The 57,671-nt window shown below is 45.6% G+C and carries 37 protein-coding genes and 2 pseudogenes (1 of these 39 running past the window's edge); 17 read left to right on the plus strand and 22 right to left on the minus strand.

Annotation, left to right across the window (positions count from 1 at the left end):
• Positions 1 to 83 precede the first annotated feature (83 nt).
• From QUB44_RS15580 to QUB44_RS15590, 3 genes and pseudogenes are all read right to left on the minus strand, one after another.
• A pseudogene (locus tag QUB44_RS15580) lies at positions 84 to 1,465 on the minus strand (IS5 family transposase); the annotation flags it as partial.
• A gap of 125 nt (positions 1,466 to 1,590) precedes the next feature.
• Positions 1,591 to 1,755 carry a hypothetical protein gene (locus QUB44_RS15585; RefSeq protein WP_333369019.1) on the minus strand — a complete coding sequence of 55 codons (165 nt, stop codon included), beginning with the start codon at positions 1,753 to 1,755 and terminating at the stop codon, positions 1,591 to 1,593.
• A gap of 107 nt (positions 1,756 to 1,862) precedes the next feature.
• Positions 1,863 to 3,365: a serine hydrolase gene (locus QUB44_RS15590; RefSeq protein ID WP_333369021.1), complete on the minus strand. Its 1,503-nt coding sequence runs from the start codon at positions 3,363 to 3,365 to the stop codon at positions 1,863 to 1,865.
• A 179-nt stretch (positions 3,366 to 3,544) separates the two neighbouring features.
• Here QUB44_RS15590 and QUB44_RS15595 point away from each other — a divergent pair, with 179 nt between their 5' ends.
• Positions 3,545 to 4,651, plus strand: coding sequence for an N-acetylmuramoyl-L-alanine amidase-like domain-containing protein (locus tag QUB44_RS15595; RefSeq protein ID WP_333369023.1), 1,107 nt, complete (start codon positions 3,545 to 3,547; stop codon positions 4,649 to 4,651).
• Between the two features lie 142 nt (positions 4,652 to 4,793).
• Here QUB44_RS15595 and QUB44_RS15600 read toward each other — a convergent pair whose 3' ends face one another.
• Together QUB44_RS15600 and QUB44_RS15605 are read right to left on the minus strand one after the other, a co-directional pair.
• The gene (locus QUB44_RS15600; RefSeq protein WP_333369025.1) at positions 4,794 to 6,125 is read right to left on the minus strand and encodes a D-alanyl-D-alanine carboxypeptidase; all 1,332 of its coding nucleotides are present in this window, start codon (positions 6,123 to 6,125) and stop codon (positions 4,794 to 4,796) included.
• Positions 6,126 to 6,589: 464 nt separating this feature from the next.
• Positions 6,590 to 6,925 carry a ribbon-helix-helix domain-containing protein gene (locus QUB44_RS15605; RefSeq protein WP_333369027.1) on the minus strand — a complete coding sequence of 112 codons (336 nt, stop codon included), beginning with the start codon at positions 6,923 to 6,925 and terminating at the stop codon, positions 6,590 to 6,592.
• A 567-nt stretch (positions 6,926 to 7,492) separates the two neighbouring features.
• Here QUB44_RS15605 and QUB44_RS15610 point away from each other — a divergent pair.
• Complete coding sequence (locus QUB44_RS15610; protein WP_190660760.1) at positions 7,493 to 8,008, plus strand: HNH endonuclease; 516 nt, start codon at positions 7,493 to 7,495, stop codon at positions 8,006 to 8,008.
• 254 nt (positions 8,009 to 8,262) lie between these two features.
• Entirely contained in the window at positions 8,263 to 8,661 is a 399-nt protein-coding gene (locus QUB44_RS15615; protein WP_333296669.1) for an alr0857 family protein, read from the plus strand.
• Between the two features lie 110 nt (positions 8,662 to 8,771).
• On the opposite strand, the gene QUB44_RS15620 is transcribed toward QUB44_RS15615, so the two are convergent.
• Complete coding sequence (locus QUB44_RS15620) at positions 8,772 to 14,588, minus strand: CHAT domain-containing protein (RefSeq protein ID WP_333369029.1); 5,817 nt, start codon at positions 14,586 to 14,588, stop codon at positions 8,772 to 8,774.
• A 581-nt stretch (positions 14,589 to 15,169) separates the two neighbouring features.
• The gene (locus tag QUB44_RS15625) at positions 15,170 to 17,287 is read right to left on the minus strand and encodes a ShlB/FhaC/HecB family hemolysin secretion/activation protein (protein ID WP_333369031.1); all 2,118 of its coding nucleotides are present in this window, start codon (positions 17,285 to 17,287) and stop codon (positions 15,170 to 15,172) included.
• A 52-nt stretch (positions 17,288 to 17,339) separates the two neighbouring features.
• On the opposite strand from QUB44_RS15625, the gene QUB44_RS15630 reads away from it, so the two are divergent.
• Positions 17,340 to 17,498 (plus strand): hypothetical protein, encoded by a 159-nt coding sequence (locus QUB44_RS15630; RefSeq protein WP_333369033.1) that lies wholly within the window; start codon positions 17,340 to 17,342, stop codon positions 17,496 to 17,498.
• Positions 17,499 to 17,604: 106 nt separating this feature from the next.
• Here the strand turns inward: QUB44_RS15630 and QUB44_RS15635 are convergent, their stop codons facing one another.
• Positions 17,605 to 18,471: a DUF928 domain-containing protein gene (locus QUB44_RS15635; protein WP_333369035.1), complete on the minus strand. Its 867-nt coding sequence runs from the start codon at positions 18,469 to 18,471 to the stop codon at positions 17,605 to 17,607.
• A 422-nt stretch (positions 18,472 to 18,893) separates the two neighbouring features.
• On the opposite strand from QUB44_RS15635, the gene QUB44_RS15640 reads away from it, so the two are divergent.
• Positions 18,894 to 20,585 carry a transglutaminase family protein gene (locus QUB44_RS15640; RefSeq protein ID WP_333369093.1) on the plus strand — a complete coding sequence of 564 codons (1,692 nt, stop codon included), beginning with the start codon at positions 18,894 to 18,896 and terminating at the stop codon, positions 20,583 to 20,585.
• A gap of 122 nt (positions 20,586 to 20,707) precedes the next feature.
• The gene (locus QUB44_RS15645; RefSeq protein ID WP_333160187.1) at positions 20,708 to 20,848 is read left to right on the plus strand and encodes a hypothetical protein; all 141 of its coding nucleotides are present in this window, start codon (positions 20,708 to 20,710) and stop codon (positions 20,846 to 20,848) included.
• A 647-nt stretch (positions 20,849 to 21,495) separates the two neighbouring features.
• Here QUB44_RS15645 and QUB44_RS15650 read toward each other — a convergent pair.
• A complete protein-coding gene (locus QUB44_RS15650; RefSeq protein WP_333369037.1) occupies positions 21,496 to 22,482 on the minus strand; it encodes an aldo/keto reductase in 987 nt (328 codons plus the stop codon).
• A 180-nt stretch (positions 22,483 to 22,662) separates the two neighbouring features.
• Positions 22,663 to 23,574, minus strand: coding sequence for an alpha/beta fold hydrolase (locus QUB44_RS15655; protein ID WP_333369039.1), 912 nt, complete (start codon positions 23,572 to 23,574; stop codon positions 22,663 to 22,665).
• 696 nt (positions 23,575 to 24,270) lie between these two features.
• Here QUB44_RS15655 and QUB44_RS15660 point away from each other — a divergent pair.
• The gene (locus QUB44_RS15660; RefSeq protein ID WP_333369041.1) at positions 24,271 to 24,759 is read left to right on the plus strand and encodes an anti-sigma regulatory factor; all 489 of its coding nucleotides are present in this window, start codon (positions 24,271 to 24,273) and stop codon (positions 24,757 to 24,759) included.
• Positions 24,760 to 25,023: 264 nt separating this feature from the next.
• Here QUB44_RS15660 and QUB44_RS15665 read toward each other — a convergent pair whose 3' ends face one another.
• Positions 25,024 to 25,299: a DUF6439 family protein gene (locus tag QUB44_RS15665; RefSeq protein ID WP_333143284.1), complete on the minus strand. Its 276-nt coding sequence runs from the start codon at positions 25,297 to 25,299 to the stop codon at positions 25,024 to 25,026.
• 118 nt (positions 25,300 to 25,417) lie between these two features.
• Here QUB44_RS15665 and QUB44_RS15670 point away from each other — a divergent pair, with 118 nt between their 5' ends.
• From QUB44_RS15670 to QUB44_RS15680, 3 genes are all read left to right on the plus strand, one after another.
• Positions 25,418 to 25,783: a DUF2203 domain-containing protein gene (locus QUB44_RS15670; protein WP_333369043.1), complete on the plus strand. Its 366-nt coding sequence runs from the start codon at positions 25,418 to 25,420 to the stop codon at positions 25,781 to 25,783.
• Positions 25,784 to 25,899: 116 nt separating this feature from the next.
• The gene (asnS, locus tag QUB44_RS15675) at positions 25,900 to 27,291 is read left to right on the plus strand and encodes an asparagine--tRNA ligase (RefSeq protein WP_333369045.1); all 1,392 of its coding nucleotides are present in this window, start codon (positions 25,900 to 25,902) and stop codon (positions 27,289 to 27,291) included.
• A gap of 581 nt (positions 27,292 to 27,872) precedes the next feature.
• The gene (locus QUB44_RS15680; protein WP_333369047.1) at positions 27,873 to 28,619 is read left to right on the plus strand and encodes a Uma2 family endonuclease; all 747 of its coding nucleotides are present in this window, start codon (positions 27,873 to 27,875) and stop codon (positions 28,617 to 28,619) included.
• Positions 28,620 to 28,855: 236 nt separating this feature from the next.
• Here QUB44_RS15680 and QUB44_RS15685 read toward each other — a convergent pair whose 3' ends face one another.
• From QUB44_RS15685 to QUB44_RS15695, 3 genes are all read right to left on the minus strand, one after another.
• Positions 28,856 to 29,371: a hypothetical protein gene (locus QUB44_RS15685; protein ID WP_333369049.1), complete on the minus strand. Its 516-nt coding sequence runs from the start codon at positions 29,369 to 29,371 to the stop codon at positions 28,856 to 28,858.
• A 333-nt stretch (positions 29,372 to 29,704) separates the two neighbouring features.
• Entirely contained in the window at positions 29,705 to 31,186 is a 1,482-nt protein-coding gene (locus QUB44_RS15690; protein WP_333369050.1) for a pitrilysin family protein, read from the minus strand.
• A 135-nt stretch (positions 31,187 to 31,321) separates the two neighbouring features.
• Positions 31,322 to 32,917 carry a pitrilysin family protein gene (locus QUB44_RS15695; protein WP_333369052.1) on the minus strand — a complete coding sequence of 532 codons (1,596 nt, stop codon included), beginning with the start codon at positions 32,915 to 32,917 and terminating at the stop codon, positions 31,322 to 31,324.
• 282 nt (positions 32,918 to 33,199) lie between these two features.
• On the opposite strand from QUB44_RS15695, the gene QUB44_RS15700 reads away from it, so the two are divergent.
• Positions 33,200 to 33,817 (plus strand): helix-turn-helix domain-containing protein, encoded by a 618-nt coding sequence (locus QUB44_RS15700; protein ID WP_333369054.1) that lies wholly within the window; start codon positions 33,200 to 33,202, stop codon positions 33,815 to 33,817.
• A gap of 24 nt (positions 33,818 to 33,841) precedes the next feature.
• Entirely contained in the window at positions 33,842 to 34,363 is a 522-nt protein-coding gene (locus QUB44_RS15705; protein ID WP_333369056.1) for a GNAT family N-acetyltransferase, read from the plus strand.
• An 8-nt stretch (positions 34,364 to 34,371) separates the two neighbouring features.
• Here the strand turns inward: QUB44_RS15705 and QUB44_RS15710 are convergent, their stop codons facing one another.
• On the minus strand, positions 34,372 to 34,734 hold the full coding sequence (locus tag QUB44_RS15710; protein WP_333369058.1) for a hypothetical protein: 363 nt from the start codon (positions 34,732 to 34,734) through the stop codon (positions 34,372 to 34,374).
• 75 nt (positions 34,735 to 34,809) lie between these two features.
• On the opposite strand from QUB44_RS15710, the pseudogene QUB44_RS15715 reads away from it, so the two are divergent.
• Positions 34,810 to 35,007 (plus strand): annotated as a pseudogene (locus QUB44_RS15715) (TetR/AcrR family transcriptional regulator); the annotation flags it as partial.
• 49 nt (positions 35,008 to 35,056) lie between these two features.
• Here the strand turns inward: QUB44_RS15715 and QUB44_RS15720 are convergent.
• Entirely contained in the window at positions 35,057 to 35,419 is a 363-nt protein-coding gene (locus QUB44_RS15720) for a hypothetical protein (RefSeq protein WP_333369060.1), read from the minus strand.
• Between the two features lie 120 nt (positions 35,420 to 35,539).
• On the opposite strand from QUB44_RS15720, the gene QUB44_RS15725 reads away from it, so the two are divergent.
• Complete coding sequence (locus QUB44_RS15725; protein WP_333369062.1) at positions 35,540 to 36,346, plus strand: cobalamin biosynthesis protein; 807 nt, start codon at positions 35,540 to 35,542, stop codon at positions 36,344 to 36,346.
• Between the two features lie 4 nt (positions 36,347 to 36,350).
• On the opposite strand, the gene QUB44_RS15730 is transcribed toward QUB44_RS15725, so the two are convergent.
• Positions 36,351 to 36,719, minus strand: a complete 369-nt coding sequence (locus QUB44_RS15730) for a phage holin family protein (protein WP_333369064.1) — start codon at positions 36,717 to 36,719, stop codon at positions 36,351 to 36,353.
• 109 nt (positions 36,720 to 36,828) lie between these two features.
• Here QUB44_RS15730 and QUB44_RS15735 point away from each other — a divergent pair, with 109 nt between their 5' ends.
• On the plus strand, positions 36,829 to 37,326 hold the full coding sequence (locus tag QUB44_RS15735) for a pentapeptide repeat-containing protein (RefSeq protein WP_333369066.1): 498 nt from the start codon (positions 36,829 to 36,831) through the stop codon (positions 37,324 to 37,326).
• Positions 37,327 to 37,515: 189 nt separating this feature from the next.
• On the opposite strand, the gene QUB44_RS15740 is transcribed toward QUB44_RS15735, so the two are convergent.
• A complete protein-coding gene (locus QUB44_RS15740) occupies positions 37,516 to 39,714 on the minus strand; it encodes a transglycosylase SLT domain-containing protein (protein ID WP_333369068.1) in 2,199 nt (732 codons plus the stop codon).
• Between the two features lie 338 nt (positions 39,715 to 40,052).
• On the opposite strand from QUB44_RS15740, the gene QUB44_RS15745 reads away from it, so the two are divergent.
• Together QUB44_RS15745 and QUB44_RS15750 are read left to right on the plus strand one after the other, a co-directional pair.
• Positions 40,053 to 41,531: a leucyl aminopeptidase gene (locus QUB44_RS15745; RefSeq protein WP_333369071.1), complete on the plus strand. Its 1,479-nt coding sequence runs from the start codon at positions 40,053 to 40,055 to the stop codon at positions 41,529 to 41,531.
• 413 nt (positions 41,532 to 41,944) lie between these two features.
• Complete coding sequence (locus QUB44_RS15750) at positions 41,945 to 44,167, plus strand: PAS domain S-box protein (RefSeq protein ID WP_333369073.1); 2,223 nt, start codon at positions 41,945 to 41,947, stop codon at positions 44,165 to 44,167.
• A 504-nt stretch (positions 44,168 to 44,671) separates the two neighbouring features.
• Here the strand turns inward: QUB44_RS15750 and QUB44_RS15755 are convergent.
• The 4 genes from QUB44_RS15755 to QUB44_RS15770 all read right to left on the minus strand — a co-directional run.
• Positions 44,672 to 50,017 carry an AAA family ATPase gene (locus tag QUB44_RS15755; protein WP_333369075.1) on the minus strand — a complete coding sequence of 1,782 codons (5,346 nt, stop codon included), beginning with the start codon at positions 50,015 to 50,017 and terminating at the stop codon, positions 44,672 to 44,674.
• Positions 50,018 to 50,190: 173 nt separating this feature from the next.
• A complete protein-coding gene (locus QUB44_RS15760; protein ID WP_333369077.1) occupies positions 50,191 to 55,572 on the minus strand; it encodes an AAA family ATPase in 5,382 nt (1,793 codons plus the stop codon).
• A gap of 482 nt (positions 55,573 to 56,054) precedes the next feature.
• Positions 56,055 to 57,068, minus strand: coding sequence for a cytochrome d ubiquinol oxidase subunit II (cydB, locus tag QUB44_RS15765; RefSeq protein ID WP_333369079.1), 1,014 nt, complete (start codon positions 57,066 to 57,068; stop codon positions 56,055 to 56,057).
• Between the two features lie 8 nt (positions 57,069 to 57,076).
• On the minus strand, positions 57,077 to 57,671 hold the 3' portion of the coding sequence (locus tag QUB44_RS15770; protein ID WP_333369081.1) for a cytochrome ubiquinol oxidase subunit I. 848 nt of this gene lie beyond the right edge of the window; the window shows 595 of its 1,443 coding nt (coding positions 849-1,443); the start codon falls outside the window, past its right edge; it ends in the stop codon at positions 57,077 to 57,079.

Raw genomic sequence — 57,671 nt, forward strand, 5'->3', positions numbered from 1 at the left:
CTATTTGGTATTTTATTCATCATTACAACTATGTTTTGAGCCAATGAAGATCTAATCACTACATATTTATCACTACCCACACAAAAAACCCCGCGCCACCAGGTAGAAAGGTTCATTACTAAAAAAGTAATCGCAATGGCTGTTTGCGAGGTATTGTCAAGTTTTGTCATTACCAGATTCAGGCCGAATCTTCGTTTACGAAGCCCCAAATTTGCCCTCAATTGCATTTCTAATCCTCTCATCTTCCAACGCTTACCTCTTTTTTGATTTACTCACATTTGCTCTTGGTCTTCCTAATGGCGACCCACTGAGCCTAATGCCTTTTTCTTTGCACCATGCTCGGTTGTCTATTGTACGATAAATACGATCGGCATGAACGGATTCACCGATAGTGTCCTGTGAATCTATAATAAGCTTCTACTTGTGCTTTTAAGTCCCCTGATTCGTTTAAATTATCCCAGCTCATCCGGTCTAAAAATACATATCCTTCAAAGCAGCTCGCTGATATTTTGGCTCCAAACTCTACGCTTTTTCCGGCTTTTCCTCTGACTATGGGACGGATGTGGGGTTGGCTTAAACTTACTATTCTATCCTCAATACTCTGTTTATTATTGTCAAATAACCATTGCTGTTGGCGAGAGACTTCTGTGAGGACTAGCAAGGTTTTATATTGCTTTTTATTCAGATTTTCCAGGGTGGCACCTGACTCGATTAGCTGTTCAATATGAGCCAAGTTTCTTTTGATATATTTAAGTTGTTTTTTAATTGCCTGTCTTTTTTTATTTCGGGAGGGTCTTCTTTGTTTGGCTATTAATAAGTAATCTTTTCGGGCAAGATTACGGTAGGTTCTAGGTTTTTTCTGGATTTGACCTTTGAGCGGTTTATACAGAATGTCTATAATTTTTTCGCTGTGAACTCGGGCTCGGTTTAATAGTCCTAAGTCGGTCGGATAACTAATATCGGCGCTCAGCGCAGGTTGCATCTATGATTAGTTTACCGCGATTGGATGACTCATTTTTGGCATCCGAATCCTTTTTTTTTTGGTTTGATTGGGGTGGTGGAACGCATTTTTTCGACCAGGCGTTCGTTCACTTTATTAATTAGATTCCAACTAATCCGTTGGCAAAAGTGTACGGCGGGGTGATGGGTCAAATGGTAGTTCATTGCTGTAGCTTGATTGACCGAGAAAGTATTGTAGATACGGGTTTTCCCGGATCTGTTCTACCGTTTCACGATCACTAATTAAGAGTTTTTCTTTAATAATTAATGCCCCCAACGCCATCCGAAAGGATTTAGCCCTTAAGCCCTTTTCGGTGGGGAAGTTTTGGGCATATTCTGCTTCAAACTCTGACCACGGGATTAGTTGAGCCATTTTTACCCAACGGTTGAGGAGTGACAATTTTCCTCCGAAGGGCAGTTCAAACTCGGATGGGGGGTTTGGAGGCAGCTCAACTTTTCGGTACACGATCGTAGGTGGTGATTCACGGGTTTTGACTTATTTTACCTGTTTATCTTGCACTTTACTCTCGATCGCGCGATCGAATAACCTTTCGCCACGTCAAGAGCGAGCGCTTATTCAGCAAGCCCTAATTAAGCGAGAGTCATTCCCCGCCAGGTTCCTGAAATTTGAGCCACCAGAGAGAGTGCTGGCGAATCCAAGAGAACGTCAACGGTCGCGCTTACTTCTATCTTATGGTTGAGCCTCATAACTTGTCGCCAGCGACCGTTGCCGTTCAAGAGTGCGGTGACGATCACGATTTAATCGCTGTTTAGTCTAAACTCCAATTAATATCAACCATCCTTCAGTTTTTCGACTAACAGTCAACAGTCAACAGTCAACAGTCAACAGGCCCTACTCCATATCACGGCAAACTGCTGGGGCCGCGAGCGTTGAGCCGATCAAAAACGTATCGGGAAATTGCCGGAAATGCTGTTTCGTCCTTGGAATAAGCAGGATCGTCTGCGAAAACAACTAAGATATAAATCGCGCGATCGTCTAAAGTTCTCACAAATGCTGCTTCGCTGCGGGATTTGGAGGTATAGCCTACTTTGGAACCAAAATAAATATTAGGTGGTAAAGATTCGCCCAAAAATCCTTGTATCGAGTTGAGAGGGTCTTTTTTCCACGCCTTGGGGTCTAAGTCTCTCGTTAGCAAGTAAGCCATTTTGCGGCTGGCGACGCTAGAAACCGCTTGTCTAGTATAGATTTCATATATTAATCTGGCGGCTTGGTCGCTAGTTACTTGATTGCGAATCGGCTGAGAAGCATCGCCCCGCAATTGCAAGTCGCGACCGATTGGCCCTTCTTGTCTTAAATAGTATATGGGATAATTTTTGGTGCTTATACGAAGATCATTGTAGCCTGCTGACTGGAAAAATGTGTTAATTTGAGTGCGCTTTTTCAGCCATGTTTGCAACTCTTCTCCTGCGAGCCGTCCGCCGGATTTTGTATCTGTGATTTTGTCTAAAAGCCTGCTGGCAGCATCGTTGTTTGAGATGCGAATCATTTGTTCGAGGTCGTTTTTAAAGGCAGATTCTCTTTGCGTAATGAGACCTTTTTCTATGGCTGAGTAAAACGCTGCCATCCAAAATAACTTGGCAACGCTAGCGGGAAATCGGAGAGTTTGATTTTGATATCCGGCGAAGGTGTGAGTTTGGGAATTGCTGACATCAAATAAGCTAATTGATAGCCGTTCTGCGGGCAGTCCTTTGCTGGTTGCAATCTTCACAGCTTCATCAACAATCCCTTGCAATTCTTGAGAGTAAACTGGATTGGGAGGTGTTTTGATGTTGTAGCTGAAGGTAGGCTCGCTTTGACGATCGGCTAAATTTTCCGATGGTTCAATTGTCGGAGGCGAGAGTGCTTCTTGAGGCGAGAGTGCTTCTTGAGTCAAGATGACTGGCGGTTCTGGAGGACGGCGAATTCTGAACGGTATTGTGACAATCCAACCGATCGCGATCGCCCCGGCAATTAAGCACAGGATGTTACGGTATTTTAACCGAGAAAATTTCGTCCTCACTCGGCGACGGGATTGGACTGGGCCTTCGCTGCTTTGGCGTCGGCGTCCGACTGGGCGCTGGCTTCTTTGGCGTCGGGATTGGATTAGACCTGTTGCATGAATCTTAGCTTGATCGGTCAACCGCAGATACAAGGCAGATGAACGCAGATGAACCCAGATAATTTCAAGAATTGAGAGCGACTTTTGCAAGAGGTCTATGGGGCGTCGGGTCTGGATTGGGCGACGAGATGGGACAGGGCGCTCGGTGCTTTGGCGTCGGGACTGGACTGGACGCTCGCTGCTTTGGCGTCGGGACTCGATTGGGCGTTGGGGCCCGATGGGGCGGCGTCGGCGTTCTACTTGCATTACAGTTTTGTGCTATCAAACTCGCACGATCAGTTTATAATAGGGCGGCGTCTAAATGACAAGTGTATCGATCTAGTCGGCTGTTGCCAATTTTATCTGTCTACTAGGCTGATTGGGACTTCTAGTAATTGTAAAATTTTCAGGATAGCACTGAGTTGAAGCAAAATCCTTTGAAAAACATGAGAAATTTTTGGAGTCTGGCTGTTTTGGGATTTGCGATCGCCGGCGTGAATAATTCTTTGATACCTGATGTTTGGGCATTTCAGTCTCAATCTGCTGCGGGATCTGTTCTCGATCGACCAACAGCAGGACGCGGTGCAGATGTAGTGGCTGCCTTGACGGGAGAAAGCGAAAATCGGGAAGTAACAAACAAGCAAACTGTTTCCAGTTTCCCGATTCTATTTTGGGACTTCAACAATTTACCCGAAATTTCCTATTCCGAATTGCTGGAGGTGCTGGCGAGACGACAAGACTCAAATAATACGGAGAGAGAAACCGCTGCACAACCAGAAGACATAGCACGTTTTGAAAAGGTTGTACAGTATGCAAAACAACAAAATTTGCACGATCGCTCGATGGGAGAAATCGTCCAGGCGATCGCCGATAATTTCCTAGGAAAGCCCTATGCCGCTGGTTTGCTGGACGAATCCGGCGAAGAAAAGTTGATCGTAACTTTGAATAAATTTGATTGCGTTTTGTTTGTAGAAACCGTTTTGGCGATCGCCAGGGGCGTAGCAGTACAAGATTACGACTATCAAAATTTTGTAAATCGCATAGAAGAACAGCGGTATTTAAACGGTAAAATCAACGGTTATTGCAGCAGATTGCACTATTTTTCCGAATGGATTAACGACAATCAAAAACGGCAAACAGTGGAAAATATTACTGCTGAATTAGGCGGAGTACCCATGAATAAAACACTAAATTTCATGAGCCAGCACCGCAGCAGTTACCCGCAAATGGTCAAAGACGAAGCAACTTATCAGTGCATTGTCAGCCAAGAAGCAGACTTAGCCAAAACTACTGTTAATTACATCCCGACAAATCGGATAAAACGTGTTTATTCTCAGTTAAAACCAGGGGATATTGTAGCGGTAGCCACGGATGTTAAAGGATTGGATGTCACGCACACGGGTTTAGTTTATCGGAATGCTGACGGGAACCTCGGTTTAATTCACGCTTCGCCGACTGGGGAGGTGACGGTTGCTTACGACTTGCACAGATATATTAGCAGAGTCGAAAGTGCGATCGGCATTGTAGTCGCTAGGGCGAAAACACCTCATTAAATTGGTTTGTACTCGTAGGGTACATCAGATTGCATTATTTTAGCTGAAAATAGAAAATTTCTTTGCTGACGCACCCTACAAACTCTCTTGTAGGGTGGGTACGCGAACTCGCCCGGAATATACAATTTAAATGCACAACAGCTTATTGAACAATTTCGCTGCGAGATACCTTACTACTTCTAGCAGGATTTGGCGTTAATTCCGGCGGCGAAACTTGAACACTTCCCCACTCATTCAAAAAGCTTTTCAGCAAAACCTCTTGCTGAGTGCGAAATGTCTCGACATTTGCCCCTCCATTCATAATCACAAACCACACTGTTTCTTGCTTTTGAGTTGGCAGCGCTCCGCCCAAAGCGCTAACATTATCCAACGTGCCAGATTTAATTACTGCTAATTTGGGAAGCGGCCGTTCTGATAGTATTCCTTTATCTTTCCCAACTACAGTTAAGACATCAGCAACTGTCATGCTGTAAGGTTCAAGATAGCGTTCTAAAGCTATAAACAACGCACAAGCAGCCCGGGGAGAAATGAGATTTTCTTCGCTCAATCCCGAACCATTAACGAGTTGAATTTCTGCGGGCGGAACTCCGGTTGCTGCTGCTGCTTTTTGCGCGACTGTTTTGGCACCGCCGACAGTATCAGCTAGCATATCTGCCATGAGATTGTTGCTGTACTGATTCATTTTTTTTATCAGTTCAGCAAGGGGCAAAGAATAATGTTTGACTAAAGGCTGCACCTCTTTGGGAGATGCTGACAAAACTTGTACAGTACCCTCAATTGCTATTTGGGGTTTCGGCGTATTGGGAGGCAGTGTTTGATACTGGGCGGCGGCTTCGCTCGGCCAGATTTCACTGTTCAATCCTTGTTTGAGCAATTCTCCCGATTTGAGGGGATCAAGTTCAAAGTTCATGTAAAACTTATCGACAATTATCAAATTGCCACTGACTCGCTTGATGCCTTTTTGACTTAAGGCGTTACCAAGGGCGATCGCCTCTTCCCAGACAAACAACGGATCTTCGCTTCCGCCAACAATTAAATCGCCTTTTAATACGCCGTTTTCAATTTTTCCAGTTGTACCAATTAAGGTAATAAATTGATGTTCCGGCCCGAATTGTTGCAGCGCTACGAGAGATGTTGCTACTTTGGTAAGAGAAGCGGCTGACAGAGGAACTGTACCTTGATGATTGGCTAGCAAAGTATTGCCAGATTGCATCCAGACGCCTTGGTTTTCTTTGGCAAAACCTTGGGCTGTTAAGCCGTTGAGATATTGCTGGATTTTGGTATTTGTGGGGGTTTCAGGATTGGTAGCAGAGACTATTAAGGGCTGAGGCTGACTTGGTTTAACTGGCGGCGGGGAAGATTCAGCTACAGGAGAGGGAGATGCAAGTTGAGGTGATTCAGTAGCGGCGCATCCGGCAATAATTGTGAGAAGGGCGATCGAACTCGCAGCAGTCAAGTAGCGGTTTTTCAGCATTACTTTAATTTTTTTTCATCAAATGTTACGATCGTCTGTCAGCACGCCCGATGGAAATTTTAGCACTAGCCCGCGCGTTTTGGAGCATCCGCATCTGCGTTACCAGAATCCGGAACCGCTGACATTAGCTATCTTCTTCTCCATCTTTCTTCGTGCTCTACCCTACGGGAACGGCTTCGCCGAACCCGTCTTCGTGGTTCATTAAATAGATATTGTTTAAATACTGCGGGATTTTATACCAATAGCCCGGACTGTTTTTAGTTTGTAATCTGAAACCCTGGATTTTCCGTTGGTAGCTCGATTGCCTTAGAGCCGGGAAACCCTTATTCTACGGTTGGTAATCAAAAATTGTCCGAAGTATTGAAATCTAAAATCTAAAATCTAAAATCTAAAATAGTATGATTTTCAGCGCCTGGGGCCTTCACCCCAGGCCGATCGCTCTCACAAATTTTCGATAAACTGGTTTACCCAGCCATACTCCCCATACTCAGCGGCACCATTTCCCCGTGCATCGTCAGGCCTAATAACATCGGTCCGCCTGGTCGTATCAACTCTCCTGTAAGCGCGCAGCGTTCCTCTTGCTGTGCTGTGGCATCAATGCTGGCTCGAATATCCGATCGAGAAAACATCTGCCGATACTCTCCAGACTTCTGCTGCACGTAATTCCAGAGCAAATCTCGAATCAAAGCTTGATAGCCTTGATTGCCTGCGAGCTCTTTAAGTCTCTCTTTGAGTTCTCTTTCGAGTCGAATGCTGGTGACTTCCATTTCGGTGGTTGAGGTTCTAGGTAGGGTATGCATAATTTTTTCTCCGTGACGGGTGGACATATGTGTAATATCAGTGTAGTATGTTTACAGCTAGATTGAAAGCCTCTTAACCACCTTCTGCCTACAGTGAAATTTCTCCCCACCTACTCCACCTATCAACTGAAGTGCGATCGCCCCACGGGTCACTCCGAGTCGTTACGGCACGTCTTTAGCACGGGTTTTTCGACTGTCGCAGCGACCTCGTGGGCGGGCTTGGGCCTAAATAAACACGGTTATAGTGGATTAGGACAAATTGCAGAAATTAATGACAACGAGGTAGACCGGCACGGTCTGCAAGTGGCACAGCCATATCGAGATACGCGAAGCGGGAGGTACAGCTAAACGACTGTACCAAGACAGGATGAAAATTTGCCTTTAGCAGTTTTTCTAGCCCCCGCTTCTAAGTAAGAGAAGCGGGGGCATTTGATTGGATATTTGAGAAATTTGATCGGCTTGGGGTACTGGCAAAAAACCAGATGTAGCCAATGCTGACGAAGCAAGCAAAATTCAAAATTCAAAATCTAACATCTAAAATCCAAAATTGATGAGGAGGAGCAAGCCGTGACCGTAGTAACTGATGTATTGAGGCAATCTGTGGTGGTATTTTCTCAGAATTACCTACCGATGAGCCGTGTCAACATCAAACGGGCGATCGTACTGTTGGTAACAGGCAAGGCTGAACCTCTTGATTTTAGCATTGGCAACGGCTGGCTGGTGCGATCGCCCAGCACCAGCATCCACGTACCCGAACAAATCCGCTTGACTTTTGGTAACAGGGAACGCCTGTGGAAAGTGCCCCCGGTCAATCGCCGGGAAGTTCTGCGCCGCGACGCTCATTCTTGCCAATACTGCGGTAGCAATCGGCATTTGACGCTGGATCACGTGATGCCTCGCTCCAAGGGCGGCCCGCATACTTGGGACAATGTGGTGACTGCTTGCGAACGGTGCAACTCTCGTAAGGGCGATCGAACTCCCATAGAAGCTGGAATGTCTCTGCGAACTAAGCCGAAGGCCCCCATACACCCCACTGTTGCTTTTGCCGAACTGTTTTGGCACGAATATCAAATTGGGGAATAGGGCATGGGGAATAGGGCATGGCGCATGGGGCATGGGCCAAACAGTCTCTTGGTAATTGGTAATAGCTAATAGTTAATAGCTAATTCAGTCCTGTAATTAAAAAGGATTTTAGGTCCGAATAGCAAACTTTTCATTCCGACCTATCCAATGCCCAATGCCCAATGCCCAATGCCCAATTCCCAATTCCCGATGCCCAATTCCCAATTCCCGATTTTCAATTTTTAACTTTCAATTCCAAATTTAGGGCTGTCAATATGCTGAAGTTGACTTACACTGAAACGGGCTTTAACCTGGAGCGTTTGGCTCAATCTCCCGAACAGTTAGTGGCGCTGCGAGTTGTGCTGGCTATGCGAGTTGGTCAAAGCATCAGCGTCGAACCGAGCACTGCGGCATTTTTGCTGCCCGCGAATTTGCCGGCGCTGTCTCTGTTGGAATCTGAGGCCCGCCGAAACGACAACGATGCGATCGCCCTTTGTGTTGCTGATGCTGACTTTGTAGAAGTGACTCTGCGCGGTACGTGGATTTCTGACGCGTCTGAGGGGGCTGACGGCGTGTTTGCGACTGTTTTGGGCGATCGGGCCGAGCTCTTGCTGCTCAAACTTTGGCTCGAAACTCAGGCTGCTGCAGAGGTTGTCGGGGAAGTCGGCGATTAATATCGGATGTGGAAGGAAGAGGGAACAAGCAAGAGGGAACAAGCAAGAAGGAAATATTTTCTTAATATCACACTCCCCCACTTTTTCCCCCTCTCCCGCCAGAAGCGCACTCAATTCCATTCTCCTTGCAGCCCAAAAGCAGCCCAATAATAAGGAGATTGCCATTCTGGAAGCTGTAGCACTTCGATTTGCGCCGATCGCAGTGCCGCAGCAGGCGCCAATTTATCTTGGAGCATTTTTTTGTAAAATCGTGTCATCAACTCAGAAGTTACTTGATCGTCAACACTCCACAGAGAAACCACCACACGAGGCGCCCCCGCATACATAAACCCTCTCGTCAAACCCACCAACCCTTCTCCTTTAATGTCTTTTCCCAAACCCGTCTGACACGCACTCAGCACCACCAACTCAGCCGGTAAATTGAGATTAAAAATATCATTCAGTCGCAAGTAGCCATTTTGTAACGTGCCTTTCTCATCAACCAAAGAAAGCACCAATCCCGATAATTCTGGATGTTTGCTATTGGCAAATCCGTGCGTAGCGAAATGAACAATGCGATATTGAGATAAATCGGGATTGGTTGCCGTGGTACGATTAGCCGTAAAGTCAAACGCTTGTTTTTCCAAATCATCCGGTACCAAAGCCAAGATTTGCTCAGCTTCAGTTCGCGAGAAAGGTAAGCGAGTCCAATAAATTTCGGCCTCTGATGCAGATCTCTGTAATTGTTGCGCTTCCACTGACAAATTTTCAACAGTTTGATTCTTCGTTACAGGCGATGTACTCGTGCCTTTGAGCCGTTCATCGTCAGTGCTAAAAACTGGATCTGCAAACAAGGCGATCGTTTTTGGAGCCGGTTGACGAGTCGCCATATCCCGCCGCAGAATAGCTAAAGTTGAAGCAGAAGGCAGATTAACAATTTCATGCTTAACTATTAGCGGCGCTTCAGATTTTTCCATAGTAAGAGCACTGAAAGGAATGTATTGCAAGGCGCCATCCGCAACAATTAGCAAGCGCTTGTTGCCCAACTCAGAAGCAACAGGAGCGAGGATAATTTGGCTCAGAAGTACAGCAGATTCGGCAACCATTTGAGGAACGGTTCTCGTGGTAGCTTTGGTTAAAGTATCGCGGAAATTCTTAGCGGTGGCTTCAATCTCGGTGCGAGAAGGGAGTTCGTAACTGGTGAAAGAAGTTTTCGTCACCGCCCACAAATAACTGCGCTCCTCACCCAGAGAATATTCTAAAAGTAGCGTATTGTCATCGAGTACCTGTTGTTGAATTTGTGGCAAATTGAGAGGTTCGGGATATTTGAGAGCAGCGTAACGAGGACTGATAGCGCGAATTTTAGCTTCTATTTGAGCGAGTTGCTTGAGAACTGTGTCGATTTTTTCTTGAATTTCATCCAGAGATTGTTGGGTAGATTGAGCGCTGACAATTTGGTATTTGCGATTCTGAAAATCACTGAGTTGTTGTTGCAAATTTTGTTCTTGTGCTAGCAGTTGCGAGTCAACACCTTGGCGAATATTTGCGCTGGCTTCGCTGAGGAGTTCAAGCAGACTGCGGGCACGGGCACGTTCGCTAGCATGAAAGGCTTGTGCGTCGTACCCTTTATCGGGATTTTTCTGGTGCTGTTGCATCAACAAATGGATGTAAAATTGGTAATAATCTTGGTTGCGGGCAAAGTAAGACTGGCGCAGTTCTTGGCTACCGATTTGAGTGCGGAGGTTTTCAATAATATTAATTGCGGTTTCGATTTCGGTTTGGGCAACTGTGAGGTTATTTTGTTGCCTGTTTAAGATGGCTTGATTGTAGATGATGTGCGCTTCTTCTGTTTTGTAACCGAGTTGTTGGGATAGAGATAAAGCTTGTTTATAGTTTTCAAGGGCGGTAGAATTCTGACCTAAAGCAGCTTGTATTTTCCCTATTTGATTGAGGACTGTGGTTTCTTTTACTTTGTCGTTTAAGTGTCGGGAGATTTTTAAGGCTTGGTTGTAGGCATTCAAGGCAGTTGACCATTCTTTTGAAGCGATGTAGGTGCTACCAATGCCAGTTAAGGCAGTAGCTTCTGCTGCTAAATTACCTGCGGGTCGAGAGATGACTAGGGCTTTGTTGTAGGAGTCTAGGGCATTTTTCCAGTTTCCTGTAGCAGCGTGAATATCACCAATGTTGTTGAGGGTGTTGGCGACTGCTGCTTGGTCATTTAATTGATAGAATAAGGGCAAAGCTTGGTTATAGTAATCCAGGGCTGTTTTCAGGTCAGCTAAATCAGTGTAAAGTTGACCGAGACTGTTGAGTAGGGCTGCTTGTTCTGTTTTAGCACCTGCTTGTTTTGATAATGGCAACGCTTGATTGTACGAGTCTAAGGCAGATTGAAATTGTCCGAAATTGACGTAAATCTTACCAATGGATAAGAGAGTCTGTGCAGCTTGGGCGTAGTTTCGCTCTGCACGATAGAGTGCGAGGGCTTCTTCTAACTTTTGAAGTGCGAGTTGTCTAGATTCGGCGGTTTCTTGGCTAGACAGTTGATTTCCTCTGAAAAATGCGACTTCAGCCGCAGAAACTTTGATTCCTGTGGCAATATCCCAGACACGGGCGGTTCTATCCCGACTAGCAGTCAGAATTTGGCGACCATCCGGGCTAAATACGGCACTTTCGACACTATCTTCATGTCCTCGGAAGATTGCTAACAAATTGCCTTGGTTGTCCCATAAACGGGCAGTTTTATCCTCACTAGAAGTGAGAATTTGGCGACCATCAGGACTAAATACGGCGGTGTTGACAGAACTGTCATGATCTCGGAATATGGCTAACAGATTGCCTTTGATCTCCCATAGCCGGGAGAGTCTATCCCCACTGGTGATTAAAATTTGCCGACCATCCGGGCTAAATACGACGCTGCTGCTAGAACTAGAGCCTTTCTCTACATCCTTCTGCCCCCGAAACTCTGCTAGGAGATTGCCTTGGGTATCCCACAGACGAGCATACCCGTGGGAATCATTGCCGAGGGTAAGGATTTGCCGGCCATCGGGGGTAAAGATGGCATTATCAACCCACTCATGCCCCCGAAACTCTGCTAGGAGATTACCTTGGGTATCCCACAGACGGGCGGTTTTATCCGAACTGCTGGTCAGGATTTGAGTTCCATCTGGACTAAAGACTAGGGTGTTGACTTGATACTCATGCCCCCGAAACTCAGTCAGGAGATTTCCTTTGGTATCCCACAGACGGGCGGTACTATCTATACTAGCAGTGAGAATTTGATTCCCATCTGGGCTAAATACTGCCCTTGTAACAGAACCCTTGTGTCCTTGGAATTTTGCCAGGATATTACCTTTGATATCCCACAAGTAGGCAGTTTCATCACCCACTGCAAGGATATGTCCGCTATCGGGGCTAAATACAGGTCTGGAGAGTCTTTCTTGAGGGACTTGAAACTCGGTTAGAAGATTGCCTTTGGTATCCCACAGGTGAACCATTTTCTCGGTCGTGGTAAGAATATGGCGACCATCAGGGCTAAATACGGCACGCTGGACTTCGTTGTTCTCCTGTAACTCTGCCAGTTGAGCGTTATTTTTGGACAAGCTTTCCTGAAAAATTTGTAGGGCAGCCATTTGCTCGGCTTGGGCAGTAATTGCCACTGACACATCCCACAACCGGGCAGTGCCTTCATTACCAGCAGTGAGAATTTGCCGACCATCGGGGCTAAAGACTGCACTGTGAATAGCACCTTCATGTCCCCGGAACTCTGCTAAGAGATTATCTTTGGTATCCCACAACCGGGCGATTCCAGGGCCGAAAGTCTCACTGCTGGTCGTGAGAATTTGCCGGCTATCCGGGCTAAAGATTGCACTTCCAAGATGTCTTTCATCTGCCCGAAACTCTGCTAAGAGATTACCTTTGAGATCCCACAGACGAGCAGTATCATCTAAACTCTCAGTCAGAATTTGACTTCCATCAGGACTAAATACAGCACTTTCGAGTCTTTCCTTATGCCCCCGGAACTCGGTAAGGAGATTACCTTTAAGATCCCACAGACGGGCAGTTTCATCATTACTTGCTGTCAAAAATTGACGACCATCGGGGCTAAAAACGATACTTTTGACAGCCTTCTCATGTCCGAGTGGGAATTCGGCTAAGAGATTACCTTTGGTATCCCACAATCGGGCAATTTTATCCTCACTGGCGGTGAGAATTTGGCTACTATCGGGACTAAATGTTGCACTGTTAACGATCCACTGCCATTCTTCTATGTCCTCAACTTTCCTGGGCACCCGCAACTCACTCAGGAGATTACCTTGGCTATCCCACAAGCTAACCGGATAGCACTGACAATCGCTGGGGAGGATTTTGCTACCATCTGGGCTAAATTCTGCATTGATGTGACTGCCTCCTTGCAATACAGAGAGAAGATTGCCTTTGTTATCCCACAAACGGATGTTTTCACCATTGGTGGTGAGGATTTTACTCCCATCGGGGCTAAATCTTGCTCGATAGACGCCTTCTTCATGTCCTTTAAACTCTGCCAGGAGATTGCCTTTAAGATCCCATAATCGTGCCGTTTCATCTCGACTCGCGGTGAGAATTTGCTGGCCATCGGGACTAAAGACAGCACTGCTAACCAAACTTTTATGTCCCCGAAATATTGCCAGTTGAGCATTATTCTCGGACACATTTTCTAGAAGGGTTTCCCTAGCAACTATTTGCTCAGATTCAGCAGCAATTGAGGCTGACACATCCCACAAACGAGGCACTTGATCCCAAGCAAAGGTGAGGATTTGCCGGCCATCTGGACTAAATACGGCACTCACTGCACTCTCATGTCCCCGCAACTTTGCTTTGAGATTGCCTTTGGTATCCCAAATTTGAGCAGTTCCATCTCGACTACTGGTTAGAATATGCCGGCCATCGGGGCTAAATCCTTGTACACCCCAGCGATAAACTTTATGTCCCTGGAATTCTGCTAAAAGATTGGCTTTAGTATCCCAAACCCTGGCTGTATCGCTACTAGCGGTGAGGATTTGCCGACCATCGGGACTAAATTCTGCACTGTAAACCGACTCTTTATGCCCCTGAAACACGGCTAACCCATTACCTTGGGTATCCCACAGACGGGCAGTTTTATCTGCACTAGCCGTGAGGATTTGGCTACCATCGGGACTAAATTCTGCATTAATGACACTATCTTCATGTTCCTGAAACTCTTTGAGAAGATTACCTTTGCTATCCCATAAGTAAACAATTCCATGGGAATCGACAGAAAGGATTTGGCGACCATCCGGGCTAAATACAGCTTTTGAGGAGACTAATCCGCCACTTGTTATCTTTTGATGACCTTGGAACTCAGCGAGGAGATTGCCGTTGATATCCCACAAATGAAATTTATCCCTAAAACCGGCTCGCTCGGAAAACCGACTAATGGTGAGAATTTGCCGGCTATCTGGACTAAATACGGCATTTATGACTTTATCGCCATTCTCAACCCCTCGGAACTCTTTGAGGAGATTGCCTTTGAGATCCCACAGGCGGATGGCTTCATACTCAGTAATGGTCAGAATGTGCTGGCTATCGGGGCTAAAGATAGCACGTCTGACTTCTTTGTCATGACCTCGAAATACCGTTAAATGATTGCCATTAAGATCCCATAGACGGGCAGTTTCATCCTCACTCGCCGTCAAAATTTTACTGCCATCGGGGCTAAAGACAGCACTGGTGAGATCCGCCTCATGTCCTAAAAACACAGCGAGTTGTCCAGCAAATGCTTGTACTGGTTGTTTTATTCCTGATGGGTTAAGGTTTTCTGTTGTTGATGACTGAGACACTCTGGTAGTTCTGGGTTGGCCGCTGATGGGGATGCTGTAGGTGGTAGCAAATACCACACCCATCACCAGAGGGAGACAGCGATGCACTTTTCGGTATTTATCTGGCAGCATAATTGTTTTTTTGGGAGAGTTTAGAATTGGGAGAGGGGGTCAACTAAACCTTTCTCTAGCGAATCCGTAAAAGCCAAAAGCTATAGTTTCTTTTTGGATAGGCAAATCTGCTTAGCGTTGGCTCATTTTTTACCGAGGTCATTAAAATTAAGATTGGCTGGGCGTTAGTTGTCAAAAAAAATTATTTATGTTAAAGAGAAACTCTATCATTTTTCATAATCTTTGTCTGTGATTGGCTGCGTCAAGGGTGAGGCAAGGACGTTAAGGGAAGTAACTTGAATCGGCGGCGGGAGCGTTTGCTCGTCGATGTTATTATTTTTTGACGGGCTGAGTGTGGTTTGTAAAGCAAGCGGATTTTTCTCAAGGGACAGCTACCTGCGTCTAATATCAACTCCGGTAGCGTGGGAATTAATATTACCCCCAGTCAGGACACTGCGAGTGCCTAAGTCCTCATATGCTGCACCATTCTCAATTAGCCTTTTATGAACAGACAAGATGCCTGTTCCACAAGAAAATTTATATTTTGTGGAACAGGCATCTTGCCTGTTGCTGACAATGGTACCAGATATCAGTAAGTCCCTTTAGGGTGTATAAATTATATTGAAGTAAATGCCGTTATCTTGCAGATTGTCGCCTTTATCGCTAATTCTCACCAAAGGGAATGCGTAATCTACGCGCAGGTTCACCCGCTGTATCGGTTCCCAGATTACCCCTAAACCTAAACCTGCTAAAAATGTCTGATTGGTTAATTTATTAGGATTGTTCGCAACGTTCCATACCGTACCCGCATCCAAAAATGGAGCTAATTGTAGTTTGGGATTTCCCGAAGCATCGCGCTGCAAAGTAATCCGATCTTCGATGGAAACTCGGAAGCCGTTATCGCCAGAACGGACATTTTGGCGGTAGCCGCGCAAAGATTGTCCGCCACCAATTACAAATTGCTGCGAAGGCAACAAACTATTAGCTGACAATTGCAAGTCAGCCTGCAAAATTAATAAATGTTTGTCATTCAATCGCTGTACTCGCTGCACTTGACCCAGCCAACTCAAAAATTGTCCGTCGGGATCTGAACCTTCGTTTTGAGTAGCATCAAACAAGCTAGTGCCGATCGTAAATTGCGATCGCAAGGCCCAAGCACCCTGCGGGTCGCGCCGAATGTAGTCCTGTCCCAGCTTAATTGCACTTGTAGTGCTGACACCATTGGAGTCCGGGCCGGTGCCAAAAGGACGCGGTTCGCCTGCGAGAAAAGTTCTGCCTGTTTGATACGTAAAACCTGCCGACAAGGCAAATTCTTCGATCGGCGTTCTCCGCAGCGGCTGGCGGTAACTAACTTCAAATAAATGCGATTTTCCCGAAATATCAAAACTATCAAAAGGTTCTTGCACAATACTGTTGCGGTTCGGTGCTGCCCTCAATTGAAAAGTGCCGTTCATCGCATTTACTGGCAGGCGGTAGCTGAAATCAAACACGTCTGAATCGCCGAGCGCTCGGTAATAAGCCGCCGCAAGTTCGTCGCCATTTCCTGTTATATTGCGGTGCCGCAAACTAACTCCCAATCTTTCGGAACCGACACTGGGAGGCGAGTAATTGTCAATGCTGAAAGTAGGTTGAAATGGATTAGCTTCCGAGACTCGGACGATAAGAATGCTCTCGGCTTCATTATCCCCAGCCCGCAGACTGGCTTCTACATTGTCAAATAAAGGATCGACTCGCAGCAGCCGGAGTTGGTCTTCTAATGAAGCTGTGCTTAAAGGCATTCCGGCACCGAGTCGAATCCGGCTGCGGATGTAACTTGGATTCAATCTTTTAGTTCCTTCTACCTCAATTCGGGCTAGCTTGCCTTCAATCACTTGAATTTGGACTACCCCTGCGGTGATAGTTTGGGGCGGCAAGACTGCTCTCGAAGTGATGTAGCCACGATTGAGGTAAATTTCGGTAATTTTGTCGGCGATTTGTTTGAGCTGTTCTAGGGTGGTAGAACGGCCTTCTAAGGGGTTGACTAAGGCATTAATTTCATCTTGGCTTAAAATTGTGCTGCCAACTACTTGAATTTTCTGCACCTCAATTGGTATATTCGGCAGGGTTGGGGGAACTGGCGACGGGGCCCCCGGCGCTACTGTGGGCGGTACTTGGGGAGGTTCTGGGGAAGGCTGCGGGGCCGGTTGCAGAAATCGATCGCGATTTGGATCGGGCTCCGTCGGCGGCGGTGGCAGGTTTGGAGGCAGCGAGGGTTGGTTCTGGGCTAAAAAATTACAATCTAGCGGGTTCTGACATTGGGGCTGGTTGTCAACCAGATTTGTTGGTTCGGGCAAAATGCCTGCACCACAAGCAGTTTCATCGATTGTGGAACAGGCTTCTTGGCTGTTCTCGGCGGGGTTCGATTGTGCTTCTGGTTCAGGGTTGGTCTCAATAGAATCGGGAAGCTGATTTAAGTTTGTTGCTGTTTCATCCTGCTTAATTTCCAGTTTTTGCAGTGCTAATACTTGATTGCCCGTATCTGCTGAGTTGTCAGCGACGACAGGCAACAGAGAAATATCGTTTGTTTGGGATATAGCTTTATTGGCATAAAAGCAAGCCATCGGCAGTGCAGTTAGAAGTGAAATCCCCAACCGAAATAGTGCAATATTTGCATTCGGGCGCATAATTAATAATTTCTCTAAAATAAGTTTATCGGCTGCTTCACTATGCCAGTTTATCATTTAGTATTAGGCGAAATTTGACCATCAAAATTTCCACCGTCCGCCTTTCAAGATGCCAGAAGTCCGAACTTCTGATCAGTACACAAATTTTAATTTATTTAGGGCGATCGACCAAACAACCCGCAACAACCAAAAATTATCTGTGGCGCTGCCAAATACCGCGATCGAAACCGAGTTTTTCGTACTTGCTGCACCCCTCATACTATTTTAGGTTTGAGATTTGAGATTTGAGATTTGAGAATTGGCAATGACTTATGGCTATCAGGGTTTGGGGCACGGGCCTACCGTTGCATTCTTTGCGTGAAGCTGGTGTTGAATTATTTTCTTGTGATGGGTGTTAACTCACTGGCGACTAAGGGTTCTTGGGCTATTTTGCCGAGCTCGACTGAGTTCAACACTTCTAACCACTTGATCGCTAAACTGGCATCGCTGGGAGACTGGAGACGCAATTGAGCTAGAGTTGCCAGGTACTCGTACCAAAGACTTTGTTGGGCGAAGATGCTGAGCTTGGTGAGATCGGGCGATCCATCCAACTCTGTTTTCACGGTTGGGGCGAGTGCGGTGCGGTTGATCCACCCGGAAACGAGAACATCATCTGTTGTATTTTTTGGGCTGCATTTGATAGTAAAGTACCATTGATAGTTTTTGCCAACTTCCAAGGCTGGCGAGTTCTCGTCGGAGCCGAGGCTGACGCTAACTACACCTGCACGGCTAGTTACCATGCGAAAACTTTTTCTGTATAGTGTTTTGTCCCTTTCGTCTGCTAACTCAAACTGAACTGTTTTGTCGAGGGCTACGGGAAGGTAGTAGAAAAATGTCGGTTTTGCTGATATGGTTTGCCCCATAGTTGATTGGGGAATCAAGGCAGTTAAGGCAGTTGTGGCCGTGGGGCATTCTAAACCGCGGGTTCCTCCCCCTTCCCGCCTTCCGGGTACTCCGTCCTGCGGCGGTTGAAAGCTATTCCACGCGGCTCCCAATTGCTCGCTGTTCGGTCTACTTCCGCTTGCTTGGGCGGGTTGAACTGTTTGCCAGTTGAGGGGTAGCTGCGGTGGTGAGGCGCGCTGGACAATGTTTGCGGGGCTGTTGAGAGCCTCTGCTGGTATTAAAAAACTACCGGCGACAACTGTCTCTAAAGACAGAATTAAGGAAAGAGCACCGATATTTAGAGCAGACTTCAAAGCCATGACGAACCTGCCTTCTGATGAATCTAGGAACTTTATCGCACGGTTTTATTCTATCCAAGGTTTTGACGGATATAGTAATCTGTTGTACTTAATTTATATCTTCAGGCAGATACGATTATTTGGGTCGCTCTGCTCAACATAGAATTCTCTGTCGCGTTTGTCAGTGGTAGCTTAGTAGTTATACTTACTTCCATTCACTGCAGCAGGTTGGGTTGAGCTTGTTAAACCCAACTTTGACAAAGACTAATATTCGGGATCTTTTAACTCTAGCAACAGGCTACAACGCGTCTTTTCGTAAAAACACTCGGTTGATGCGTCAGTCCTGGATATCAGGAAACTCGGCAATTTTGCTGGTGAACCTCAAGCGATCGGCTACAAGTTACAAATCAGGTTTTCTGTACAATACCGGCAAGAAATTTAGCATGAATCTCGATTCACCTGTTCTCTCGAACAAACAGCCTTCGGGGCTGCGGATGGTAAGACCCATCGGAGTCTTGGCACTGCACGGCATTGCTTTTTTAGGAAATAGGTTGTTCGCTGTCGATCGCGCCGAAGGGCTGCTATTGGAGATCGATCCAGAAAGTGACAACACTACTGTTTTGAATCCTTATCAAACGGCTAAGTTTGCCGGCGCAACGGGGCTGGCTATTTCGGAAGATATTCTCTGGTTTGCGCGGGATGAGGATATTTGTTGCTGTCGGGGCGCAATTCGGGACGGGGCGATCGCTGAACTCAAACCAGAACATTTTGTTTCGCTTTCTTATCCTGCTGACGGGATTGCTGTTTGGAAATCTACGCTTTATGTGACTTGCCAGAGATTAGCCTCGATTCTGGTTTTTGACCTGAAAAGTGGTCGAGAAATTACTCGGTTTTACGCTCCCGGTATTGGGGTAGAAAATATCACCGTCCGGGATGAGGAAATTTGGGTTTGCGATAAGACTGAGCAAACTGTTTACTGTTTGGAACGGGGAACTGGGGAGATTAAATTTAGCGTTTTGACTCCCTTTGAGTCGCCTTCTGGTTTGGCTTTTCACAAGGATTCCGAAACGGGGGAGGAGGTTCTGTACGTGGCTTATGCCGGGGATGAACTTTACATCCGGGATGACCCGAATTCGGAAGATCCTTTTCAGTTGACGAAGCGCGATCGCACTTTTATTCAGCCTTTGTCTTTTCACTACAATGAAGCTGACCGCTACGCTTTGTCAAACGGTTTTTTGATCGAAATGTCTTATGTGGAGGAACTGTCTCCTCTCGATGAGGTAGAAATCGAAAATTTGGAGTGGCGGATTGCTTTGCCTTCGGAAACTCACCGGCAAAAGGTCAGAAAAATTACGCCGATTGGAATGCCTTTTACTGAGGAAATTCAGGAAGGAGAACGGGTGGCGGTGTTTAAGTTCGATCGGCTGCACCCTGGGGAACGCCGAATTTTTGGCTGGAAGGCTTTGTTAGAAGTTCGATCGATTAAGTATCACTTGTCCCCTCGGGATGTCGAAAAAATTCCGAAGCTATCGCCGGAGTTTGCAGCTAAGTATTTGGTGGATAATGACAACTTGGCGATGGAGACGGATATTGTGCGATCGGCTGCTGTGGCTGCCATTGGTTCGGAAACTAACATTCTCAGGCAATTGCTGAGCATTCGTAATTTTGTTTACGATCAACTTTCTTACGGAATTAGACCTCACATTGACACTCCCGATATTGTGCTGCGGCGTGGTATCGGTTCCTGCGGCGAATACGTTGGACTTTTGTTAGCTTTGGCTAGGTTAAACGGGATTGCTTGCCGCACGATAGGCCGCTACAAGTGCCCGGCTTTTGCTGACAGAAAAGGTGTGTCGCTGGAACCGGATTTCAATCACGTTTGGCTGGAATTTTACATCCCAGGTTTTGGCTGGGTGCCGATGGAATCTAATCCTGATGATATTCAAGACAGAGGCCCTTATCCGTTGCGATTTTTTATGGGTTTGGCTTGGTATCACGTAGAGATTGGCAAGGGAATTCGGTTTCAAAGTCTCACTAGCGGCGGTCTTCCTTTAAACAAGGAGGAGGTTTCCGTGGGGAGTCTGGCAATTAATCATGTGAGGTTTACAATTTTGTCAGAGTTGCCAGCAGTTTGAAGAGAGTGTTAACAGTTCACGGTTAACTTTTAACTGTTAGCAGTCAAAATTCAACTGTTAATTGTTAACATTTTTAATCTAAAATCGAAAGTAGAAAATGTAAAATCAGAGGAAGAGGGGTTGTGGAATTTTCGATTGCTAATTTTCTCGTTTTAGTGGCCTTTGCACTACTGGTGACGGTGACTGGCGGGGTCGCTTATTTGACTTCTGTTGAGTGGCGCGATCGCCGGCGGTTAGATAAGGCTAAACGTAAAAAAAAGTAGCTTTTGGCTGTTGACAAATTGCATATTTTATGATAAAAAACAAGGCAACCAAACCAGGTCGCCTTGTTTTTTGATTTGAGGTATAGCAGAAGGAAAAAGGAAGTTCGGCAACGGATTCGCTCGACGGATGTAACGGATGTAACGGATGTCATGAAGAAAAAACTTCGGCAACGGATTCGCTCGACGGATGTAACGGATGTAACGGATGTCATGAAGAAAAAACTTCGGCAACGGATGTAACCGATTTAACGGATGTAACGGATGTCATGAAGAAAAAAGTTCGACAACGGATGCGCTCGACGGATGTAACGGATGTCAGGAAGAGGGAAAAAAAATAAGGAAGACGGAAGAAGGAATAAGGAAGATGCAACAATCGCAAGGGTTTCAGCAATTTAAAATGTCCTAACGGGCTTGGCGGTTGCTATATTTTCACCGCAGATAAAAGAAAGTTCGCTAACAGAAACGTTGTAGGTTTGTAGTCAGGAGTTGAGTCCTAGTAGTTTTATGAGGGCTCAAGTCCTGACTACAAAACAATTTGATTGCAGTCGTTCGATCGCACATAAGATGATTCACGGGCGAGACGCCCGCGCCACAATAAATACACCACAACGAACACACAGGAAAAAGGGGATTTTGGAGTTAGTATTTTAAGTCCACTGTCGGAAAAATGTATTTTCTTGCCAAGCGGCGGCGGTGCGTTTTTCAAGTGCTGCCATTTCTGTTGGGTTCAGGGGTTGGAATGCTTGGGCGACTTTTAAGTTTTCTTCTAATTGCTTTACTGAGTCGGCGGCGATGATGCAGCAGTGCACGCCGGGAAGTGAAAGCGTGTACCCCATTGCTTGGTGCATTCCATCTAAAACACCGTTTTGAAATAATTTGCCGTAAGCGGGTATTTTCATGGCTATGACGCCGATGTTTTTGGCTTTGGCTACTGGTAAAGCGCTGGTAACAAAGGAGCGCGGATGATGTTTTTCGGCGGCGTTGAGGGAGATTAATGTTGTGTCGAAAGGATAGCGCTCCAGGCCTGCCACAATGATAGCAGGTTCGTGGTGTCCGGTGATGCCGGAAAAACGAATAATTTTTTGCTGTTTGGCTTCTTCGATCGCCTTTATTGCTCCTTTGGCACTGAAAATTTGGTCTAATTCGGCTTGGAATGAGACGTGGTGGAGTTGCCACAAGTCTAGTCGATCGGTTTTCAATCTTTTGAGCGATCTCTCTAAGTCTCTCCACGCGCCATCTCTGTCTCTGGCGGAGGTTTTTGTGGCTAGGAATAGGCGCGATCGATATGGTGGCAAAACTTTGCCTAAGTTTTCTTCGCTGGGCCCGTACTCGGCCGCCGTGTCAAAATAGCGAATGCCTAGTTCGATCGCGCGTTCAATTTGTACCGCCGCTTCTGCTTCTCTTCCCGGCTGCGACAGCGGTGTTTGCCCGCCTCCCCCCAAACCGAAAATCGGCACTTTCGCGCCGGTGTTGCCTAACAGTCGTTCGGGCATTTTTACTGTGGTTGCCGCCAGGTTATTGGGTGCGGCTGCGATTTCCCGATCCTGCTGTTCGATCGCCTTAGCACCTGCAATGCCGCTGGCAACAGCTATACTGCTCAATATAAAATTGCGGCGAGTCTTTTTGCGGGTCATTGTTTCCGTCTCCTCAGAATGTTTGAGTTGAGATTAACCAGAAAGTTAAATGAAGTTATCAGTCATTAGTCAGTAGTCAGTAGTCAGTAGTCAGTAGTCATTAGTCAGTAGTCATTAGTCAGATTAATGCCCCATGCCCCATGCCCTATGCCCCATGCCCCATGCCCCATGCCCCATGCCCTATGCCCCATGCCCTATGCCCTTGTCAATTATCCATGCGCGAATCAGTTCGTTTATCTGTTCTGGTACTTCGTCGTGGGGACAGTGACCAGCTTTGATAAAGTGTTCTGTTAACTGCGGATAGTGTTTGCGAAATTTGGCGCTTCTTTCTGTGGAATTCATCCACGGATCGCCTTCTCCCCACAGCATTAGCAATCGGCAGGTTAATTGACTAAGTAATACGTCAATTTTTTCGCCTTGGGGTGTTCGGAATACGGAGGCGAATACTTTGGGGGCACCGGGATCGCAGGAGGGAAGGTAAATTTCTTCTACTAATTGGTCTGTGACGGCGCTTTGGTCGAGATAAACTTTTTCTAGGGTTTTCCGAATTGTCGATCGCTGGCGCACGTACTGGAACAGCAGAAAACTTGCCCAATCTTGCTGAAATAAGGTTTTAGCTACCGCAGATATGGCTTTTTGCAAGGGCGGGGCTTCGGGTGCCGACTGCGGTTCGCTGAAGGGGCCGGCGCTGTTGATTAATATGAGTCCGGCTGCTGATTCGGGGCGCTGGGCTGCTACACACAAGGCGGCGTAGCCTCCGAGGGAGTTGCCGGCTAGTACGGCGGGCCGGCCGATGATGTTGGTGATAAAGTCGTGGAGTTGGTCGCGCCAGAGGTCGCCGCTGTACTGCAATTCGGGTTTTGCCGATCGCCCGAATCCGATCAGGTCGATCGCCCACACTTCAAAGTCTTTGCTCAGGCCGCTGATATTTTTGCGCCAGTGGTCTGTGGAGGCTCCAAAACCGTGAATTAACAGCAGGGGAGGGCGTTCTGGATGCCGATCGCTGGATCGAAGGTAGTACACTGAATGCCCCCGCCACTGCCAGTAAGTGCCGGCTATGGGGGCTGCGGTGATGGCTGGGGTTGTTTGCATGATGTAAAGAAATAATTATTTACTTTAACTATTGTATCGCGACGTTCAGATTTATAAAGTGTCGCAAACGCGCCGGAATTCGGCTAGCAAAGGATTTGTCAATTTGGGCGAGTTGGGCTCTTGCGGGCGATCTCACTCATACGCAATAAGTTTTGTAACGAATATTGATTTTGTGAGGGTCGCACCAATGGGAGATATTTTGCCCGATCGCATTGGGGAAAGATATCGGGTTTTCGCTGCAACACACCTAGGTATGATGATTGTGCTGTGTGGCGGTAAGAGATAGCTCTGGGGCGATCGGTGCAAAGCTTGGCGGCGAGGGTCGAACCTGATTGGGGAGCGTTAAGGGATCGACTTTTTTATAGTTATTTCCGAGCTTTTCCAGGTGGGGATCGTTTGTTCAAGAGGTGTTGACGGCTTGGGGGATGCAGCGAACCTAAGCGTTGCGAGTTGGCAAAAGCTGAAATCAAAAATTTCGTGACCGGGAGAAGTTATAAGTAAAATTACTGATGGTTCTCTGCAGAAGTTTCTCAGAATCGCAGAATATTTTGTGACTTTGTTTGCTGTTCTTAATTGCTTTGATACTCTAAGATAGAAGTAGAGCTGCGCCGCTCAATTAATTAGCATTTTGAATACTAGGGAGCCAACTATGCAGGGTGTGAACTTTATCCACCTGAAAGTTAGGGAGTTTTCTGAGTGATTGCTATTTCACCTCGTCCGGTCGGACGCAATTGGATTACGATTAGCTTCGCTTCTACTCTATACCTTTGTCCTATTTTGGATCTGCTCCTAGCAGAGGTGCCAGATTACTGGCAAGCGGAATTGCGGTTGGGGCTTCAAGAAGCTTTGGTAAATGCTGCTAAGCATGGAAACAAATTAGACCCCGCTAAAACTGTTGGAGTCCGTTTTTCGATCGTCCAAAACCAATATTGGTGGGTGATATCGGATGAAGGTTCTGGCTTTAAGGCTCCTTGCGGTTGCAACCTTTATACCGATGATTGCGACAGTCTCCTAGCAGAGGACGTTGAAGATAACTCTGGACTACCCCATGTGGAACAGGAATGTGGTAGGGGGTTGTTTATTCTTTACCAAATATTTGATCGGGTAGAGTGGAATTCTGAAGGTACGGAGTTACGGCTGTGCAAAGAACTTGCCAGTCGCTACCGGCTGCCTCGCTTGCGCTAGCACCGCTATTTGGCAGTAGTTTTCACCTCAGCTAGACCTGGAAAATTTTTCGTTCTCGGGATCAAGCTTGCAGTGAGAATTTGAACGCTATGGCTATTGATAGCTGATCATAATGCAAAATGTGAGTTTTGAGTTAAAAAAGTATAAATCTTTTGAACTCACAATCGCGCTGCTCGATCAAGCGGCGCGATTGTCTAAGTTTTGAGCGACTACTCAAGTCAAAACTCAAAACCGCGAAGCGTTACGAAGAACGAAGCAATCTAATTATTTGCCGTGGGTGGGACAGGGAGGAGCAGATATTGATCGATCCAGCCATCCTGCTGCTTGGTTTAAGCGCGGGAGAGCTTCTTCGGGCTGTTTTTTGAGCAAAAAGACCAAAGCTGCCGCAGCTTGCTCGCAGGCCCGCGCGGAACGGTTGGCTTTGAGGCGGTGCCAATCTTTTTCGGCGATGGCGAGGCGCGCGGCTAGAGCTTGGGCTAATTCTACCGTGCTCAGCTCGTTGAGGTTGACAGTTTGGGTTGTTTGTGTAGTTTCAAGCATAATTGGCAATTATACGGATTTGGCTGCCGTTTCTGAATTTAAAAAATATACTGCATATAATAACAACTTAATTGGAAATCGGTTTTTTTTATTATTATTGTCAGGTTTGCAGATCGAAATGCCTCAACAGCCGTCAGAGTTAAATCCCGAAGAGCAAGAAAGTGAGTTTGTTGAAGCGATCGCAGCAGTTGAGCGATCGCTCGCAGCAGTCAAAGAACGGTACACTCAAATTCAGGTCGATCGACAGCGCCAAGTAGAACTCGGTCATCGGCGCGAAGAAATCCGCCAGTCGGGACGCCGAAATCCATTGCCCGAACTCAAAAAAGAATTGCGGGAAATTGAGCAAGAATTGGAAACTATCGAGTTGAATTTAGAAAGCAGCCTGTTTTCTTGGGGAAGCATAAAACAACCTTTTTGGCAAGCAGTTCGCTTTGGCGGACTTGGCATTTTGCTCGGTTGGATTTTGAAATCCTATGCAGGTTGAAGGATGTTGGGAGTTAGAATTTGGGATTTTTTTATTTACCGCAGAGGGCGCAGAGGGCGCAGAGGAAGAGAAAAAACAGAGATATGGTGCAAAATATTAAATAAACAGGAGTGGATATGACAACTCAACGAATTGCAGCAATACTGCGCGCCGGTGAACCAGACGAAACTGTAACTGTTCAAGGTTGGGTTCGTACCAAACGCGAATTGAAAGAATTTGCCTTTGTCGAAGTCAACGATGGTTCGGCGATGGCTAACTTGCAAGTAGTCATAAATTCCGATTTGCCAGACTTTGAAAATGTACTGAAACAACTGAATACAGGTGCATCTCTTGAAGTGTCGGGAGTGCTGGTAGCATCTCCAGCAAAAGGACAGCGAATTGAGTTGAAAGCCTCACAAGTACAAGTTTACGGCGATGCAGACCCGCAAACTTACCCGTTGCAAAAAAAGCGCCATTCCTTTGAATTTTTGCGGACAATCGCGCATTTGCGGCCGCGCACAAACACCCACGGTGCTGTCTTTCGAGTCCGCAATGCTTGTTCGGCGGCGGTACACCAATTTTTTCAAGAACGCGGTTTTTTGTGGGTTCATACTCCGATTATTGCTGCTAGCGACTGCGAAGGTGCGGGGGAAATGTTCGGCGTTACCAACTTTGATTTAAAGAATGTGCCGCGCACTGATTCTCAAGAGGTTGATTATGCTAAAGACTTTTTTGGAAAGCGCGCTTATTTAACAGTTAGTGGCCAGTTGGAAGCGGAAGTTATGGCGCTGGCTTTCGGAAATGTTTACACTTTTGGCCCGACTTTCCGAGCGGAAAATTCTAATACTTCGCGACATTTGGCTGAGTTTTGGATGATTGAACCGGAGATGGCTTTCTGCGATTTGCAGGGAGATATGGATTTGGCTGAGGCGTTTTTAAAGTACATTTTTAAATACGTTTTGGATCATTGCCCGGAAGATATGGAGTTTTTCAATGAGCGCATTGACAAAACGGTTTTGGCTACTGCTGAAAATATCATTAATAATCAGTTCGAGCGGATTACTTATACCGAGGCGATCGCTCTTTTGGAAAAAGCAGACAAAAAGTTTGATTTTCCGGTAAGTTGGGGCTTGGATTTGCAGTCGGAACACGAGCGTTATTTGGCGGAGGACTTATTTAAAAAGCCGACGATTGTCAGCGATTATCCCGTCGGAATTAAAGCATTTTATATGCGTTTAAATGATGACGAGAAAACGGTGCGAGCCATGGATGTTTTGGCTCCTAATATTGGGGAAATTATCGGCGGTTCGCAGCGCGAAGAAAGGCTGGATGTGTTGGAGCGGCGCATGGAAGCCCAGGGTATGAATAAGGAGGAATTGTGGTGGTATTTGGATTTGCGCCGCTACGGTACTGTGCCTCACGCTGGGTTTGGTTTGGGATTTGAACGGTTAGTGCAGTTTATGACGGGAATGGGGAATATTCGGGATGTGATTCCGTTTCCGAGAGCGCCTTTGACTATTGATTTTTAGCTGAGGTTCGTAGTGAGGACTTTAGTCCGCATTCATCAAAAAATTGGGTAGAAACCCCGTCCTTTTAGGACGGCTTTGTGTTACAATATGATTGGTCAATGACCCACCCGCGACGATGGAGACATAAACCCTAACACCAAAGCTTGCAATGACTGCAACGGGGAAGAAAAATCGGTAGACCGGGAAAAGAGGACAGGGCAATGGGCAGTCCACCCCTAGAATCAAACAACAAAGATTTTTGTTGGTATTCGACACATAAAACCGCAGGGCTTGCGGGGTTAGTCTGTGGAGCGAGCATAAGACCAAATCTCCTTGAGGGTGGAGGCAGTTGCATTCGAAGCAGAAAGGTTCAAGAAGTGATTCTTGGAATCACTGTGCCTTTAGGTCAGTGAAGATGTCAAGAAGGACTAAAGTCCCCACTACACACATCTTAATTGGTTCCCAGGCTCCAGCCTGGGAAACTATATCCAGAGGCTCTGCCTCGCTTGGTAAAATGGAGGCAGAGCCTCCCGATCGGCGTTACGAGGCTGGAGCCGGGTAACGAGTAATCTAAAATATAAAATCTCAAATGGTATGAGCTAATGGTACTTCAAATCCCATCGAGTTCCAAAGCACCAACTGTCACCTGGGAAGCCTTACCAGCCGACTTTGTATTACCGGACGATCCTGTGGAAAATATTCAACAACCGCCCCTTGCGGCCGCTCTCACCGATGCTCTGGGAGCCGCTGGACGCATTCAGCCGATCGCCCTAATCGGTTCCAATTTTGGACTGGTAGCGACTGTAAATAAGCAGATTGTAGTTAAAGCACCGGATTGGTTTTTCGTGCCGCAAGTGCATCCAGTTGCTGAGGGGACGATTCGCCGCAGCTACACGCCGAATCTGGAGGGTGCGCCGGTATCGGTGGTGATGGAGTTTTTGTCTAATGAAGATTACAGCGAATTGTCTGTGCGATCGACTCCTCCCTACGGCAAGCTCTACTTCTACGAACAGATTCTGCAAGTGCCCACCTACGTCACCTACGACCCCTACGAGCCCAAGCTGGAAGTGCGGTATCTGCAAAATGGAGCCTATGAAACGCAGGCTGCTGATGCTGAGGGACGGGTGCGGATTCCAGAGTTAGATTTGTGGCTGGGGATTTGGTCGGGGGAACGGCTGGGCCAAACTATGAATTGGCTGCGCTGGTGGGATTCGCAGGGAAATTTGCTGCTGTGGAGCTCGGAACAGGCCCAACATGAACGGCTGCTGGCTCAACAGGAACGCCAGCGGGCGGAGGTATTGGCGGCAAAGTTGCGCGAGTTGGGTGTCGATCCCGATCGGCTAACGTGAAAGGGCGGGATGTCTGTCAGTTAGCCGTAGGGTGAGTCGGCATCGAATAATTTAAAAATAAAGAGCAACAATCTCACAGCGAGGCACTACACAATAGTCAGGTGCGTCGCCATCGCAAATCCCCAAATTCGATCGAAATTCTCACTTATTTTCTCATTCGCAGTGTGACACTGAACGGGAGCGGAATGTGTGTTTTAGGTAAGCAACGGCATTACTGCATCTGTCTGAGGAATTTCTTAACGCAGCCGCTCCCATTTGCTTTTCCAATGTTCATTAAAATGGTGGAGGCTATAAGCCTCAAAAGGCAAACTACGACACAGCGAGAAATAACAACGTTCTGTTAGTAGTTCTTCCCATTGCCTAATCAAACTTAAAGTAGAGCCAGGTTCTTCATCCCATTTCTTGTAAGGTTGTCCGTCCCATCCTTTAGCATCAAGAAAATCTTGCCATTCACATTGCTCAAAGTTAAGTTGGTGGTCTTCAATCACAGACCGAATAGCTCCATAGCCACGGGGTCCTTCACCGTTATAACCAAAGCTCGTACCCCAAACATTTATAACCGCAGTAAAATTGCCAATAGAATTAGGATTTTTGAAAAATGCAATGAAGGTGCTTTGACTTTCTTCATATTTCCTGTACAAATGCAAAACCAGAATCAAATTATCGGGGGAATCTTTAATAAGCTTGATAATCGTACCAATTCCTTGCGTGGTCTTTGCTAAGGAAGGGATTACGACGTTAATGGCACTCATACTTGCTCCTTGTTGCAAAAAATATTTTATATTTTAACTGATCCACAAAAATAGCACAAGCAATTATAATAATGTAGCGAGCGGCGGAAAACATGGATTAGAAAAAACTGCCTTAGTTTGTAGCTGTAGGGTGCGTCGCCGTTGTAAATTCACAAATAAAGAGCGACAATCTCACAGCTACGCACCACACAATAGTCAGGTGCGTCGCCATCAAGAATTTACAAAGAAAGAGCGAAGTTTTGGCAGCGACGCACCCTACAAAATACTTCCCAAAATGGAGGCATAGCCTCCGGATCTGCGTTACCAGGCAGAGCCTGATAACGAGTAAATAAATTAAGTCGCCGAGGGAATAGTGATATCAACAGATTGCACTTTGACCGAAGTTCCCAAACTCGATAACGGCGGTTGAATTGCCGCCGTATTTCCCACTACTAATGTTACCAGATTTTCCGGTTTCAAGTAAGTCTTGGCTACGCGCTGCACGTCGGCAATTGTTGCTGCTTCGATGCTGCGGCGGTAGCGAAAAATGAAATCTTCGGGATAACCGTAGTATTCGTAGCGCATTAATCGCGACAAAGTTTGACTGGGATTTTCAAATTTGAAGATGAAAGAATTTAGGGTGGAATCTTTAGCAAAAGCTAATTCTTCCGGGGTAATTGGTTCGGTGCGGATACGATCGATCTCTGCCCGAATTGCCTGGATAAACGGTACTGTGGCGTCCGATCGCGTTTGGCCTCCAGCCACAAACACCCCCGGATAGTCATATCTCGGACTCCAAGCCGCGTATACTGAATAAGCTAAGCCTTGGCGCGATCGCACGTTATTGAACAAACGGCCACCGAAACCGTTGAGAACCCCATTCATTACGTCCAAAGCACCGTAATCTGGACTGCTGAGCATTCCGCCCAAATGTCCCATTTGCACGTAACTTTGACTTAATTGTGGCTGATTTACCAAAAATATGCCACCTTGATTTGCCGGCGATACCGTTGGTAACGGCGGCACTTCTGCACTTTGACTCGGTTGCCAGTTGCCGAATTTTTGCTCGACGAGCGATCGCATTTTAGAAGTGTCAAAGTCGCCAGAAATACCCAAAATCATGTTTTTGGGGTGGAAATATTTTTGGTAGAAACTCACCAAATCGTCGCGGGAAATGTTGGCGAGGGTTTTGTATTCTACAGTGCGCGCGTAAGGACTGCGATCGCCGTAAATTAACTTTTCAAACTCGCGGCCGGTAATGTCGTCAGGATCGTCATTGCGGCGGGCGATCGCACCTTGAGTTTGATTCTTCGCTAAATCCAACTTTTCCTGAGCAAATATTGGCTCCCGAATCACTTCCGCAAATAAGTCAAATACGGGTTCCAAATCTTCAGCTAAAGCACTAAAATTAGCGCTGCCCGAACTAACATCAATCCCCGTTTCTACCGAAGCTGCTCGCTGTTCTAGCAACTGATTTAGTTCATCAGCCGTATGCCGGCTCGTGCCGCCAGTTCGCATCACTTCTCCTGTCAAGCTTCCCAGTCCGATTTTATCGGCAGGTTCAAAGCGCTCGCCCGTGCGAAATAGCGCCGTTCCCCCAACTAACGGGAGTTCCCGGTCTTCCATCAGATACACCCGGATGCCATTTTTTAGCTCGAAGCGAGTGTATTTAGGCAGTTTAATTTCTGGCACCGGCGGGAATGTTAATTCGTCGTAGTGTTTGGGTGCAGCCGCTAAGGAAGGTAACAAATTAAACGTGCCAAGTGAAACAGTAAAAAAGCAAAGCGACAGCAGAAATAACTTTACTTTTTTCAGTCTCAATTTAGTCCTTTTCATTCTTTCTCCAATGTTTCCTATTGTGATGATGCTAAATCGAGGCAGAGCCTCTGGATGTATGTGCGTTCCCAGGCAGAGCCTGGAAACGAGTGTTTCTTCCTTCTTCCTTCTTCCTTCTTCCTTCTTCCTTCTTCTTTACAGTGGCAAAAGCTTGCCAATCGTGCGATTTTCCGGGCGGAAAGTTGCCTGAGCGACACGCTGAATGTCAGCAGGAGTAACAGCCGCGATCGCATCCAATTCCTTGAACAAATTTCGCCACGAACCGGTGTTTACTTGATAGTCCACCAGCGCAAATGCCATGCCCATATTAGAATTGAGCGATCGCAACAAATCGGCTCTCGCCTGAGTTTTCACGCGCTCCAATTCCAAAGCAGAAACCGGCTCAGTTTTCAGGCGCTCGATTTCCTTGTTCAAAGCTGCCGCCACCTCATCAACCGTGTGGCCCGGAGCAGTTTGAGCGTAAAATAACATCAAATTCGGATACTTTTCCCCCGGATAACCGCTGAAACCTTGAGCAGCCAGCGCCAATTGCTGTTGTTCTACCAAAGATTTGTAGAGCCGAGAAGTGCGGCCATCGCTGAGCAAAGAACCAATCATTTCATAAACCGCATTGTCGGGATGATTCATCGCCGGCCGGTGGTATCCTTCCAAATACCAAGGTTGAGTTTGTAATTTCAGCGTCACTTCCTTAGTTTGCGTTTGGGGAGGTTCGACAATCTGCAATTCTGGAGGCGCTGGTTTCGCCTTGTAACGGCCGAAATAAATTTGAGCGAGTCGCTTCACCTCCGAAGCTTTCACGTCTCCTACCACCGCAACAGTAAGCTTGCTGGGGACGTAGTGAGTCTCGAAAAACTTCTGCACGTCGCTGCGGCTGAGGTTTTTAATGTCTTCACTGTAGCCAATTACGGGGCGGCGGTAGGGATGAGCAGAGAAAGCTTTGTTGGCAAAAAGTTCGACCATTTGTCCGATCGGAGAATTCTCGGTTCGTAGCCTGCGCTCTTCTAAAATTACCTGTTTTTCTTTGTAAAATTCCCGAAATACTGGTTCTAGAAATCGCTCGGATTCCAGCGACATCCACATTTCTAACTTATTAGCTGGAAGGCTATAAAAATACATTGTGGCGTCGGTGGAAGTAGCGGCATTTAGTCCGACTCCGCCTGCTTGTTCCACTATTTTGCCTAGTTCATTGCGCTTGACAAATTGCGAAGCCTCGGCTTCAACTTTGTCAAATTCTGCTTTTAATTGGGCGACTTCTTCAGTTTTGCCGCTGGCCTTGGCTGCTTGCATTTGCTCGAAGAGTTGGTCTTGTTTTTCTAGCAGCGGCTTTTCGGCTTGGTAGTCGGTAGTGCCGATTTTTGGCGTGCCTTTGAAGGCTAAATGTTCGAGATAGTGAGCGACACCTGTTTGGCCGTCGGGTTCGTTTGCCCCACCCACATCGGCGTGTATCAGAAACGATGCTACGGGCGCTCTGGGCCTTTCGAGTACGATGAATTTCATGCCGTTGTCGAGCTTAAATTCGCTGACTTGGCTGATTACTCGATCAAGTGATGGTTGAACAGAGACTGCTTGGGAGCCACTAGCAGGGTTGGGGCGGGCGAGGGCGATTTCCGGGGAAATTCCCCACCACAGCAGTACAGCGGCCAGCAGGGAGGCTATGAATCGAGTTTGGCGATCGGGCGATTCCCTACGGGATAGCTTCGCTTCACGGGGTTTTTGGAACTGCGGGGTCATTCGATTTTAGATTTTAGATTTTAGATTTTGGAGTGTCAAACAAAAAAATGTTTGTGCTCGGTGGTCAGAGATTCTTTTCTCAGGATAAAGATTTTTGGAGGCATAAGCGATCTGTTGCGCCCCAGATGTTAGGCTGATACAGCAAATCTCAAAAAGGGTATGGAGCCCGGCGAGGAGTTTTAAGTTTGGGATCAAAGCCGCGCACAACTTAAAACTTAACATTATTTAGCCATTCCGTCCCGATCCCGTAGTTCCAAGTCGCAAATTACCGATTGCAAAGCCATGCGAATTTTTAATCAGTCTCCTCCTTCTGAAACAGAAACCAAGAAGCGGATTTTACAAGCCGCTCAGCGGTTGTTTGCCCGCAGCGGATACGACGGCACGACAACTCGCGATTTAGCAGCGGCGGCGGGGGTGGCAGAGGGTACGCTATTTCGGCATTTTGATAATAAAAAAGCGATTTTGATTGAGGTAGCGACGGAAGGATGGGTGGAGTTGCTGACGGATTTGCTGACTGAATTAAGCGAGATGGGCAGTTACAAAGCAGTGGCTCAGGTGATGCGGCGGCGGATGCTGAATATCCGCGAGAATAGTGACATGATGCGGGTGTGTTTTTTGGAAGCGCAATTTCACCCGGATTTGCGCGACAGAATTCAGTTGGAAGTCATCGGAAAAATGAGCGATGTTGCTGAGGCTTTTTTTGAAACGGCGATGGAAAAAGGAGTTTATCGGAAGATGAATCCGAAGATTGTCGCTCAGGTATTTTTGGGGATGTTTGCAGTCGCGGGTTTCAGTCAAAATACGATTATGGAGCCGAATGCTTCTGTGCAGGAAATGCAGGAAATGGCTGAAGGACTCGCTGATATTTTTCTGAATGGGGTTTTGCTGAAAGATCAATAATTAGAGCAACAGGCAAAAGTTGTTATGGACAAAATTTTGGGCTATTCTATTCGGCCGCTAACCCAGGAAGACGAGCCTTTTCTCTGGCAAATGCTATATGAAGCGGCGCACATGGCAGAAGAAGGCGAATCAACGGTGCAAGCGGTTGTGAATCATCCTTTAATTGCGAAATATGTGAAGAATTGGGGACGTGCAAACGATCTGGGCTTCGCAGCAATCGAATTGAACGGGAGCCAGCCTGTAGGAGCCGCCTGGCTGCGTTTGTTTACAGAGGACGACAAGGGGTTTGGCTGGGTTGACGATACTATCCCGGAATTGGCGATCGCCGTTCTTCCAGAATATACAAATCAGGGTGTAGGAACGCAGTTGCTGGATCGTTTGTTGTCCGCAGCAAAAGCATCTTATCGATCGGTATCCCTGAGTGTCAGAAGCTCGAATCGAGCCCTGAGTTTGTACGAGCGATCGGGATTTAAAGTAATTGACGGAAGCGAGACAATCAACCGCACAGCAGGGACATCATTCACGATGAAAGTTGATTTTGATTAAGTGAATTATTACTCTATATATTCGTACATTTGCTGTACCCAATTCTCCCGATTATCCTGCCATTCATCCGTCACTACTTCCCAAGTTGTATTGCTCTCAAGTTCCAGCAATAGACTTGATACTTCTTCCAGCGTCGATGCTATATGACATTCTTTTACCCAACTTTCACGGATCACTTTCCAGAGACTTTGTACCGCTTCTCGCTGAAAATTTGATTCTAATTCAACTAGCAATTTGGCTAGGTGTTGTTCGTCACTTGCTGCTGACACCTCGCTCATCCAACACTCACGACGTTCTTTCCATTCTTCCCTCACTGCCTCCCAGTTTAGGTGGGCTTGAAACTCTAACAGTAATTGGTTTAGTTCTACCATATTAAATTTTGTCTTGTTTGCAGTTTGTGCTATTTTTGTACAAATTTTATTGATTGAGAGTGTTGGTTTTTTATAATGAGCGATGTGGCTGAGGCTTTTTGGGAAACGGCTCAGGTATTTTTGGGAATGTTTGCAGTCGCGCCCTTCAGTCAAAATACGATTATGGAGCCGAATGCTTCTCGGCAGCAAATGCAGGAAATGGCTGAAGGACTCGCTGATATTTTTCTAAATGGGGTTTTGCAGAAAGATGAAGAATTAGTGATTAGTCATTAGGAAATTTTAGAGCCTGAAAACGCATATCACAGGCTCTGACTCCTCGAAACTACTCATTAAACTTGTGCATTTGCTGTACCCATTTCTCGCGATTCTGCTGCCATTCATCGGTCACCGCTTCCCAATTTGTATTAGTTTCAAGTTCCAGCAATAAACTTGATACTTCTTGAACAATTGATGCTGCCAGACATTCTTCTACCCAACGGTCTCGACGCTCTTGCCACTGAATATCCACCGATGCCCACTGCAAGTTAGATTCCAATTCAACTAGCAGTTTTGCTAGATATGTCAGGTTAACTGATGCTGCCACCTCGCTAACCCAACTTTCCCGGCGGTCTATCCATTCTTTTGTCACTCCTTCCCATTTGAGGTTGCTTTCAAACTCTAACAGTAACTGATTTAGTTCTACCATTTTAAATCTTGATCCTTTTGTAGTTTGTGCTACAATTATACCAAAAATTTTAATAAACAAAGTGTTAATCTTTTTTTAAGATTGCGGTTGCAGTGAAACTACAGAATAGATAATTGAATAATGAGCGATGAATTTACTTTAGATATGCTAGAGATTCCCAGCGGTTGGAGGCGGGGCGAAGGTGACTGGACAGGAGTGGCGGCGGCTCTTGCTAGAGGAGAAACTGTAGAAGTAATTCAAGAAGTTGGTTCTACTTTGTGGCAAAACAGTCTGCCAGAAAAACATTGTTTGTATTGGGAGGGGGAAATTTTATCAACTATCAAAGGCAGAATTTGGATTAGTTTCACCCAGAGAAGATTTTCGCCAGAATCTGCTTTGCCAAAGGTTCAGTGGCATCCGAGAGTGTTGTGGGTAGGGATAGGTTGTGAACGCGGAACAGGGCGAGAATTAATCGAAACTGCGATTAAACAAGTATGCCGTGCTTATCATTTAGCGGAAAGTGCGATCGCAGGTATTGCTACAATAGACACTAAAGCAGGTGAAGTCGGCTTGCTGGAACTTTGTCAAGCGCGAAACTGGCCGTTAAAAACCTTTGCTGCTGACATTTTAAGTTCCGTAGAAGTCCCCAACCCTTCCAATATTGTAGTCAAAGAAGTCGGCACGCCCAGCGTAGCAGAAGCTGCCGCACTTTGTGCGATCGAACTGATATCTTGTACCGTTTTCAATAACAGGCAAGATGCCTGTTCCACAAAGAGTGAATCTGCTTGTGGGGTGGACATCCTGCCCGCCCGTGAAAGGCTTTTAGTCCCTAAACAAATATTTCGCAGCAAAAATCCCCCCCTTTCACAAGGAGGGGTTAGGGCGGGTTCTGCGGTAACAGTAGCGGTGGCAGTTTGCCCGATCGAATATCTGGAATCTCTGGGGTAATGTATTACTGAGACAAAGTATTGGCATTCACAAATCGACCAATCAACCCAGAAACAAATGACAACACAATGGAACCTAGCAAAGCCGGCCAAAAACCGTTAACCGCAAAGCCGATATTGAACGCACCCGCCAACCACGAAGCCAGGGAAAGCGAAATTGCATTCACAACGAATAAAAACAAACCTAAAGTAATAATGGTCAAAGGCAGCGTCAGCAATGTAAGAATCGGTCTGACAACCGCGTTCACCAATCCGATAACAACAGCAGCCAGCATCGCCGCCGGAAAGCTAACCACGGTAATACCTGGTACAATGTAAGCTGTAATGACCAGGGAAACCGCTGCTACTATCCAAGTTAAGAAAAAACTTAGCATTTCGTTTTTTTCATCTCCATCACTATTAATTAAGATTGTACCTGTTTAGTCGATCGACTAAAGTTCGGGATACACTACGAAATACCCACCTTCCGAGAATATCAGACTTATGAAACTCCGGCAACTAGCAGCATTCCTATTCGCGCTAACTATCTTCATCCTCCCGCGGCCAGCCCTGGCTCAATCTAAATATTACGCTCCTCCGCTGTCCTTTAGCAACGCCGAACTGACAAGACGCGATTTTTCTGGTCAAATGCTGCGGGCCGCTGAGTTTTCTAACGCTAATATGGACTTGACTAATTTTTCTAATGCCGATTTGCGGGGAGCAATTATGAGTGCTTCGGTGATGACTGAGGCGAATTTGCACGGAGCAAATTTAACTAATGCAATGATAGATCAAGTTAAATTTACCAAGGCCGATTTAAGCGATGCAGTTTTAGCGGAAACAATTTTGCTGCGTTCTACTTTTGAGGGAGCTGATATCACCGGCGCTGACTTTACCGACGCCATTATGGATGGTGCACAAGTTAAAGAATTGTGCACAAAGGCAAGTGGCATTAATTCTCAAACAGGGATTTCTACTCGCGAGTCTTTGGGATGCCGCTGATATCATCTCCGGTCAATTACTGATGATTGTTTATTGGGTGGGGGCGGGTTTTTGAGATTGTTTGTTTGGGGCGATTATGGTTGGTGGAACCCGCCCCTACGAAACCATATTTTGTAGGGGCGGGTTCCACCAAAAAGATATAACGATTACCAACAATTTAGATAAACCCGCCCCCACACCACGAATAATTCACTTTGCTTTTTTCTGAGCAGCCGCATAATGCTCACTCATTAACTGATTAACTTCGGGATTGTAAATCCGCAGATAATTCCAGTAATTCTCAAACACCGATTTCACGTATCCTTTGGTTTCAGGAAACGGAATCTTTTCCGCAAAAGCATCCGGATCACTAAAACTAAACCTCTTCAACCAATCTGATACTGCATTTGGCCCGGCATTATAACTCGCCACAGCTAACATCGAGTTATTCTTGTACTCGTCGTGAGTGTGATCCAAATACCACGTGCCGAGTTTAACGTTGTCGTCCACATTCTCCAATGAATACTTTTTGAGGCTGATTTGTGCAGCAACCCAAGCTGCTGTTTCCGGCATTACTTGCATTAAACCAGTGGCGCCAACTGATGATTTGATTGCGGGCATAAACCGCGATTCTTGCCGGATTAATGCTGTTACTAATACTGGATTTATTGTGCGTTCTTTTGACCACTTGACAATGGTTTCTAAGTAAGGAAAAGGATAAAGTGCTTGCCAATAAATCGGTTGCTGTCTGAGTTCGAGGTATTGGGTTCTATCATCTGGTTTATCGCGCTGCCGCAAACTACCAACCATCCACAAACCGTCTAAATTGTCTCCGACTGCAACTCGCATTAAACCGTCGGTAAACTGTTCGGCAATACTTGGTTCTACGCGGTCGATAAATTCTATTTGCCACAGCGTCCAAGCATCTCTATCTTGACCTAATTGATAGAGTTCTTTCAAGGCAGGAGAACCTGCAGTGGGTTCGGGGCGCTGAGGTGGCCGCGCTACATTGGGAGACAAATCTCGGACTGTGGTAAAGTCGCCGACTGGCCAGCCGAGAAGTACAGCCGATCGCCATGCGAAATATGATTCTGGATAACGTAAGATCGTGTAGTCAAATGCAGTCTTGGCGTCTTGTTGGCGGCCGAGTTGCTGTGCCCATTTCCCGACCCAAAATGCTGCTTCTGGAGCTTGTTCGCTGTCGGGATTGTGGGTGGTTAATTCTCTCGCCCACTGCCAAGCTGATTTTAAATCTCCGCCTTTGGCATACTGCTGAGCGATCGTCCACCGCAATTCGCCTGCTTTATCAGAATTATTGTATTTTGTCAAGAGCAACTTGCGGGTTTCTGAGGCGGATTTACCGCTGCGTGCTTTGTCGAGAAGTTGGGATTTATCTAACAAAGCTTCGGGGGCATAATTGGGGAATTTGCTAATAACTCGATCGAGGAAAACGATCGCATCCTTTGGCTCGCTCAGCCGCGACAGCCGAATTAAACCCAAACCAGTATCTTCGGCATCGGGAAACTCGCGCACTAATTCTTGATAGGCAATTCTCGATTCCGGGATTTTTCCGTCGAGCCACAAACCGCGAGCTTTGCGGTAAAGATTTTTGGCGTTGCGGGGAGCTTTCCCGTAAGCAATAGCTCCTTTGCCATAATCTTGTTTTTCCCAATAGCCAAAGGCAATTTCTTCCCAATCTTCCGGTTTCAAACCGGCGCTGTTTCGCTGCACCAGTTGTTCCAAAATTGTCCCGTAATCTTTGACATAATGACCGTATTTTGCTACGAGCAGCATTAACTGCGGCTGATTAGGGTTTTCTTTTAACTTGCGGAGGGCAATTTCTACGCTGCGGGGATGACCAGGAAATTCACTAATTGCCTGTTGCCAATATTCCGGTTTTGACTTGCCTAAAACATATAAAGCTTCCGCTGCTACTGGGTCGCTCGGATAGTTTTTGAGTAGTTCCTGCCAAGCTTTTTGGACTTTGCCTTTGTCGCCGCTCAATTGGTAGGCTTGGGCCCTTTTTAGGGCAATGTGAGCAGCTAAAACCGGATATTCTTGCTCTAATTTGTCCAATAATTTTAATGCTTTGGCGGCATTTCCTTGCTGGATTAAATCGCTGGCCAGCAGGTAGCGGGCACGGCTTTGAGGGGAGATTTCCTGCTGCGGGTTCGCACTTGCAGACTGAGTGGTTGCGAGTTCAACTAATTTCGCCGATCGCTCGCTCGGTGACAGCGATACCAGCATCTTGACTTGCGATTCGGAATTGGCTGCCTCCAGGGGCTGCTCGGCCTTCTGGGATGAGCCCAAACCCATCAATTTCATCGCAGCAACCAAAGAGCCGATCGCAATAACGCAAACTGAAACGCTGATTAAAACAGAAAATCGGGTCCGGCGTCGTTTTAGCATGGGAAAATTTAAGAGAATAAGATATAGAGAACCGATCGTTGGTCAAAAGCCATCACACGCAGGATGGGTGTTCCACGCCATCACAGGCAGGATGCCTGTTCAACGAGAAATAAATGTTAATAGTGGGGCAAAAACGGACAGCAGACCCCCACACAGATGATTGAGATTGGTGGAAGATCCGATCGCAGGCGGACTTGGCTGATATAGTAGCAGAATTTATTTTGATGTGGAGCGGAAAATTTGTGCGATCGATCTATTTACCCGCACCAACGAAAAACCACAAACCACCCACTGCAAAGTACAATCAAAAATCTAAAATCTAAAGTGTAAATCAAAACATGGAATTTCTAGTCACCGATACGCCCCGCTCTGTTTGGACGGGAGACGCCCTGGCAATTGGTCTGTTTGAGGACGCCCTGGAACTCACGGGCGAGCTGGCACAATTAGATGAAAAGCTTGCAGGCACTTTGAAAGAGCTACTACTGGAAGTAGATTTTAAGGGCAAAGTGGGTACCAGCGCCATCACCCGCGTCGGCGGCAATAATCCCATTCGCAAAATTGCGATCGTCGGTTTGGGAAAAACAGAGGATTTAAAATTAGACACCGTGCGGCAAGCTGCGGGCGTTTGCGCCAAGTTAGCCAAAAAGGAGAAATGCAAAAGCCTCGGAATTAGCTTTCCTGTGTGGAAAAGCGCGCCGGATTCTACAGCAAGCGCCATCGCCGAAGGTGTAGAACTCTCCCTGAATCAAGACAACCGTTTCAAATCGGAACAGGAAGACAAAAGCCCGCAACTCGAACAAATTCATTTGCTCGGTTTTGCCGGTACCGAAAGTGCGATCGCCCGCGCCCGCCAAATCACTGCCGGAGTCATTTTAGCACGGGAATTAGTCGCAGCGCCGGCAAATTTTGTCACCCCGATTACCATGGCCGAAACCGCTCAAAGTCTCGCTGCAGAATGCGGTTTAGAGTTAGAAATACTGGAGCGGGAAGACTGCGAAAAACTAGGAATGGGAGCCTTTCTCGGCGTGGCTCTAGCATCTGATTTACCACCAAAGTTCATCCATTTGACTTACAAACCCGAAGGCACACCGCGCCGCAAAATAGCAATTGTGGGCAAAGGATTGACCTTTGATTCTGGGGGTTTGAACATCAAAGGTGCGGGCAGCGGCATTGAAATGATGAAAGTAGATATGGGCGGCGCTGCGGCTACTTTGGGAGCGGCCAAGGCGATCGGACACATCAAACCCGATGTGGAAGTTCACTTTATCAGCGCCGTCACTGAAAACATGATCAGCGGCCGCGCCATGCGCCCTGGAGACATCCTTACAGCTTCCAACGGCAAAACAATTGAAGTCAACAATACCGACGCTGAAGGTCGTTTAACCCTGGCTGATGCTTTGGTATTTGCTGATAAATTGGGAGTTGACGCAATTGTCGATTTAGCAACTCTAACCGGGGCCTGCGTAATTGCTTTAGGTGACGATATCGCGGGTTTGTGGAGTCCTCAAGATAGTGTCGCCGCCGAAATAGTCGCCGCCTCAGAATTGGCAGGCGAAAAATTTTGGCGAATGCCGATGGAAGAAAAATATTTTGAGGGCTTGAAAGCATTGCACGCCGACATGAAAAACACAGGCCCACGTCCCGGTGGTTCGATTACGGCGGCGCTATTTTTGAAGCAGTTTGTAAAGGATACTGCATGGGCGCATTTAGATATTGCCGGCCCGGTTTGGACTGACAAAGAAAATGGCTACAATGGCCCTGGGGCTACCGGTTTTGGAGTTCGGACTTTGGTGCATTGGGCGCTGGGCGGCGCTTAATTGTGGATTTCCAGCCCAAAAATTGAGATTTTCTCTGCGTTAAAAGTTTGTTAGTCCATCTGTGAGCCAGGGGTTAAAAACCCCTGGCTCACTGCCTAAGTAATCTAAAAGAAAATTTAATAGCGATCATTAACAATTTAAATGTTTCTGAAGCAATCAGTACGCGAACCTATGTATTCGGTCACAGGGAGCAAGGTAAGCGTTGCTAGCCGTGAGGCTCACCCATTGCTCATACTTGGGCAAAGCTTCGTTCCCAGGGCCCAACCTCGATAGTTTTGACATTTCCTGAAAAAATGGCTGTTTCATAAAAAATGAAAAAAGTATATAATTATGTAAATATTTCACTAGCCGAAATCAAATAATTAGATTTGATCGGATTTGCATTGGTACAGATAATTTTTTTCTTGAACTTTATGCAAGAACAATTAACAATTTTTTTTTCAACACTTTCTGTATCTTCAACACTTGCCTGCAACGTGGTGCCGGAGTTGCGATTGTATGCTGTTTTTGACTCGCTGACGGCGCTGGCTTATTGCTCGATCGCCCTATCTTTAGTTTATTTTACCCGCCAAGGTTCTCACCGCAAGATTTTCCGGCTGTTTGCCGTTGTTTTTTTTGCCTGGGGCGCGGCTAAATTGACGGAAGTTTGGACGCTTTGGCATTCCATATATTGGCTGTCGGTAACTCTCAAAGCTACAAGTGCTTTGATTTCTTGGCTTTTAGCCGCACTCGCCCTCGCCTTGATGCCGAAAGCACTTGCCGAGTCTGGTTTAAATCAAAGAGAAAAATTTCAACAACAGTCGTTAAAACAGGTAGAAGAAAATCAGCACCAACATGACATTGAGAAAGGAGAATTGGCAAAACAATCGATCGCTCTTTACCCTTCAGATACTATTGTCGATCGCACTTTAGCTCTCAATTCGCTTAACGAACAGTTAGAAAAAGAAATTGCCGATCGCCAGCGGGTTGAGGAAAAGTTGCAACTGACTCAGTTTGCGATCGACCGATCGGCAGATGCGATATTCTGGATCGGGCCCGACGGTAAATTTTTGTACGTCAACGACGCCGCTTGCTCTTCATTGGGATATTCTACCGCTGAATTGCTCTCGATGACCGTGCACGACATCAATCCAGATTTTCCCCAAACTGCTTGGAGTTTGCACTGGAAAGTCTTAAAACGATGCGGTTCGGTGAATATAGAAGTTCACCACCTCACTAAGTACGGTCGCATCTTTCCGGTAGAAATTACGATCAACCATTTGGAATTTAACGGCAAAGAATATCAGTGCGCGTTTGCTCGCGACATTAGCGAACGCAAGCGGATTGAGGCAGCTTTGCGAGAAAGAGAAGAAGAATTTAGGTCATTAGTTTCTAACATTCCCGGTGCGGTTTATCGGTGCAGCCCTGCTGGGCGATCGAGCCTAACTTTTATCAGCAGTGGCATAGAAGCTATTTCCGGCTATCCTGCAGCTAACTTTATGCAAAAACCGGTGCAGGCTTTTCCGAGTATAGTTCACCCCGATGACGCTGAGCAGATCGAGACAATTATCGATCGGGCTATTAAGACCAAACAACCTTACATCATCGAATATCGCCTAATTCACTGCGACGGAAATGTGCGGTGGGTTGTAGAGAAAGGTCAAGCCCTTTTCCACGCAGACGGTGAAGTTTTATCCCTCAACGGCGCCATTTTTGACATAACAGAGCGCAAAGCAGCGGAGGATGCTTTGCGGCTCTCCGAGGCGATCGCCAACAACAGAGCCCAGCAGCTAGAAATCGCTCTCAAAGAACTTCGAGAAACTCAAGCTCACCTAATTCATACCGAAAAAATGTCAAGTCTCGGTCAAATGGTAGCTGGAGTAGCTCACGAAATTAATAACCCTGTCAGTTTTATCTACGGTAATATTTCCTACGCCAGCCAATATATCAGAGACTTGTTGCAGCTTGTGAAACTTTATCAAAAACATTATCCTCAGCCCGAGGTAGAAATTCAAGAATGTATTGACAATATCGATTTAGAATTTATGAGAGAAGATTTACTAAAAATATTATCTTCGATGAAAATGGGAGCCGATCGCATTCGCGAAATAGTTCTGAGTTTGCGAAACTTCTCGCGTTTAGACGACTCAGTAAAAAAACCTACTAACCTTCACGAAGGCATAGATAATACCCTCTTAATATTACACAACAAACTCCGAGCCAGAGGCGACTATCCAGAAATAAAAATTATCAAAGATTACGGTCAACTCCCTTTAATAGAATGTTATGCTGGTCAGCTCAATCAGGTATTTATGAATCTGCTTAGCAACAGTATTGACGCCTTGGAAGATGCTTGCAACCAAAAAAGGCGATCTGCGGCCGGCGGCGACGATTGGAAACCAACTATTAGGATTCGCACAGAAGCCCTGAACGAAAATAGTATTTGCATCCGCATTGCCGATAATGCGATCGGCATGACAGAAGACGTGCGGAGCCGATTATTTGACCCGTTTTTCACGACAAAACCGATGGGAAAAGGCACCGGTTTGGGGTTAGCCATCAGTTACCGAATTGTGGCGGAAAAACACGCCGGAGCCTTGAGCTGCCGTTCCACCGTAGGAGAAGGTACGGAATTTGCGATCGAGATTCCTTTATGAATTAGTGCGACGGAAGTATCATATCATTTCCGGTTACACCGTCAGGTAATGTTGACTGTTGACTGTTGACTGTTGACTGTTGACAGTCATTGGTAACAAGTTAAGCTAAGAAAGCATTTGTCAATCAGCAATTATGCTCAACATTTACTCGGATTTTGGGCCCAAAACTGAGATTTGGGCGATCGAGGAATCATGCCGAGGGTGATATTTATACCTACTCTCTCTCGAATCGTGAATTTTCCACTCCTAAAAAAGCAGTTTTTTTGAGTAATATTACTGATTGACAAATGCAATTAAGTCTTAACTTGTCACCAATGGTTGACAGTGAACAGTGAACAGTGAACAGTGAACAGTGAACTCGAATTTACTATTCCGATGCTAACGGATTTGATATCAAGAGTTTGGCAGAAGTTATCGCTCACTATAAATTGTAAAGTGGGGTGTGAAAAACTTTCAATTTTCAAGAAAAATCTCAAAATTGGCTATAAATTACCAAGGTAATGCTCAACATGGCAGTGAAATTGTAAATTGTGTACCGCAACCTAAAGTTGAGTTGACTTCGAGCATACCAGAGTGTTTCTCAACTACAATCTGCCGTGCGATCGCCAAACCCAATCCCGTGCCTTTACCCACACCTTTAGTTGTAAATAAGTGGTCAAAAATATTCGCTTTTATCTCATCTGATATCCCTGGCCCGTTGTCAGAAATGCGAATCATCACCCACTCCTTAGACTGTCTTTCTGTCCGAATCGTGATGCAATTGGCTGGGGCTTTAATCTTCTTTAAACTCTGTTCCACATTTGATTCTTCCAGTGCATCAATGGCATTTGCCAATATATTCATAAACACCTGATTTAATTGTCCGGGGAAGCAATCCACTGAGGGCAAGTTCCCGTACTCTTTCACCACTTCAATCGCTGGACGCTGTTCGTTCGCTTTCAATCTGTGTTTGAGAATCAAAATCGTACTGTTAATTCCGTCATGAATATTGAAAGGAACTTTGTAATCTTTGTCGGATCTGGAGAAGGTGCGGAGACTGGTGCTGATACCTTGAATGCGATCGCACCCAACTTGCATAGAATTCAACATTTTGGGTAAATCTTCTAAGAGATATTCGATATCGCTCTCTTCAGCTTTTTCTTCAATCTCCTCACCCGGACTGGTAAATTTTTCTTGATAGAGTTGCAAGTATTCTGTAATATCTTTGACGGCGGCGATCGCTTCATGAATATTGCCAGAAATAAATCCGACTGGATTATTAATTTCATGGGCAACCCCGGCCACTAAGTTCCCCAAAGCCGACATTTTTTCGCTCTGCACTAATTGCAGTTGAGATTGTTCCACCTGGTGGGCGTAGTCCTGCGATTGCTGATACAGTCGCGCATTTTCTAGGGAAATGGCAGCCTGAGTGCAGAGGAAGTTGAGGACGAGGAGACGATCGCGAGTAAACACTCCTTTTGTCGATCGATGTTCGAGATAAAGTATGCCAACTAAATTCCCGCGATCGAGAATCGGAGTACATAGCATACTCTGAGGTTGCTCCTGGAACGTATAATCATTCATTAAACCCGGAATATCGGTTTTGCCACCTTCAATAACAACAGTTTGCAGGGTATGTTTGACATAATAAACCAGCTTGAGCGGAATCACCGCCGAGCCATCTAGAGGTTGGGTTTGCAGCAGGGTTGTGGGTGGCTGGTTATCGGAATTGATGTGAGTTATTGCCCGGATTTGCCATTCATCCTGATGGGGGAGTAGCAAAGCACAAGTTTCTGCCCCTGAAGTTTTCAAAATAATTTGGTTGAGGGTGTCGAGCAATTCATCAATCTGAATTTTACTGGATAAAGCTTGAGCAGCTTGCACAATAGAGGCGAAATCAAGGGCATCGGAAATACTCGTGCTACTGCTGGAAGTGTATGAAGACTGGCTAATCGTTCCCAGCGTCTCTAAGGGATTAAAGCGAAGTTTGGGCTGATTCAGGATAGGTTGAAGTAATTGGGGATAGCGTTGTTCTAGGTCTTCAACTTTGGCTTTAGCTCCCCAACGGGCATAACAGTAGTACGCTTCCTGCATATAGCTGGCGGCCACTTTTTCTTTGCCCGAGTCAAGGTAGAACTTGGCAGCTAATTCGTTGGCAAGTGCTTCTTCTTGGAGGAATTGATTTTCTTTAGCTAGTTGGATGGCGCGATCGTATAACTCTAATGCTTGCCAATTAATCCCTAATACCCTAGCCTTTTCCGCTTCAATTAATTCATATCTATACCGATTTACTTCTGGTGTATTTTCGGCCCAAAACTTCATTTTTTCCTGATTAACATTAACTTGTTCCAAGTAGCTTCTTTGTTCATCTACCGTGACTTCAGCATAGCGATTTAACAATGTTAGCGAATGGTAAAAATTGAGAACTATGACTTGCATAAAACCAAAAGCCGAGCCGGATTGCTCCTGTGCTAGTCCCACATTTTTTAAGGCTTGGATACTATCGCCCAACAAGTAACCTAGAATAGTTTTAGCCAGATAAAACATAAATAAAACTATTCCAGATTTAGCAGCAATAATGCGGGGCAAAGTTTTCTGTTCATCAAAGCTTTTACCGATCAATAATAGGGGCTCTGCGGCTTGACCCTGTAAATTCAAACCTAATTGCCGCCATACTTGCGAGAAATGGGTAGAACTTTCTTGTTTAAAGTTAATACAAAAATTACCATAAAATTCTTGTTGCTGGATGGCTGATTCTAAGTTATCTTCCGTAAAAAATAAGTAACTACACAAATTTGCAGCACAATATCCACCCCATTCAAAATCACCTACTTCTAGCCCTGCTTGTAGTCCTTCTCGCAAAGGATCGACACTATTTTTGGCGGGTTCTTTCCAAGTGCGAATATTGCCATTGAACAAGTTATAAACTTGGGCTTTTAGCTCTTTAGCGTTGAACTTATCTAATAATTTTAAGGCAACTAAGCCTGCATGATAACCTCTATCTAATTGACCTAATCCTACTAACAATAACCCGTAAAAACCATAGGCAAAAGATGATAGTGCTGAATCTCCATATTTAAGGCACAAATTAATCATGGTGATGATTAATTGCGGAAAAATCTCTGGTCTTGCTACAAATACAGGAGTACAGAGTGTTCTTAAAATTTGCATGGCTGCCAGCTTATATGGATCTGTCATCAGCGGCAAATTATCTAAATCGTCAAGATTTGGTAAATCAATTATCAAATCCTTTTCCAAGTCTATTGTTAGTAAAGAAATTGATAGTTTTTCTAACACTTCTAACCCAATATCTACTGCGGCGATCATTTCTATTTGCTGAGCAATATGAATTTGCATTTTTAATTCATAAATTCTCACTTTTTCGAGTAAACTCTTGACTGCTGTCAGCGCCAACTCAGCTAATTTTAATGATTTCTCAAAGTTAAGGTTTAAATATTCAGCTTCGGCAGTAGCGATGTAAATATTTAGGGTCAATTCATACTGATTTTGCCAACAGTCTGTTGTCAGTAACTCCATCGCCGTTTGTAAATAGACCGTTGCGGCAGCATAAGCATTAGAAGTTTTGGCTTTCCGCCCTGCCACTAGGTTTAATTCGGCTAATGCTTGGCGATCGCGACTTTGAGTGATTAAATCTTTACCCTGATTTAAGTGTCTGACAATCTCAAATATTTTTTCATCCTGCTCTATGTTTGAGGAATTTTGTAGTAACAACTGTCCGATTTGGAGATGAGTTGCTTGCTTTTTTTCATCAGGAATAAGGGAATAAGCAGCTTGTTGAACGCGATCGTGCAAGAAGCGATAGGCAACCGTTTGAGAAGTCGCTTCAGAAATAGCCTGTTCTATTCCTACATAAAATTTATAAACTTCACTTTGGGGAAGAATCAGCCCTTCTTGTAAAGCTTTCCACAAAGCCGTTGCGGTTTCAGTCTCCGAACTCTCTAAAACAATTGCCAATGTTGCCAGATCGAACTGGTTGCCAATACAAGCGGCTAATTTTAAAACATCCTGAGTTTCTCTGGGCAACTTCTGCAACTGCTGCGCCATAAATTCCACCACATTATCGGTCAGTGCTGCCTCTCTAACTTTACTAATATCGCACTGCCAATGTCCCGCTTTGATATCGAAAATAATCAATTCATCCTGATGCAAGGCTTTGAGAAACTGCGTCGCAAAAAATGGGTTTCCTTGAGTTTTTTGATAGACTAATTCTGTCAGCGGTTGTGCCAACTTAGGAGAGCAAACAAGAGTATCGGCTACCAATTGATTCAAACTAATTTGACTGAGGGGTGCTAATGTTATGGTGTTGAGGGTTGTTCCTGCCTTCCTCACTTCATCTAGGGTCAACATCAGCGGATGGCTTGGTGATACTTCATTATCCCGATAAGCTCCCAGCAGCAACAGATAACCCAATTGCGACTCATTGACGAGCAATTGCATTAACTTCAGCGATGCCGAATCCGCCCATTGTAAGTCATCCAAAAACATTACCAAGGGATGCTCTTTTGTTGTGAAGACAGCAATAAATTTGTGGAAGAGCAAATTAAACAGATTTTGAGCAGCAATCCCCGATATTTCTGGGGCTGGGGGTTGTTGTCCGATAATCCGTTCTAGTTCGGGAATGACTTCAATAATGACTTGTCCGTTGTCACCAAGCGCTTCGAGAATTTGACTTTTCCATGCTTGGATTTGGGCATCACTTTCACTGAGTAATTGTGCCATTAAATCGCGGAATGCCTGGACAAATGCCGAGAAGGGAATGTTGCGGTTGAACTGGTCGAATTTGCCTTTGATGAAATAGCCGCGCTGCCGGACAATCGGTTTATGCACCTCGTTGACTACAGCCGTTTTACCAATCCCGGAGAACCCAGCGACCAGCATTAATTCTGATGTGCCAATCGCTACCCGCTCGAAGGCACTCAACAGGGTTTGTACTTCAGTTTCTCGACCATAAAGCTTTTCAGGAATCAGGAAGCGATCGCATACATCCCGCGTTCCTAACTCAAAAGTTTCAATTTTTCCAGTTTCTTGGTACTGATACAAACACTTTTCTAAGTCATGCTTCAATCCCAAGGCACTTTGATAGCGCTTTTCGGCATTTTTTGCCATCAGCTTCATGACAATATCCGAAACCACCTGCGGGATTTCTTTGCTGTTTATTGAAGGAGGTTGTTTGGCAATATGGCAGTGAATCAACTCCATCGGGTCGTCACATTCAAATGGCAGTTGTCCTGTCAGCAGTTCGTAAAAGGTTGCTCCCAGAGAATAAAAGTCGGTGCGGTAGTCGATGCCTCGGTTCATTCGTCCGGTTTGTTCGGGAGAAATATAGGCAAGGGTTCCCTCTAAAATGTTGGGATTTTGAATTTCTTGAGTTTCTCTCGGAAGTAGAGAAGCGATGCTAAAGTCAATCAGTTTGACTTGTTTAGTTTCGGGATGAATCAAAACGTTAGCTGGCTTAATATCTTTGTGAATGACTCTGTTTCGGTACAGTCCGTTTAGAATGTCAGTTATTTGAATGGCTATTTCCAATATTTCTGCTAGAGTCAGCGAGGCCTCTTGGGCGTATTCTCGCAGAGAAATGCCGCCAAAATCCTCCATTACTAGGGCATAGCTGTGGCGATAGGAGTCCAAATTGTAGGGTTCAACTACTCCCGGCAGACGTAGGTTTTTGGCGATGGTGTACTGGTTGCGGAATTGCAGTAGTTCGCTGAAGCTGGGATAGTCTCGATTCAGTAGTTTAATGACAACCGGAAGCTGGTCTTTTTCTCGGATAGCTCGATAAACTAGGGTTCGCGAACCACAGTATAATTGCTCAACCAGATGATATCCAGAAATTCGGTTCGTTAAATCCACTGCTGTACTCCTCTGGATTACTCCATCTTAGACATTGACTCTTGTAACTAAGTATACACTTTTCTTTGTCTAGTCTGAGGAAAATAGAACTGCGAAATCCCCAGCCGACCGACTCTACCGCTTTTATTTTTTTTCACTTTTGAAGAGAAAGATTGCCCTCTCTCAAGATAGTCTTATCCTTTCATCGGCAATAAAATTGTAAACTCCGTCCCTTCTCTCAGTACAGAATTTACCTCTATTGTACCGCCGTGTTTCTCAACTATAATCTGCCGTGCTATCGGCAGTCCCAACCCCGTCCCTTTCCCTACTTCCTTGGTAGTAAATAACTCATCAAAAATCTTCTCTTGCACTACCTCACTCATGCCCACACCGTTATCTTTAATGCAAATTATCGCTTGTTTTTTATCTAGAAAAATGTCGGTCTTAATGGTAATTTTATTGGCGATTTCTGCATAATTTCGTCCTTGATTTGATTCATCCAAAGCATCGATCGCATTACCTAACAAATTCATAAATACTTGATTCAACTGTCCGGCATAGCACTCCACTGGTGGCAAATTCCCATATTCCCTAATCACTTTGATTTCTGGACGAGTATCGTTAGCCTTGAGGCGATGTTTCAGGATCATAATGGTGCTATCGATGCCATCGTGGATATTGCAAGCTACGGGATAGTTAGTATCCGCACGGGAGAATGTCCGTAGACTGGTACTAATATCCCGAATCCGCTTCACGCCTTCCCGCATCGAACTTACTAATTTCGGTAAATCTTCCCGGATGTAGTCCAGATCTATGTTTTCGATTTCTTCTTGAATCTCTGGATCTAGTTGCGGATATTTTTGTTCATACAAATCGAGCAATCCAAACAAATCTTTGATATGATCTAAGGCGGGTTGAATATTACCAACCAGAAAACCAACTGGATTATTAATTTCATGAGCAACCCCAGCCACTAAGTTTCCCAAGGCTGACATTTTTTCGCTTTGAACTATTTTTATTTGTGCTTGTTTGAGATCTGTAAATGCTTGTTGAGATTCTTGATACAACCGGGCATTTTCTAAGGAAATAGCAGCTTGAGAAGCCAGCAAATTTAGCACTTCAATGCGATCGCTCGTAAAGGCCCCAACCGTCAGGTTATTTTCCAGGTAGAAAACTCCTATCAACTGCCCTTGATTAAGAATTGGAATACACAGAACACTGATCGGCTGGTGCTGTTCAATATAGCGATCGCTCGCAACCAGGGAACTTACCCTAGCATCGACTATTACCAAAGGTTTCAAACTACGCTTGACAGTGTTAACCAAACTAATTGCTACATCCTGACTTGATTCTAAAGGTATTGATGGTAATAGCTCAGGTTCCTGTCCCTTTGCTACAAGAGCCGCTACCTGTAAATACTGTTTGTGTTTGAGCAATAAGACACACTTAGTGGCGCCAGCATTCGCGATCGCTATTTTTAAAAGAGTAGTCAGGAGTTTATCTAGTTCAATCTCCCCAGAAATGGCTTGAGAGGCTTGGATCAGAGTAGGCAAATCTAGAAAATTCGAGTTGCTGCTAGAAGAGTTTGTATTATAAGTAATTGTTCCGCGGGCGATGGTTTCCTTGAGGGAACTAAAGGATTGAGCTTGCTGAAGGATAATACCGAGTAAGCGAGGATAACGTTTTTCCAAATCCTCTATTTTGGCTTTAGCTCCCCATCGGGCATAACAATAATACGCTTCAATCATGTAGGCTTGAGCTACTTTTTCTTTGCCCCATTCCAAGTAGAATTTCGCGGCTAGTTCGTTGGCGAGGGCTTCTTCGTTGATGAATTTATGATCTTGAGCTAGTCGGATGGCGCGATCGTACATTTCGAGTGCATCTGCCTTGTAACCCAAAACCCGCTGCCGTTCTGCCTCAACCAAATACCACTTATGCAAATGATTCATCGGAGCATTTTGCGCCCACTGGTGCAGAGTTGTTTGATGAGTTTCCACAGAGGCCAGAATATCAGCTTGTTCAATTTCTGGCTGTGTGGAAAACACTGCCAGGTACGTCAGGGCTGCATAAAAATGGAAAATGGGAACAATAATTAACCCCGATACTGCCATCACAGACTGTTTGGCTGGGGTAATGTAGTTTAGAGCAGCCGGATAATTACCAAACGAATAGGCAAGCAGTAGTTTGTAGACGTAGACAAGGGCGATCGCACTGAATTCGCGATCCTGATAGTGCTTAGGAATCATCACCGTTTCATCATAGGCAGTTCCGATTAAGCAATCCGACAGAGTACGAACTTCCCTCAAGTTCTGCAACGTCTGCCACCCCATATGCAAATAAGTCCGAGCAGAATATTGCTTCACCTGAGCCAAGGTAGCACTGTAGACTGCAAGTTCCGGTTCCCAAGTATCCAGTTCTACGCCACCAAAAAAGTTGATGTAGCTGTAAGTAGCTATGTTGTAGCCAGCGTTGAGAAAATCGCCAGTTTCCATGCCAGCCGTAAAGCCTTCTTTCAGCGTTGGTATCCCTGCCCTCATAGCATTTTGATGATGCTGAATAAATGCCCCAAACATATTATGAGTAATGCACTTAAATTCTGGTGCATTGACCCGATCGAGCAAATTCAATGCCAATTTACCAAAGCTATAGCCCGTTTTTGCCTCTCCCAAAAAGGCACTTAATACAAGTCCGTGAATCGCATAGCCCACCGTTGATGCGGGTGCATTCCCAAAGGAGAGCGATAAACTTACCATCGTGGAGCTAAGTAGGGGCACTAAGCCTGGAATTCCCTGGAGAATGGGTGCAAATAACATGGCCAATATTGGCATAGCTGCCTGAGTCTGAGGATCGCTCATCACAGGCAGATCTATTAGTTCCTCAATTTTTCTGCCGCTTAGTTGCTCCGCAAGGCTCTGTAGCGCTTTACCAATCAAGGCTTCATCAGGTTCGGTGGGGAGTTCAACCCCCAACTGCAAGAGTGCATCTCTGGCTACTGCAATCGCTTCTAACGTCTTGCTCTGTGCTGTCTGTGCGACGATTTGAATTTCGTAAATTTTGATTTTGTCTAAGATTGTCTGTGCATTCTGTAACACCCGTGCTGCAATCTGTTCCATGCTGTCAAAGTCAGCATTCAAATAGGCGGCTTCAGCAGCAGCAACATAGAGGTTCAGAGTCAATTCATACTGGCTTTGCCAGCAGTTGGCTGTTAGTAGCTCAACCCCCACTTGTAGATAAACTCTGGCTGCTGTGTAGGCGGTAGAATTTCTGGCTTTACAACCGGCTGCCAAGTTTAGTTGAGCTAAGGCTTCCCGTTCGCTCGGTTGGGCGATCAACTCAATTCCTCGATTCAAATGCCCGACAATATCAAACAGTTTTTCCTCTTGCTCTATCTCGGGGCAATTTTGCTGGAGTAACTTTCCTATTTTGAGATGCGTTGCTTTTTTCTGCGAATCAGGAATTAGCGAATATGCGGCTTGCTGGACGCGATCGTGTAAAAATCGATAAGTTGGATTAGCTGAAGCCTTGAAAACTTCATCACTATCCCATTCCGTAAAGAACTTATAGATTTTTGTCGTGGGAATCACCAAACCTTCCTGTAATGCTTTCCATAAAGCTGTAGCCGTCATTCCAGCAGATTTTTCACTGACAATTACTAACGTCTTCAAATCAAACTGTGCTCCTATACAAGCTGCTAATTTGAGAACCTTCTGAGTTTCTTTGGGCAACTTCTGCAATTGCAACGCCATAAACTCAACGACATCATCAGTGATAGCTAAGGCTTTGACTTGGGCAATATCACACTGCCAATGCCGAATTTTCCAGTTAAAGCTAATTAGCCCATCGTCATGTAATGTCTTGAGAAACTGAGTGGCGAAGAAAGGATTTCCCTGAGTTTTTTGATATACTAATCTTGTCAAAGGTTGGGCAAGGGATGATTCGCTATTCAGCGTATCCGCCACCAACAAATTTATATCGGTTTCGCTTAACGGTTGCAAAGTAATCGTATTCACTGTTGCCCCTGTTTTAAGTATCTCATCCACTGTTAAGATAAATGGATGCACAGGGGAAACTTCATTATCTCGATAGGCCTCCAATACTAATAAATATCCTGTATCCCTCATCAATAATTGTAGCAAATTTAGGGAGGCTGAATCCGCCCATTGCAAATCATCCAAAAATATCACTAAAGGATGTTCTTTGCTCGTGAAAACTTGCACAAATTTCTGCATGAGCAGATTAAAGCGATTTTGGGCGGCACTTCCTGACAGTTCTGTTGCAGGAAGTTGAGCGCCAATTATGCGTTCTAACTCAGGAATCACGTCAATCAAAACTTGTCCGTTGTCTCTGACTGCTGCTAAAATCTGGGTTTTCCATGTTTGCAGTTGGGTATCCGATTCTGATAGCAATTGACCCATTAAGTCGCGGAAGGCTTGCACAAAGGCACTGAAGGGAATGTTGCGTTGAAATTGATCGTATTTGCCTTTGATAAAATAACCGCGCTGACGGACAATGGGTTTATGGACTTCATTGACAACGGCGGTTTTCCCAATTCCCGAAAAACCCGCTACTAGCATCATTTCGGTGCTACCTATGCTGACTCGCTCAAAGGCAGCTAATAGTTGATCAACTTCTTTTTCTCTACCGTAGAGCTTTTCGGGGATAGTAAAGCGATCGCTAATATCTCGCTTTCCGAGTTCAAAATTTTCTATCTTGGCTGTTTTTTGTAATTGAACTAAACAAATCTCTAAATCGTGCTTGAGTCCTAATGCACTCTGATAGCGTTTTTCGGCATTTTTGGCCATCAGCTTACTGACAAGTTGCGATAAAATTAGGGGTATCTCTGGATTTATTTGATGGATCGGTTTCGACGGTGTAGCGAGGTGACAATGCACCAGTTTCATCGGATCATCCGAGATAAATGGCAGCTTTCCTGTCAACAATTCATAAAAGGTCACACCCAGGGAATAAAAGTCACTACGATAGTCAATGCCTCGATTCATCCGTCCTGTTTGTTCGGGAGAGAGATAGGCTAATGTTCCTTCTAAAATATTGGGATTCTGGATTTCTTGGGTTTCTCGTGGTAGGAGGGATGCAATACTAAAGTCAATTAGTTGAATTTTTTGGGTGTCGGGATTAATGAGAATATTAGCGGGTTTAATATCTTTGTGAATGACTCGGTTTTGGTAGAGATAGTGAATAATGTCTGTTAGTTGTATGGCGAGTTGGAGAAATTCTGCTAAAGGTAAAACTTGAGATGGTTGAGTTTCATTTGTTGTTGTTTTGAGATAAGTAGGTAGGGAGACTCCGCCAAAGTCCTCCATTACGAGGGCATAGCTATTCTGGTATACTTCCAGCGTCAGGGGTTTGACGATGTGAGGAAAGTCGAGATTTTTGGCAATGGTATATTGGTTGCGAAACTGGATGAGTTCGTTGAAGGTGGGGTATTCGTTTCGCAGCAGTTTGATGACGACTGGGTATTGGTCACGGGTACGGATGCCTCGATAGACTAGGGTACGTGTACCTACATAAAGTTGCTCTGTAATCTCATAGCCTGAGAAATTGGCGATCGTATCCATAACTGGTTGACCCTTTATTATAAAACAGTTAAATTAAACCTTCTATTCCATTGTATTTTATTATTTGACAAAGATAGCGATCGCAAACTCTGCATCCTCGGTATGGACAGAATTAACTGTAATTTTTTCTTGATGTTTATCAATTATTATTTGGTCGAAATCTACTTGGTCACAAGTCCCCGGATTTATCTGTGTACCTTTGAAAAAAGCTCCACATCCCGATCGCAAGCCCGCGAACTCATCCGTGCGAGCAATCTCAAATCTCAAATTTCAAATCGCATGACGTGCGATCGCTAATCCTAAATTAGTTCCTTTGCCTACTCCGCACTATTTGCGCTATGTATAGTATAGTTGTCTAATATGGTGATGGTATCAGAAAACAATTATTTGTATTTTTTAACCGCAAATATACGCAGATAAACCCGGATAGAGAGTTGATATTATCTGCGTATATTGGCTGACATCTGCGGTTTGATTATGTTTTATTCCCCGTAGTGCCCGCCGACAACCTTACCCCGAAACACAACATAATTGTAGATGTTGTAAAAAATCATAATCGGGAGCAGAACGCCCATAAACACAATCATAAATACCAGGGCGCTGGGCGAAGCTGCGGCTTGGTAAATCGTGATTTGTGAGGGAATAATGTAGGGAAAAACAATCAATCCCAAGCCAATGAAAGTAAGCAAAAAAATCATAATTGTCCAGACAAACGGCGTGCGTTCTTCTTTGTTTGCGAGACTTTTCAGCAGCAGCCCCACTAACAGCACTCCCAACAAAGGAATCGCGGCAAAGACATAAACTAGCGGTTTTTCAAACAACCTGGATCTAGCACTTTCGTAAAAAATCGGAGTGGCGATCGTGATTAAAATCGCTCCGATTAAAGTCGTCACCGCCGCAATTTTAGCCGTGCGATAGTGATTTGTTTGCAGTTCGCCCTCCGTTTTCATAATTAGATAGGTTGAACCGATCAAAACATAGCCTTGAATCAGCGTCAAAGCCACTAAGATCGATCGCCAATCCAGCCAGTCCCAAGTAGAACCTACAAAATGACCGGCTTCATCAACCGCAATGCCTTCGAGCACCGCACCGAGGGCAAATCCTTGAGCTAAAGCTGCTAAAAAACTGCCAGCACCAAAGGCATAATTCCAGAGTAATTTGCGCTTAGAATGCTCGCGAAATTCAAAGGCTACAGCCCGAAATATCAAACCAAAAAGCATCATGCAAATCGGTATATACAGCGCTGTCAAAATCGTACCGTAAGCGAGGGGAAATGCGCCAAATAAAGCGCCTCCCATTAAAACCAGCCACGTTTCGTTCGCGTCCCAAACGTTGCCCAAACTCGTCATTAAAATGCCCCTGCGTTCCTCGTCGTCAGCAGTCAGAGACAGGATTCCTACTCCTAAGTCAAAACCGTCTAGCATGACATATAGCAGGAGAAACAAAGCCAAAACTACAAACCAAACTTGTGGGAGAAAATGCTCCAAAGCTTGCATAAAATCTCCTATTGTTGTGCTTCTACGGGACGTTGATCGGGAATGTGTTCTGCGGGTTGACTTTCGATTGCAGGTTCATTGTCTAAACCTGGCACAGGCAGACTTAAATTAGGCCCTTGGCGGATAATTCGACTGCCAAAATACAAGGCACAAACAAACAAAAAGCTGTAAACAACTGCAAAGAAACTGAGAGAAGTTAAAACATTGCTGGCGGGGATGTTTGACACCGCGTCAGCAGTGCGAATTTGCCCGTATAAAGCCCAAGGTTGTCTGCCGACACAGCGCACAATCCAACCCGATTCTACAGCAATATATCCCAGTGGAGCAGCTAATACCCAAGCGCGCATCAGCCAAGGTTGACTGCTAATATTTTCAGCAGAAAGTTTGCCTCGCAGCCACTGAATTATACTGAATAGCATCAATCCTAAAAAAAATAATCCAATCCCGGACATGATGCGGAAACAATAGTAGATTAAACCCACCATTCTGGGTCTATCTTCAGGTTTCCATTCCTTTAAACCTAGTACGGGTTCGGATAGATTTTGTTTGAATTCTAGAATGTATCCTAAGCCATTGGGAATGCTAATTTCCCAGTCATTTTTT

Origin of the sequence: Microcoleus sp. AT3-D2 (assembly GCF_036705715.1) — a bacterium.
Taxonomy (GTDB): Bacteria; Cyanobacteriota; Cyanobacteriia; order Cyanobacteriales; family Microcoleaceae; genus Microcoleus.

Excerpts from the sequence above, each read along its gene's own strand:
- QUB44_RS15590 (WP_333369021.1), bottom strand. The coding sequence starts at position 3,365 with ATGCAAGTAGAACGCCGACGCCGCCCCATCGGGCCCCAACGCCCAATC.
- QUB44_RS15595 (WP_333369023.1), top strand. The coding sequence starts at position 3,545 with ATGAGAAATTTTTGGAGTCTGGCTGTTTTGGGATTTGCGATCGCCGGC.
- QUB44_RS15600 (WP_333369025.1), bottom strand. The coding sequence starts at position 6,125 with ATGCTGAAAAACCGCTACTTGACTGCTGCGAGTTCGATCGCCCTTCTC.
- QUB44_RS15605 (WP_333369027.1), bottom strand. The coding sequence starts at position 6,925 with ATGCATACCCTACCTAGAACCTCAACCACCGAAATGGAAGTCACCAGC.
- QUB44_RS15615 (WP_333296669.1), top strand. The coding sequence starts at position 8,263 with ATGCTGAAGTTGACTTACACTGAAACGGGCTTTAACCTGGAGCGTTTG.
- QUB44_RS15620 (WP_333369029.1), bottom strand. The coding sequence starts at position 14,588 with ATGCTGCCAGATAAATACCGAAAAGTGCATCGCTGTCTCCCTCTGGTG.
- QUB44_RS15625 (WP_333369031.1), bottom strand. The coding sequence starts at position 17,287 with ATGATAAACTGGCATAGTGAAGCAGCCGATAAACTTATTTTAGAGAAA.
- QUB44_RS15630 (WP_333369033.1), top strand. The coding sequence starts at position 17,340 with ATGCCAGAAGTCCGAACTTCTGATCAGTACACAAATTTTAATTTATTT.
- QUB44_RS15635 (WP_333369035.1), bottom strand. The coding sequence starts at position 18,471 with ATGGCTTTGAAGTCTGCTCTAAATATCGGTGCTCTTTCCTTAATTCTG.
- QUB44_RS15640 (WP_333369093.1), top strand. The coding sequence starts at position 18,894 with ATGAATCTCGATTCACCTGTTCTCTCGAACAAACAGCCTTCGGGGCTG.
- QUB44_RS15650 (WP_333369037.1), bottom strand. The coding sequence starts at position 22,482 with ATGACCCGCAAAAAGACTCGCCGCAATTTTATATTGAGCAGTATAGCT.
- QUB44_RS15655 (WP_333369039.1), bottom strand. The coding sequence starts at position 23,574 with ATGCAAACAACCCCAGCCATCACCGCAGCCCCCATAGCCGGCACTTAC.
- QUB44_RS15665 (WP_333143284.1), bottom strand. The coding sequence starts at position 25,299 with ATGCTTGAAACTACACAAACAACCCAAACTGTCAACCTCAACGAGCTG.
- QUB44_RS15670 (WP_333369043.1), top strand. The coding sequence starts at position 25,418 with ATGCCTCAACAGCCGTCAGAGTTAAATCCCGAAGAGCAAGAAAGTGAG.
- asnS (WP_333369045.1), top strand. The coding sequence starts at position 25,900 with ATGACAACTCAACGAATTGCAGCAATACTGCGCGCCGGTGAACCAGAC.
- QUB44_RS15680 (WP_333369047.1), top strand. The coding sequence starts at position 27,873 with ATGGTACTTCAAATCCCATCGAGTTCCAAAGCACCAACTGTCACCTGG.
- QUB44_RS15685 (WP_333369049.1), bottom strand. The coding sequence starts at position 29,371 with ATGAGTGCCATTAACGTCGTAATCCCTTCCTTAGCAAAGACCACGCAA.
- QUB44_RS15690 (WP_333369050.1), bottom strand. The coding sequence starts at position 31,186 with ATGAAAAGGACTAAATTGAGACTGAAAAAAGTAAAGTTATTTCTGCTG.
- QUB44_RS15695 (WP_333369052.1), bottom strand. The coding sequence starts at position 32,917 with ATGACCCCGCAGTTCCAAAAACCCCGTGAAGCGAAGCTATCCCGTAGG.
- QUB44_RS15700 (WP_333369054.1), top strand. The coding sequence starts at position 33,200 with ATGCGAATTTTTAATCAGTCTCCTCCTTCTGAAACAGAAACCAAGAAG.
- QUB44_RS15705 (WP_333369056.1), top strand. The coding sequence starts at position 33,842 with ATGGACAAAATTTTGGGCTATTCTATTCGGCCGCTAACCCAGGAAGAC.
- QUB44_RS15710 (WP_333369058.1), bottom strand. The coding sequence starts at position 34,734 with ATGGTAGAACTAAACCAATTACTGTTAGAGTTTCAAGCCCACCTAAAC.
- QUB44_RS15720 (WP_333369060.1), bottom strand. The coding sequence starts at position 35,419 with ATGGTAGAACTAAATCAGTTACTGTTAGAGTTTGAAAGCAACCTCAAA.
- QUB44_RS15725 (WP_333369062.1), top strand. The coding sequence starts at position 35,540 with ATGAGCGATGAATTTACTTTAGATATGCTAGAGATTCCCAGCGGTTGG.
- QUB44_RS15730 (WP_333369064.1), bottom strand. The coding sequence starts at position 36,719 with ATGCTAAGTTTTTTCTTAACTTGGATAGTAGCAGCGGTTTCCCTGGTC.
- QUB44_RS15735 (WP_333369066.1), top strand. The coding sequence starts at position 36,829 with ATGAAACTCCGGCAACTAGCAGCATTCCTATTCGCGCTAACTATCTTC.
- QUB44_RS15740 (WP_333369068.1), bottom strand. The coding sequence starts at position 39,714 with ATGCTAAAACGACGCCGGACCCGATTTTCTGTTTTAATCAGCGTTTCA.
- QUB44_RS15745 (WP_333369071.1), top strand. The coding sequence starts at position 40,053 with ATGGAATTTCTAGTCACCGATACGCCCCGCTCTGTTTGGACGGGAGAC.
- QUB44_RS15750 (WP_333369073.1), top strand. The coding sequence starts at position 41,945 with ATGCAAGAACAATTAACAATTTTTTTTTCAACACTTTCTGTATCTTCA.
- QUB44_RS15760 (WP_333369077.1), bottom strand. The coding sequence starts at position 55,572 with ATGGATACGATCGCCAATTTCTCAGGCTATGAGATTACAGAGCAACTT.
- cydB (WP_333369079.1), bottom strand. The coding sequence starts at position 57,068 with ATGCAAGCTTTGGAGCATTTTCTCCCACAAGTTTGGTTTGTAGTTTTG.